Genomic DNA, 57,671 nt, shown 5'->3' with positions numbered 1-57,671 from the left:
GAACATGTAAAGCTACCTGCTAACCTGCAAACAATTGGAGATTACGCATTTCAATTTAATGTGATAAAGGATTTAGTGATTCCAAACAGTGTTACAACTATCGGAAAGAATGCCTTTCATATTAATAAAATTGAGCGTTTGATGATTCCAAGCAGTGTCACAACAATTGGAGAAGGTGCATTTTTAAATAATGATTTACAGGCTGTTCGTTTTTGTGGAGCACCTGCTTTGGGAGAGAAGGCATTTGCAGAGCAAAATCCTGACCCTGCCGATTTTGAATGGTATGAAGACACAAATTATACAAAGCTATGGAATGGTGTTGTAGCAAAACCGATGAAAATATATGCAGAGGGAGCACCAAATTTAACAACCTACAGCGTGACATATGAAGAAAATGGGGCAATAGGAACAGTACCAGAAGGTGTTGATGCATACGAAGAGGGAGAATGTGTCACTGTTGCACACCAAGGCGACCTTGTAAAGGGAGATTATTTATTTACACGTTGAAATACACAAGAAAATGGGGAAGGAACGAGTTATCTAGCGGGAGATATATTTCATATGGGTACAAATGATATCACGCTTTATGCACAGTGGGAACTCATTCCAACCTACAGTGTGACGTATCAAAGTAATGGGGCAACAGGAATAGTGCCAGTGGACACATCGGCCTACCGACAAGGAGATAACGTGACAATAAAGGATAAAGGGAATCTTGAAAGAGTGGGTTATACATTTGCAGGTTGGAATACACAGGCAGATGGAGAGGGAACGAATTTTGCAGTAGGTGCTAACTTTACCATGGGCGCAGAAAATATTACACTTTATGCGAGGTGGGAATTAATTCCAATATATAGTGTGACGTATCAAAGTAATGGGGCAATAGGAACAGTGCCAGTGGATACAACGGCCTATCAAGAGGGAGAAAGCGTGATTGTAAAGGATAAAGGCAACCTTGCAAGAACAGGTTATACATTTGTCAGTTGGAATACACAAGCAGATGGAAGGGGAACGAGTTATATAGCAGGTGGCATTTTTGATATGGGAACAGCAAATGTCACACTTTATGCACAATGGCGTCAAGATAGTGTCTCAGGTGGTGAAGGCGGCTTTATTCCGCCAATATCAGAACCACCAACGCCAAACGAACCAATGCCTGAACCAACGCCACAGCAACCTGTAGAGCCGACACCAGAACCACAACAACCTGTGATATCAGTACTAAGCACTAAATTTTCAGATATTTCGAATCATTGGGCAAAAGAAATGATTGAAGCAATTGCAGCCCAAGAGATTATCCAAGGCTATACAGATGGTACATTCCGACCGAACGAGCCGATAAAGCGTAAGCATATCGCAGTGATACTTGGGCGCGTATTTGAGCTAAGAGCAACACGTGAGGCAGTGCCGTTTCAGGATGTTCCTGCTACTCATCCATACTACGAGGTAATTATGCAGCTACAGCAGGCAGGAATCATAGATGGCGATGCAGGAAATTTTTTACCAGAACAAGCATTAACACGCGTACAGATGGCAAAAGTGTTAGTGCTAGCCTTTGATTTGCCACTAGAGGACACAAGCACATTCCGAGATGTCACACCAACACATTGGGGCTATGATTATATTGCCACACTTGAAGCATATGATATTGCTTTAGGAGATAATGGCTATTTCAAGCCGAATGAACCTGTGACACGCGCGCAATTTGTTGCCTTTATGTATCGAGCAATGAAGCTGACTGAAAAAATGTAAGTATCTTAATAGAAGCACATCCTATTTCTGTATAGTAAAAGAAATAGGATGTGCTTTTCTCAAGAAGGAAAATATTTATAGCCAGCCCTTTGAAAAAACGGCTATTCCATTGTACACTTAAGAGTAGAAACTACTAGGAAGGCAGATTATGAATGACAATTAGAAAAAAAGGAAGCCAGCATAAAGCAGGCACATTTTCAGAGAAAATAAAAAATCAATTCCAAGTTTTACAGCAAGAACTCAATATTTCATTCCAAAACACAGCATTATTGTACCAAGCATTTACCCATTCATCGTATGTGAATGAACATCGACGCAAGCTATACACAGACAACGAACGCTTAGAATTTTTAGGAGACGCTGTATTAGAGCTCTCCGTATCGAAATATTTATTTGAAAAGTATCCTCAAATGAGCGAGGGAGAGTTAACAAAACTACGTGCATCCATCGTATGTGAACCTTCACTTGTTGTTTTTGCCAACGAGCTACAGTTTGGTCAGTTTGTTTTATTAGGCAAAGGAGAAGAGTTAACGGGAGGTCGTGAGCGTCCAGCCCTGTTAGCAGATGTTTTTGAATCATTTGTAGGGGCGCTTTATTTGGATCAAGGCTTAGATAATGTTGTCGCATTTTTAGAGCGTGTCGTATTCCCGAAGATAGAAGTCGGTGCTTTTTCGCATGTGATGGATTTTAAAAGTCAGCTTCAAGAAATGGTTCAGCAAACAAATAACGGACCACTTCATTATGAAATTGTGGATGAGAAGGGACCAGCCCATAATCGTACTTTCATTTCACGCGTGTTATTAAATGATAAAGAACTTGGTATGGGACGTGGGAAATCAAAAAAAGAGGCGGAACAGCAAGCAGCACAAAGTGCAATGAACGCATTTAAGCAGCTAGAGCAGGAGGAGGCATAAAGTGTTTCTGAAGCGACTAGAAGTAATCGGTTTTAAATCTTTTGCCGAGCGTATAGGCGTTGATTTTGTACAAGGTGTAACAGCTGTTGTTGGTCCAAACGGAAGTGGAAAAAGCAATGTGATAGACGCAATTCGCTGGGTATTAGGCGAGCAATCTGCAAAATCATTGCGCGGTGCGAAAATGGAAGATGTCATTTTCTCAGGTAGTGACTCAAGAAAGCCGCTAAATTTTGCGGAAGTAACATTAATTTTAGACAATCAAGATGAGCAAATAGTTGTGCCATATACAGAGATTAGTGTAACGAGACGTGTGTATCGTTCAGGTGAGAGCGAATACTTGCTGAATAACCAGCAATGTCGCCTGAAGGATATTACGGACTTGTTTATGGATTCGGGTCTAGGGAAAGAAGCATTCTCTATTATTTCGCAAGGGCGAGTTGATGAAATTTTAAATAGTCGACCAGAAGACCGTCGCCTTATTTTCGAGGAGGCCGCAGGTGTATTAAAATACAAGCTACGCAAAAAAAAAGCGGAATACAAGCTTGTTGAAACGGATGAAAACTTGCACCGAGTATTAGACATTTTACATGAATTAAATAGCCGCCTAGAGCCGTTGCAAATGCAAGCTTCGGCTGCGAAAGACTATTTGCGTATGACAACGGAATTAAAGGATGCAGATATTGCATTAATCACGCATGACTTAAAGGAATGCTACACTTCACTGCAAGTAACAGGTACAGAATATACAAAGTTATCACAAACGGAGCAGCAGCACGCAGGTGAAATCGCTGAAAAAAATAAGCTACTACAAGATATTCGCACACAATTAAAACAAATTGATGAAACGCTGGATCAGTCACAGGAAAAATTAATTGAAGCGAGCACAGAAGTTGAACGCTGGGAAGGGCGCAAAGCACTTGTCAATGAAAAGCGTCAAAATACGGAAAAGCATTTACAGCAATTACAAGTGGCTTTGACGGAGGCAACTGTGGAAGAACGCCAGCTCATCCAGCAAGAGCAAACAAATAAAGAACAATTCACATTAAAGCAACAGCAAGTGCAGCAGCTGAAACAAATGATTAAACAGTTAGAGCAGTCGCTAACAAAATCCGTCGCGGAAATTGAAGCAGATATTGAACAAGCGAAAAATCATTATATTGATTTGTTAAATGAAGAAGCGACTGTTAAAAATGAATTAAAGCATCTTGATCAACAGTTAACGCAGCATCAAGAGGCTGCTTTACGGATGACAGGACGTTCAGAGGAAGCTGAACAAGAGCTTCAACAAGTACAAGCATTGAAACAGTGCGAAATGGAGCAATTAGCACAATTAGAAGCGACATACAACGAACAAGCTATACAGCTTGAAACGTTACAACTGCAATTGAATTCATCGACAACGCAGCTGGACGAAAAGCAGGCATTGCTTTATAAGGCATATCAGCATCATCAACAATTAAAATCACGTAAGGAAACCTTAGCTGAATTAGAAGCGGATTTTTCGGGCTTTTTCCAAGGGGTTAAGGAAGTTTTATTAGCACGTGAACGTGGACAATTGATGGGTATTGTTGGAGCTGTTGCCGAGCTAGTTCAAATAGATGGGCAGTATACTGCTGCGATTGAAACAGCATTAGGTGCAGCATCACAGCATATCGTGACAGAGAGTGAGCAAGATGCACAGCAAGCAATTGGCTGGTTGAAGCAGCGAAGAGTAGGGCGTGCAACATTTTTACCAAAAACAGTGATGAAATCGCGCAAAATATATGCAGAGCAATTGCCACAAGTAGCAGCGCATCCTGCCTTTATTTCGTTTGCAGATGAATTGGTGCAGTTTGATCATTCGAATCAAATAATTATCCAAAATTTATTGGGTAACGTTATAGTAGCAAAGCATTTGCAAGGTGCCGGTCAAATTGCACGACTATGCAATTATAAATATCGTGTCGTTACTCTAGAAGGCGATATTGTCAATGCAGGAGGTTCTTTAACAGGTGGTGCAATGAAACAGCAGTCATCTGTATTTTCTCGCAAGCTGGAGCTCGATACCCTTGTGGAAAAATTGGTGGAACTTGAGAAGAGTATCGCGGTGGCTGAACAAGCTGTTGCTAAATTAAAGGAGCAAGTAGCAACAGTAAATGAACAGGCAGCGAGTATTAAACTCGCCCAAAACAGTTTGCAAGATGCTTTACAAGAACATAAAACAAAAATTATTGAGCTTGAAATACAAGAGAGAAATTTACAGCAAACGGTTGCACTATCTACTTCAGAACATAGCTCAGCTGCAACGCGCAAAGAGCAGCTAACAGAGCAGCAGCAGCAAACAAAAGTACGTTTGCAACAAATTACAGCAGAGCTTGCAACAATTAATGAGCAAGTAGAGCAACTAACAGAGGCGAAAGTTTATAGTGATACACAGAAGGATGCTTTACGCGAGCAATCTGCCGAAAAGCGTTCTGAGTTGGCGGTAGCTGGTGAACAGTTGACACAATTACAAGCAACTGCTGCTGATATTACGTTGAAACGTTCGAAGCTACAACAACAATGTGAAAATATTTCCCAAGAAATAAAATGGCTGCAATCTGAAGAGGGAGCAGGTCCAACATTAGAGGAAATTGAGCAAGCAGTAGTTGAATGGTCATTGCAAAAGCAAAACTTAACAAATAGCATTCAAGTGGAACGTGAAGCAAGAGCAACATGCCAACAGCAATCCGCAAAGCTTGAACAAAGCATACAGGAGCTCTCACGCATTCATAAAAGTTTCGTTGACGCATTACGTACATTAGAATTAAAGCGCAACCGTACACAGTATCAATTAGAAACGCTTGAACAGCAATTAGAGGAACAATATGAACTGAGCTATGTAGAGGCGCAAGAAATGGCCATAGCGATTGATGATATTGAACAAATGCGTCGAACAGTTCGTTTATTAAAATTGTCTATTGAAGAGCTTGGTCCAGTAAATATGACCGCAATTGATGAGTATGAGCGTGTACAAGAGCGCCATTCATTTTTAACTGAGCAGCGCAATGATTTAGTGGAAGCGCAAGAAACATTGCAGGAAGCAATTAAAGAGATGGATGAGGAAATGAAAGCACGCTTTGCCAGCTCATTTGCAGCAATTCGTGCACAATTTAAAATTGTTTTCCGTGAATTATTCGGCGGTGGGCAAGCGGATTTAATATTATTTGACGAAAACAATTTACTTGAAACTGGTATTGATATTGTTGCACAGCCTCCAGGTAAAAAATTACAAACTTTAAGCCTTTTATCTGGTGGGGAACGAGCATTAACCGCGATTGCTTTACTATTTGCTATTTTAAAAACACGCCCTGTACCATTTTGTATTTTGGATGAAGTAGAAGCTGCTCTCGATGAATCAAATGTAATACGCTATAGTCAATATTTAAAAAAATTCAGTGAGCAAACACAATTCATCGTTATTACCCATCGTAAAGGTACAATGGAGGGGGCAGATGTATTGTATGGTATTACGATGCAAGAGTCGGGTGTTTCGAAGCTTGTATCGGTGAAATTAGAAGAGGTTGAATTAGTAGGTCAAAGGAGCGGAACGTCATTATGAGTTTTTTTAAACGATTAAAAGAGAAGTTAATGGGTAGTACAGAGGAAGAACAACAGCAATTGGAACAACAAACAGAGGCGCAAGCTGATGTTGATACGGTAGATGAAGAACAACAGACTGAAACAGTGGAAGAAACAGTTGTTCAGCAACAAGAAGAGCCTGAAATTGTCGAAGAAGAAGTAATGGAAGAGCAACAAGAAGCAATTGAAGAACCGCAAGAAGTCACAGTAGTTGAAGAAGAAAAACCAGAGGAAGAGAAAAAACCATCTGCATGGTCAATCACACAAAAATTTAAAGCAGGTCTTGAAAAAACACGTAATTCCTTTACATCTAAAGTAAATGACTTAGTGGCACGCTATCGCAAAGTTGATGAAGATTTCTTCGAGGAATTAGAGGAAGTGCTATTGCAGGCGGATGTTGGCTTTGAAACGGTTATGGAATTAATGGATAAGCTACGTTTTGAAGTGCAGCGCAAAAATATTAAAGATACAGCGGGCATTCAAACGCTAATTTCGGAAAAGCTTGTTGAAATTTATGAAGCTGGTGAAGAAAATTTAACAACGCTTAATTTGCAGCCAAAGGGTGAGTTAACAGTTATTTTATTCGTTGGTGTGAACGGTGTTGGAAAAACGACAACAATCGGTAAGCTAGCACATCGCCTAAAAACAGAAGGAAAAACAGTGATGCTTGCGGCAGGCGATACGTTCCGTGCGGGCGCGATTGACCAGCTGCAAGTATGGGGAGACCGCGTAGGCTGTGAAGTCATTAAACAAGCGGAAGGCTCAGACCCAGCAGCGGTTATGTATGATGCGATTCGTGCAGCAAAAAACCGCAATGCGGATGTGTTAATTTGTGATACGGCAGGGCGCTTACAAAACAAAGTAAACTTAATGAATGAGCTGGAAAAGGTACATCGTGTCATTTCTCGTGAAATTCCAGATGCGCCGCATGAAGTGTTGTTAGCACTTGATGCAACAACAGGTCAAAATGCGCTTGTCCAAGCACAGATGTTCAAGGAAGCAACAAATGTAACAGGTATCGTTTTAACAAAGTTAGACGGCACAGCGAAGGGTGGTATCGTATTAGCCATCCGCAATAAGTTGCATATTCCTGTGAAGCTTGTCGGCTTAGGAGAAAAAATGGATGATCTGCAACCATTTGATGCAGAGCGCTATGTTTATGGGCTATTTGCAGAAGGCTTGGAGAAAGAATTAGAACAAGTGGAAGACTAAAAGGTTGTCGGGCGAAGCTTTGCCCGACAATTTTTATGATTATAAGGAAAAAATTAGATTTAGTAGTTCAAAAGTAACGATCCGCTCAACGGACAGGTAAAAGCGCTCAACCAATTGCTAAATTCGCTCAACGAACAAAGAAATTCGCTCAACCAATCGCCGTTTTCGCTCGTTAAACATTCTTGACCAATTAGTTGAGGCAATCCTGCTGATATAAAGGGATTTCCCTTGACGGACTATTGGAAACATCATATGATACAAGAGAGAAATTATGAATGGAGAGAGTAAAATGCTATTGGAAAAAACGACACGCATGAATTTTCTCTTCGACTTTTATCAAGCATTACTGACGGATAAACAGCGCAGCTACATGGAGCTATATTATTTAGACGACCACTCATTAGGAGAAATTGCAGAATCTTATAAAGTGTCACGTCAAGCAGTTTACGATAATATACGTCGCACGGAAGCGATGCTTGAAGAATATGAGGATAAGTTACAGTTGTTGGTGAAATTTCAACAGCGTCAGCAAGTGCTTGAGCAGCTAACAAAGTCGCTACAGCAAGAGACGACAGTTGAAGAGCAATTGGCACTCATTGAGCAACTGAAAGAAGTAGAGTAGGGGGCAAACGGCGAATGGCATTTGAAGGATTAGCGGAACGGCTCCAAGGAACGATTCAAAAGATCACAGGTAAAGGGAAAGTAACGGAGCAAGACGTAAAAGAAATGATGCGTGAAGTCCGCATGGCATTAATTGAAGCGGACGTAAACTTAAAGGTTGTAAAAGCGTTTGTAAAAAAAGTAAGCGAGCGTGCAGTTGGCTCGGAAGTAATGAAAAGCTTAACACCTGGTCAGCAAGTTATTAAAATTGTACAAGATGAACTAACGGAGCTAATGGGTGGAGAGCAAAGCCCAATTAAATTTAATTCGAGACCACCAACTGTTATTATGATGGTCGGCTTGCAAGGTGCTGGTAAAACGACGACAACGGGTAAGCTCGCCAACGTGTTACGTAAAAAGTATAACCGTAAGCCGTTGTTAGTAGCGGCTGACGTGTATCGTCCAGCAGCGGTACAGCAGCTTGAAACATTAGGGAAGCAACTTGCACTACCTGTCTTTTCTTTAGGTACAGACATTTCGCCTGTGGAAATTGCGCGTCAAGCATTAGCACATGCGAAGGAAGAGCATTTAGATGTTGTGATTATTGATACAGCCGGCCGACTTCATATCGATGAAGAGCTAATGCAGGAACTGAAAGATATTCGTGCATTAAAAGAGCCTGACGAAGTATTTTTAGTTGTTGATGCCATGACAGGGCAAGATGCGGTTAATGTTGCGGAAAGCTTTAATGAAGCTGTCGGCATTACGGGCGTTGTGTTAACAAAGCTCGATGGGGATACGCGTGGTGGTGCGGCATTATCAATTCGTGCTGTAACGGAGAAACCAATTAAATTTGTTGGTATGGGCGAAAAGATGGATGCATTAGAGTCATTCCATCCAGAACGTATGGCAAGCCGTATTTTAGGTATGGGTGATGTGCTGTCATTAATTGAAAAAGCACAAGCAAATGTCGATATGGAAAAGGCGAAGGAACTTGAAGAGAAGTTTTTAACACAAAGCTTTACGTTTGACGACTTTATTGAACAAATACAGGCATTGAAACAAATGGGACCACTTGATGATTTGTTAAAAATGATTCCTGGCATGAATAAAATGAAAGGGATGGATAATGTTAAGGTCGATGAAAAGCAAATGGGGCGCATTGAAGCGATTATTTACTCGATGACACCAGCTGAAAAAACAAATCCTGAAATCATTAATTCAAGCCGTAAAAAGCGTATTGCACAAGGGTCAGGTACGTCCATTCAAGAAGTAAATCGCTTATTGAAGCAATTTGAAGATATGAAAAAAATGATGAAACAGATGACGGGAATGGGCTCTGGAAAAGGCAAGAAAAAGATGAAATTACCTGGTCTAGATTCATTATTTAAATAAAATTTTTAGGTGTTAAGAAAAAACACTTTACAAACAACACAATCATTGATAATATACTATCTTGTGTGAAACTTATTCGGAGGTGCTTTAAAAATGGCAGTTAAAATTCGCTTAAAACGTATGGGAGCTAAAAAATCTCCTTTCTATCGTATCGTAGTAGCTGACGCTCGTTCACCACGTGATGGTCGTCAAATCGAAACAGTTGGTACTTATAATCCACTAACAACACCAGCTACTGTAGCAATCGATGAAGAGAAAGCTCTTAAATGGTTAGCTGATGGTGCAAAACCATCTGACACTGTTCGTAACTTGTTCTCAGAGCAAGGCATTATGGAAAAATTCCATAACCAAAAATTCAATAAATAATCAGAGGTGACATCATATGCAGCAACTGATTGAAACAATCGTTAAACCGTTAGTCGATTACCCAGAGGAAGTCCGTATTGAGACGGATGAGAATGCCAATCGAATTGTTTATAAGCTTTTTGTTCATCCAGAGGATCGAGGAAAAGTCATAGGCAAGCAAGGTCGTGTCGCAAAGGCGATTCGAACAATTGTTTATTCAGCGGCGAGCAGTCACCGTCAGAAAAAGACTTACGTCGATATATTGGATGATTAAGAAATGACTGTCAGAAAAACAGGTTGCCCCTGCTTTTGCTGGCAGTCATTTTTTCGTATTTTAAAAAGAAAACAGTTGTTTGGAATGTCATGCATGTAGCATGCTTTGTAGATGGCTGTTTTTTGTTATAATAAAGTGAACCTTCAGTCAGTGGAGATTTTCTTCAACCCCTACTGATTGGTAATTACGGGATAAATAAAGATGATGATATAAGAGGTGTACAAGTATGGAATGGTTTAATGTAGGTCGTATCGTGAATACGCATGGTATACGTGGCGAGGTTCGTGTAATTTCAACGACGGATTTTGAGGATACGCGCTTTGCTATTGGCAATAAGCTAGCAGTATTTAAAAAGGATGAAAAGCGTCCGATTTGGGTGACAGTGGCAAGCGCTCGTCGCCATAAAAACTTTATTTTATTAACATTTGAAGGCATGGATAATATTAATTTAGTGGAGCCATTTAAAGAAGGTATACTAAAAGTAACGATGGACCAACTAGCAGACGATGAGCTTGAAGAAAACGAATATTATTACTTTGAAATTAAAGATTGTGAAGTTTTTTCAGAAGAAGGTGAACGCATCGGCGTCATTATAGATATTTTACAAACAGGGGCAAATGATGTATGGGAAGTAAAGGGTGCTAAAAAAATGCACTATATCCCTTATATTGAGGATGTTGTGAAAGAAATTGATATAGATAATAAAAAGATTATAATCCATGTGATGGAAGGCTTATTGTAATGAATATTCATGTGTTAAGCTTGTTTCCAGAAATGTTTGAAGGTGTGTTTAACTCCTCTATCTTAAAAAAAGCACAAGAAAAAGAAGCGGTAACCTTAGCTGTATCAGATATTCGTGATTTTAGTGAAAATCGCCATAAACAGGTGGATGACTATCCATATGGTGGAGGTGCAGGAATGGTATTAAAGCCTGAGCCGATGTTTCAAGCGGTAGAGAGTATTACTGCAGGGCGCAAGCCACGCGTTATTTTAATGTGCCCACAAGGTGAGCGTTTTACACAAAGAAAAGCGGAGGAGCTAGCGCAGGAAGAGGAGCTTGTGCTTTTATGTGGACATTATGAAGGCTATGATGAGCGCATACGGGAACATCTCGTAACAGATGAAATATCGATTGGTGATTTTGTTTTAACGGGTGGAGAGTTACCTGCCATGACGGTGATTGATGCGGTAGTGCGTCTATTGCCAGGCGTTCTTGGCAAAGCAGACTCCCATATCCAAGACTCTTTTTCTACAGGCTTATTAGAGCATCCGCATTATACCCGTCCTGCCGATTTTAAAGGGATGAAAGTGCCTGATGTATTGATCTCAGGCAATCATGCGAAAATCGATGAATGGCGTGAGGAGCAGTCTTTAAAACGCACATTGCTGCGTAGACCAGATTTATTAGAAGCGCTTGAATTAACGCCAAAGCAGCAAAAAGTACTCGAAAAATTAAAAAGTGAAATGTAAAGTAAAAAAGCTTGCAAGTCTATTTTATTTATGATAACATTCAATCTGTGCTTTTATGTAAAGCACTGAATTACGGTGTTCCGCTGTGGCCAAAAATGAGCGTGCATGAGCATCTGTCCAAGGAGAGAAAACAATGTCAAACATTATTACAGAAATCACAAAAGAACAACTTCGTTCAGATTTACCTTCATTCCGTCCTGGTGACACAGTTAAGGTACACGTAAAAGTTGTTGAGGGTACACGTGAGCGTATCCAATTATTCGAAGGTGTAGTTATTAAACGTCGTGGTGGCGGAATTAGCGAAACTTTCACAGTTCGTAAAATTTCTTACGGTGTAGGTGTTGAGCGTACTTTCCCAGTACACACACCAAAAATTGCTAAATTAGAAGTTGCTCGTCGTGGTAAAGTACGTCGTGCGAAACTTTATTACTTACGTGAATTACGTGGTAAAAAAGCTCGTATTAAAGAGCGTCGCTAATAGTTATGTAAAGAAAGGGGCTTGTAATGACAAGCTCTTTTTCTTTATTTTATAAGTGGATTGTTTTTTTGCGTGTCATCGCAATTTCGTATACAATAGTAATGGAAGAACGAGGGGGATATTCGCTTGGAACAAACAAAAAAAGAAAAAAATGAGCTCTTTGAATGGGCAAAGGCGTTACTCATCGCATTTGCTGTTGCAGCTATTATTCGTTATTTTTTATTCACACCCATCGTTGTAGATGGAGATTCGATGATGCCAACCCTTGAAAATGGCGATCGCATGATTGTGAATAAGATAGGTTATAAAATTGGTAGCCCTGATCGTTTTGATATCGTTGTATTTCACGCACCAGAGCAAAAAGATTATATAAAACGTGTAATTGGACTGCCGGGAGATCATGTTGAGTATAAAGATGATCAGCTTTATATTAACGGTGAACCAATTGATGAGCCTTATTTAGACAAATATAAAGCAGAAATTGTAGATGGTAACTTAACAGGTAACTTTAAATTACAAGACATTGTACAGTCGGATGTAATTCCAGAAGGTCATGTTTTTGTAATGGGAGATAACCGTCGTTTTAGTAAAGATAGCCGTCACATTGGTCTTGTAGATCAAAAAGAGATTATTGGAAATACGAATCTTATCTTTTGGCCAGTGAGCGATATAAAGATAGTGAAATAATAGGCTAAGGGGGCGTCTAAAAAATTTTAGAACGTTCCCTTTTTAAATAGGAGGATTTATTGTGACAATTCAATGGTTTCCAGGGCATATGGCAAAAGCACGCCGCCAAGTGTCGGAAAATTTAAAGCTTGTGGATATCGTGTTTGAGCTCGTCGATGCACGACTTCCGTTATCATCACGCAACCCGATGATTGACCAAGTCATTCATCAAAAACCGAGACTACTTATTTTAAATAAGCAAGATATGGCAGATGAAAGCGAAACGCGTAAATGGCTGCAATATTTTGACGAACAAGGTCATAAGGCGGTAGCAATTAATTCGCTTGAAGGTAAAGGCTTACAAGCTGTAACAAAAGCAGCGCAAGCCATTTTAGCAGATAAATGGGCGCGTATGAAGGCAAAAGGTATGAAGCCGCGTGCCATTCGTGCGATGATTGTCGGTATCCCAAACGTAGGTAAATCAACATTAATTAATCGTTTAGCGAAAAAAAATATTGCTAAAACAGGCAATACACCGGGAGTTACAAAGGCACAGCAATGGATTAAAGTTGCGAAGGAGCTAGAATTGCTCGATACACCAGGTATTTTATGGCCGAAATTCGAGGATCAAGAAATCGGCTATAAATTAGCGTTAACAGGTGCGATTAAAGATACGATTACCAATATGGAAGATTTAGCGGTATATGGTTTACGCTTTTTAGCGCTACATTACCCAGCACGAATGGAAGAGCGCTACAAATTAACGTTTGTGCATGAGGACCTAGTTGAAACATTCGATCATATCGGTCAGCTTCGCCGCGTGTTTGGACAAGGTGGCGAAATTGATTATGATCAAGTAGCAGAGCTTATTGTGCGTGACATTCGCAGTCAGCATTTAGGTAAGCTGACATTTGATTTTGTGGATGAAGAGTTGGAGAAGTAATATACTTGAGGCTATTCGGGAAGAGATTTTCTTTTCGAATAGCCTTTTTATGTAGGTTCGCTCAACGGACAAAAGAAATCGCTCAACCAAGTAGCAAATTCGCTCATCACATAGTGATTTTTCTACGGCTTAAGCATTGTCCATCATAAAAATAGAAAAAAACAAACCGATATACGTAATAGAGATGAGGTTATAAAACATGCAAACAATTAAAGAAATTACAGCTACTTTGAAAGCTGCTACACAATATGAGACATGGATGAAGACAATCCAGCAGGATGAACGTGCAGGTGTGCAAAAAGCATGGCAGCAGTTTTTAAAACGTATGGACAAGCAACAGAAGTTACAGCAGGAGCATGATGCTAAAATTGCTTTTGATGCGCAGTTTGGGCGGCTAGTTGCAGGTGTCGATGAGGCAGGGCGTGGACCGCTAGCAGGTCCTGTTGTGACGGCAGCAGTCATTTTACCTGAAAATTGTCAGGCGTTACTTGGTTTAAATGATTCAAAGCAATTATCAAAGGAAGTGAGAGAGCGTATGTGTGAGCTCGTAAAAGAGCATGCACTTAGCTACAATGTTCATTTTCAAAGTGCTAAAATAATTGATGAAATCAATATTTATGAAGCGACAAAACAATCAATGGCAATCAGTGTAGAAACATTAAACATCAGGCCAGATTTTGTCATAGCAGATGCGATGACGTTACCGATTGCTATACCACAACAGTCCATTATTAAAGGGGATGCGAAAAGCTTAGCGATTGCGGCAGCCTCTATTTTAGCGAAAACAGCGCGTGATCATTATATGGAAGAGCTTGCACAAAATTTTCCGCAATATGGCTTTGAGCAGCATGCAGGTTATGGAACGAAACAGCATTTAGAGGCCTTGGCTAAGTACGGGCCTACGATTCACCATCGAGCAAGTTTTGAGCCAATCAAATCTATGATTAAGGGGTGATTGTATGACATCTACATCATTTAATCCAGTTGCACAACAAACACAAGTGGCAATGACAAATCAACCGTTAACTTTAAAGCAAGGACAAATATTTCATGGCACGATTAAGCAGCTTTATCCTGATCAAATGGCAGAAATCCAAGTTGGTAACAATAAATTAGTGGCAAAATTAGAAGTGCCACTAAAAGTAGGCGATGCACATTTCTTTCAAGTGACGAATACGGCTGGCGCGCAAACCGAGTTAAAGGTTGTATCGAATCCGATGTCACCTACATTAACACCAGCACAGCAAATGACACAGCTGTTAGAAACGATGAATTTACCAAAAACAGCAGATATGCAACAAGTGCTAGGTCATTTTATGAAACAGCAGATGCCGATTTCAAGAGAGCAGCTTATACAGGCAGAGCAATGGATGAAAAACTTGCCTGAAGGTGTGTCGAAGCAAGACGCACTTTTAGCGATTCAACGCATGGTCGAATATAAAATGCCCTTTACGAATCAGGTGTTTCAAGCATTAGTACAAGGAGCAAAAACGGATGGCATGTCGACAGCGCTGCAAAATCTATTGCAGCAACTAGCAGGTGCGACAGGAGGAAATGAGCAACTAAAGGCATCTGTACTAGGGCAGTTGCAAACAATTGCGAAGCCTTTCGATGCGGAGCTTGGGGGGACAATGCTGGCGCGTGCTGTACAACTGTTAAGTGACCAAACTTCAAATATTAGTGAACGCTTGCAATCATTGCAGCTTCTCAAACAAGCAGGAGTGGTGCCACAAAATGCGACCTTGTCTAATTGGCAAGCACAACAAGCTCAGCGAGCACAAGCGCCATCCAATAGTGCGGGGCAATTAATTATGCAAATGTTACAAGCAAAACCTGAGCAAAGCAGTGCAATCGTTGAACAAGCGCGTGCTTTTATCACAAATGACAACCTGCTAACAACAGCACAAAAAGAACAACTACAGCAACTTGTTACACGCTTTTCACAGCTGCCACAAAGCAAGCAAGCACTTACGACTTTTGCTCAACAGTTGCAAACAGAGCTTGTAAAAGCATATGCGAACAATACAGCATCACAACTCTTTACGAAGAATGAGCAAGGGCTATCAACAAAAGAGCAAATCCTTTCCATGTTAAAGCCAGAGCTAACAGTAAATAATCAAGAGACGCTATTACGAAATCTGGTACAAGAAGCAAAAAATATGCAGCAACCTGCTATTCAATCACAGCTGACACAAGCGGATGCCCAGCTACAGTCAGCGGTCGATAGCAAGGCGATGGAGCAGGCGATGAAAACTGTATTAAAAGGGCTAGGTATAAGCTATGAGGCAACATTGCAAAATAAAGCGACAGATATGCAAGCTGTTGCCCAGCAATTAAAGCCGCAGCTATTAGCGCTTATTCAAGATACGACAACACCGCCAGCGCTACGTGATGCTGCGGAAATGGTAATGGCACGTATGAACGGTATGCAGCTTTTATCGGGTGAAAATGGGCACCAACACCAGCTTGTTATGCAAGTGCCGCTAGAGTTTTTCGGCAAGAAAATGGATGCTACTTTGCAATGGAATGGTCGCATGAAAGAGGATGGTAAAATTGATGCTAATTATGCGCGTGTTCTCTTTTATTTGCATATGGAATCTTTGCAGGAAACAGTCATTGATATGCAAGTGCAAAATCGCATCGTTACGGTGACCTTGTTTAATGATCATTTAGGTTTAGCACCATTAGCTGAACCATTAAAAAAATCTTTAAAAGAAGGGTTAGCAAGTAAGGATTATCAGTTATCGGCTGTCTTTATAAAGCAGTTTGAAAGTGCCGCACAAGAGCAGACTGAGCGCTCCACAAAAGAACATGTAGAGGAGCATAGTGGGGTGGATATTCGCGTATGAGTGAAAGAAAATATGTTAGAAAAGAAGCGATTGCTCTCTCTTATAATCCTGGTGAAAGTGCTGGTCCAAAAATAGTAGCAAAAGGAAAAGGGAAAATCGCAGAAAATATTTTAGAGCAGGCATCGTTGCACAATGTCCCTGTTCATGAAGACTCAAATCTTGTCGAATTATTGGGGCAGCTCGATTTAAACGAAACGATACCGGAGCAGCTATATCAAGCTGTGGCAGAGGTATTTGCCTTTATTTATCATTTGGATCGCCAGCACAATGAATTAAAACGACGCAATTAGCGTCGTTTTGCTGTGTTATAACAAATATCGCGATTATTTCGAGAATAATACAGTATAATTGATTGAAAATTCCGCATTAAAGACAATTATAGACATGAGCACAGTGTTTGTATAAAATAGATGATGGTAATTAAAATAATATCCAAATTGTCTGATAGGAGGATGGATTATGAATATCCATGAGTATCAAGGGAAGGAAATCTTGAGAAAGTATGGCGTTGCTGTACCGAAAGGAAAAGTAGCGTTTTCTCCAGATGAAGCTGTGAAAGTAGCGAAAGAATTAGGCGCTAACGTAACAGTTGTAAAAGCACAAATCCACGCAGGTGGCCGCGGTAAGGCGGGCGGTGTTAAAATCGCGAAAAATCTCGATGAAGTACGCACTTACGCAAAAGAGCTACTTGGTAAAATATTAGTAACACACCAAACAGGTCCAGAAGGTAAAGAAGTAAAGCGTCTTTACATTGAAGAAGGATCAGATATTCGCAAAGAATATTATTTAGGTTTAGTACTTGATCGTGCTACTTCTCGTGTAACTTTAATGGGTTCTGAAGAAGGCGGTATGGATATTGAAGAAGTGGCAGAAAATACGCCAGAAAAAATCTTCAAAGAAGTAATCGACCCTGTAACAGGCTTAACAGGCTTCCAAGCACGTCGCATGGCATTCAACATGAATATTCCAGCGAAATTAGTAAATAAAGCGGTTAAATTAATGCTAGGTTTATACCAAGCGTTTGTAGAAAAAGATGCGTCAATCGTTGAAATCAACCCATTAGTTGTAACTGGTGATGATGATGTAGTAGCACTTGATGCGAAATTCAACTTCGATGCAAACGCATTATACCGTCATAAAGACATCGTTGAATTACGTGACTTTGACGAGGAAGATGCAAAAGAAATCGAAGCATCTAAATATGATTTAAGCTACATCTCTTTAGATGGTAACATCGGCTGTATGGTTAACGGTGCTGGTTTAGCGATGGCAACAATGGATACAATCAGCTATTATGGCGGCCAACCGGCTAACTTCCTTGACGTTGGGGGCGGCGCTACAGCAGAAAAAGTAACAGAAGCATTTAAAATCATCCTATCTGATGAAAATGTAAAAGGTATTTTCGTTAACATTTTCGGCGGTATTATGAAGTGTGACGTAATTGCAGAAGGCGTTATCGAAGCGACGAAGCAAGTAGGGTTAACGATTCCATTAGTAGTACGTTTAGAAGGTACAAACGTAGACCTTGGTAAAAAATTATTAAACGAATCTGGTTTAAATATCGTCGCAGCGGACTCAATGGCTGATGGCGCACAAAAAATCGTAGGACTTGTAGGCTAAGGAAGGTAGGGAGAATCAATGAGTGTTTATATTAATAAAGACACGAAAGTAATCGTACAAGGGATTACGGGTGAAACAGCCCTTTTCCATACAAAGCAAATGCTTGAATACGGTACAAAAATCGTAGCTGGTGTTACACCAGGTAAAGGCGGTTTAGAAGTTGAAGGTGTACCAGTATTTAACACTGTAGAAGAAGCAGTAAAAGCAACAGGCGCAAACGTATCCGTTATTTACGTACCAGCACCATTCGCAGCAGATGCGATTATGGAAGGTGTAGATGCTGGATTAGATATGGCAATTTGTATTACAGAGCATATTCCTGTTCTTGATATGGTGAAAGTAAAGCGCTATATGGAAGGCAAGAAAACACGCTTAGTAGGACCAAACTGCCCAGGTGTTATTACTTCTGACGAATGTAAAATCGGTATTATGCCAGGCTATATCCATACAAAAGGTCATGTTGGGGTTGTATCTCGTTCAGGTACATTAACTTATGAAGCAGTACACCAATTATCACAAGAAGGTATTGGCCAATCAACAGCAGTTGGTATCGGTGGTGACCCTGTAAATGGTACAAACTTTATCGATGTATTATCAGCTTTCAATGATGATCCAGACACATATGCAGTTGTCATGATTGGTGAAATCGGTGGTACAGCGGAAGAAGAAGCGGCTGAATGGGTAAAAGCGAACATGACAAAACCTGTAGTAGGCTTTATCGGTGGTCAAACAGCACCTCCAGGCAAACGTATGGGACATGCTGGTGCGATTATTTCAGGTGGTAAAGGTACAGCTGCTGAAAAAATCAAAGCAATGAACGCAGCAGGTATTGAAGTAGCAGACACACCATCTGTTATCGGTGAAACTTTAATTCGTGTAATTAAAGAAAAAGGCTTATACGATAAATGTAAAACACATTAATTTGGAGCGAGTGCATAGTAGCACTCCATTCAAATTTGGACAAGACGTAATTGATTACTGTAGAAGGTGTAGCACATTTTGTGCTACACTTTTTTATATAGCTATCCCCATAAGCTATGCTCTGCTCCTGCGGTTACTCATCGCAGAAAATATTGCTATGTGGTCATACTACTTTCACTAAGGAGTGACGACATGCAAAGTCAAGAAGAAATACAGCAATTATTAGCGTTACACTATGTTTATCCTCTACCGTTAAATAAACTTCAGCGCCTATTATATGAAATAGAAACATTGCAACAATTACCACTTATTTCAGCAAAAGAGCTTGCAAAAATACTTCAAATTCAACTACAAACCGCTCAAACATTACAAATAAATTATAACAAGGCAGTAAAAACGTCGTTTAAGGCGTATTATGAGCAGTGTAGTATACATGCGATACCTTTTCTGAGTGAACACTACCCGAAAAGCTTATTGCAGCTTCACGACGCTCCTACAGTCATTTATGCGAGAGGGCGACTTGATTTATTGCAGCAAATACGAAAAATCGCTTGTATTGGCTCGCGCAATGCGACAAATTATTCTACAATTGCTTTACAATCCATATTGCCGCCTTTAATTGCTGAGCAATATGTCATTGTGAGTGGGCTGGCAAAAGGCGCAGACACGCTAGCACATCGTATGACGATTGAGTTAGGCGGTCAGACGATTGCGGTTGTTGGACATGGTTTTGCGCATATCTATCCAAAGGAAAATAAACAGCTCACTGCTAAAATTGCTGAGGAGCATTTATTACTGACAGAATATCCACCATATATGGGTCCGAAGAAATGGCATTTTCCGATGCGTAATCGAATTATTAGTGGCTTAAGCTGTGCTTTAGTCGTAACGGAAGCCGCTATGAAAAGTGGTACCCTTATTACAACAGATCACGCATTAGAGCATGGTAAAGATGTTTTTGTGGTACCAGGACCGATTCATTCAGAGCAATCGAAAGGAACGAATAATTTATTAAAAGAAGGCGCAATTCCTGTATGGAATGGGCAACAAATTGTTGAAGAGTTGCAAATGTTTCAAATGAAATATTGAAAAAAAGTTGCATTCTCTGTCAATCTGTTATACATTTTGCAACAGGTATGCTTTGTATTTCACAAAAATTGTGGAATCAATTAAGCTTTGGCTAACCCATATCCAGGGCTTTCCGTTAAGCCCAATTAAATCCGTGTTATCCATCAGGGCTTTATTCACAAAGCAATAATCAATTACGCCAATTAAAAGGGAATGGAAATACCATGGCGTATTAACTATAAAATAAGTAACCTCTCTAAGGGGGAAAGAAATGAATGGCAGATTATTTAGTAATAGTGGAATCGCCTGCAAAGGCAAAAACAATTGAACGATACTTAGGTAAAAAATATAAAGTAAAGGCTTCTATAGGACATGTGCGTGATTTACCGCGCAGCCAAATGGGCATTGATACCGAAAATAACTATGAGCCTAAGTATATTACCATACGTGGTAAAGGTCCTGTTTTGCAGGAATTAAAAACGGCAGCAAAAAAAGTGAAGAAAATTTATCTCGCAGCTGACCCCGATCGCGAAGGTGAAGCGATTGCGTGGCATTTAGCAACAGCTTTAAATATTGATATTGAGTCAGATTGTCGCGTTGTTTTTAATGAAATTACGAAAGATGCAATTTTAGAATCCTTCAAACATCCGCGCCCGATTAATTTAGATTTAGTAGATGCACAACAAGCAAGACGTATTTTAGATCGCCTTGTTGGTTACAATATTAGCCCAATTTTATGGAAAAAAGTGAAAAAAGGCTTATCTGCTGGACGTGTGCAATCTGTTGCACTGCGTTTAATTATTGATCGAGAAAATGAGATTACCCACTTTGTCCCAGAGGAATATTGGACGGTTGAAGGATTATTTGAAAAAAACAAAAAGCAATTTGATGCGCTTTATTACGGTGATGGAGCAGAGAAGATTAAGCTGACAAATGAAGAGCAAGTGAAGGCGATATTAAAAAACATCAAAGGTGATCATTTTAGCGTAACAGATGTCATTAAAAAGGAACGCAAGCGCAATGCAGCACCTGCCTTTACTACTTCCTCATTACAACAAGAGGCGGCACGTAAGTTGAATTTCCGTGCAAAGAAAACAATGATGCTTGCACAGCAGCTATATGAAGGTATTGACATTGGGAAAAAAGAAGGCACTGTTGGTTTAATCACATATATGCGTACAGATTCAACACGTATCTCAGAAACGGCAAAGGCCGAGGCGATGCAATATATAGATACGAAATACGGAAAAGACTATATTGCGACAGAGCCGAAGCAAACGAAAAAGCAATCGAATGCACAGGATGCGCACGAAGCAATTCGTCCGACAAGTACAATGCGCACACCGGAGGATTTAAAGGCGGTGTTAAGCCGAGATCAGTTACGTCTATATCGACTTATTTGGGAGCGATTTATCGCGAGCCAAATGGCACCGGCTATTTTAGATACGGTTTCTGTTGATTTATTAAATGAAAATGTGAAATTCCGAGCAAACGGTTCACATGTGAAATTCCCTGGCTTTATGAAACTGTATATAGAAGGTACAGATGATCAAACGGAAGAAACGACAAAGCTTTTACCAGAGATGGAAATTGGTGATAAAGTAAAAACGTTAGAAATTGAACCAAAGCAACATTTTACGCAACCACCCCCTCGTTACTCAGAGGCTCGTTTAGTAAAAACGTTAGAAGAGCTAGGTATCGGTCGACCTTCCACGTATGCACCTACGTTAGATACAATCCAAAAGCGCGGCTATGTACAGCTTGATGCGAAACGTTTTGTACCTACTGAGTTAGGAGGAATCGTACATCAGCTTGTATTTGAATTCTTCCCTGAAATATTGAACATCGAATTTACGGCGAAAATGGAGCAAGATCTTGACGGTGTAGAAGAGGGTATGACAAATTGGGTACAAGTCATCGATGCTTTTTATAAGGACTTTGAAAAGCGTGTTGAGTATGCAGATGAAGCGATGGAGAAAATCGAAATCAAAGATGAGCCTGCTGGAGAAGACTGTGAAAAATGTGGTGCGCCAATGGTATTTAAACTGGGGCGTTACGGCAAGTTTATGGCATGCTCCAATTTCCCAGATTGCCGCAATACGAAGGCAATTGTCAAGCCGATTGGGGTGCAATGTCCTACATGTAAAGAAGGGGAGATTGTTGAGCGTAAAAGTAAAACAAAAAGGTTGTTTTACGGCTGTAACCGTTACCCGGAATGCGAATTCGTTTCATGGGATAAGCCAATTAATCGACCATGTCCAAAATGTAGCTCATTGTTAATTGAAAAGAAACTGAAAAAGGGTGTACAAATTCAGTGTACGAATACGGATTGTGATTATGAGGAAACACCATCACAATAGAAAGTTGGTAAGTATATGTCAGAGAAAATAGTAAACGTTATTGGTGCAGGACTAGCTGGTAGTGAAGCGGCATGGCAAATTGCGCAGCGCGGTATCAAAGTTCGTCTTTATGAAATGCGTCCAGTAAAGCAAACACCTGCTCACCATACGGATAAATTTGCGGAGCTTGTATGTTCAAACTCGTTGCGTGCTAATACGTTAACAAATGCGGTAGGCGTGATTAAAGAGGAAATGCGCATGCTCGATTCGGTCATTATGAAAGCGGCAGATAATTGTTCTGTACCAGCAGGGGGAGCATTAGCTGTAGACCGTCATGAATTTGCAGGCTATGTAACGGAAGCAGTGAAAAATCATCCGTTAGTAGAAGTAATTCATGAGGAAGTTACTGAAATTCCAGAAGGCATTACGGTCATTGCGACAGGCCCTTTAACATCACAAGCATTGGCGGAAAAAATTCAAGCTTTAACAGGTGAAGATTATTTATACTTCTATGATGCGGCAGCGCCAATCATTGAAAAAGATTCAATTGATATGGACAAAGTATATTTAAAATCACGCTATGACAAAGGGGAAGCAGCTTATTTAAATTGTCCGATGACAAAGGAAGAGTTTGACCGCTTCCGTCAAGCGTTGATCGAGGCGGAAGTAGTACCGCTAAAGGAATTCGAAAAGGAAATTTATTTCGAAGGCTGTATGCCAATTGAAGTAATGGCGGCACGTGGTGAAAAAACAATGCTATTTGGACCGATGAAACCAGTTGGATTAGAAGACCCAAGAACTGATAAGCGCCCATATGCAGTTGTTCAATTACGTCAAGATGATGCGGCAGGTACTTTATACAATATTGTTGGTTTCCAAACACATTTGAAATGGGGGCCACAAAAGGAAGTATTGCAGCTAATCCCAGGCTTAGAAAATGTGGAAATTGTACGCTATGGTGTGATGCATCGTAACACATTTATCAATTCACCAAAAGTGCTAACAAAAACGTATCAATTAAAAGCACAGCCCAATATTTTCTTTGCGGGTCAAATGACAGGTGTAGAAGGCTATGTTGAATCAGCTGGAAGTGGTTTAATTGCAGGTATTAATGCGGCACGCTTAGCGAAAGGTGAGGAGCTATTATATTTCCCTGAGGAAACGGCACTTGGCTCAATGGCACGTTACATTACAGAAGCGGCTTCGAAAAACTTCCAACCGATGAATGTCAACTTCGGCCTGTTCCCAGAATTAGGTGAACGTATTAAATCAAAAGCAGAACGCGCAGAGCGCCATGCGAATCGAGCATTAGAAACAATTCGTAATTTTGTGAATTCAAGAACAATTTAATTGCGAAAAAGCCCTTTGAATTGTATAATTTGAAGGGCTTTATCTCATATGAAATGTAAACGTCATTCAAGTAGACAAAAACAATCAATCAAAAGGTTTGTCATGCAATTGACAAAATCGATTGATTTTTTAAAATTCATGCACATTTTACTTGCTAATTTATTTGTTACGGTATAGTGTCAGTATGTAATTAACTTACTCCGCTCAAGGAGGCTACGCTATGTTAAATCAACAAAATGAATTGCTGCATCAATTTATTCGTTATGTGCAAATTGAAAAAAACTTTTCTGTGCACACAGTGCGAGAATACGAAACGGATATTCAGCATTTTTTGGCGTTTTTACAGACGGAAGGCATTGAGGATTTACAAGTTGTTGAATATATTCATGCAAGATTGTATGTGACAAAGCTCTATGAGGAGAAAAAAGCTAGAGCATCTATTTCTAGAAAAATATCAGCAATCCGCTCATTTTTCCGCTTTTTACATAGAGAATTTAATTTGGACGACTCATCTTTTCGATCATTGTATCATCCGAAAAAAGAGGAACGGCTTCCAAACTTTTTTTATGAGGAGGAGCTAACGCAATTATTTGAAGCGAATCAAGGTCAAGACTTTCAGTCACTTCGCAATATTGCTTTACTTGAGCTGCTTTATGCAACAGGTATTCGAGTCAGTGAATGTACAGCATTAGAACTAACGCATATTGATTTTCATTATTCAATATTACGTGTAATGGGGAAAGGGCGTAAGGAGCGTATTGTACCGTTTGGTGAGTATGCACATGTAGCGCTACAAACCTATATTGAAGAGGCGCGACCACATATAATGAAAAATGCGAATCATGCGCATCTTTTTGTCAATATGAGAGGTGGAGAACTTACCCCTCGTGGTGTACGTCACATATTAAGTGAGATGGTGAAGAAAGCAAGCTTGCATACAAAACTTTATCCACATATGCTTAGACATTCATTTGCCACACATTTATTAAATAATGGCGCAGATATGCGTACGGTGCAGGAGTTATTAGGACACGCACATCTTTCCTCGACGCAAGTGTATACACATGTGACGAAGGAGCATTTGCGCAAAACGTATATGAATACACATCCAAGAGCTTAAGGAGGAATCTTTATGGGGCAAATACATGCAACAACGATTTTTGCCGTACATCACAATGGTGGTTGTGCAATGGCTGGAGATGGTCAAGTTACTCTAGGAAATGCTGTTGTGATGAAGCATACAGCAAGAAAGGTCAGACGTCTGTTTAATGGCAAGGTATTAGCTGGCTTTGCTGGCTCAGTGGCAGATGCCTTTACGTTGTTTGAGATGTTTGAAGGAAAGCTAAACGAGTATAATGGCAATTTGCAGCGTGCGGCGGTAGAAGTAGCAAAGCAGTGGCGCGGCGATAAAATGTTGCGTCAATTAGAGGCAATGCTACTAGTGATGGATCAATCAACTTTACTTCTTGTATCTGGGACAGGTGAAGTCATCGAGCCAGATGATGGTATTTTAGCAATTGGTTCAGGTGGCAACTATGCGTTATCTGCTGGGCGCGCTTTGAAAAAGCACGCAGGTGAGCATTTAACCGCACAGCAAATAGCGGAAGCAGCGTTAACGACAGCAGCTGATATTTGTGTATTTACAAATCATAATATTATCGTGGAGGCGCTATAATGACGACTAATTTAACGCCAAGACAAATTACAGAGCATTTAAATCGTCACATTGTTGGGCAAAATGATGCGAAACGTGCAGTAGCCATTGCACTCCGTAATCGCTATCGCCGTTCTTTATTGAATGATGAAATGAAAAACGAAATTATTCCCAAAAACATTTTAATGATTGGACCAACTGGTGTTGGTAAAACGGAAATCGCAAGACGTATTGCCAAATTGACGAAGGCGCCATTCATTAAAGTGGAAGCGACAAAGTTTACAGAAGTAGGCTATGTTGGGCGAGATGTAGAATCAATGGTGCGAGATTTAGTGGAGGCTTCATTGCGTCTTGTGAAAGAGGAAATGCTAGCGATGGTGCAAGATGAAGCGGAAAAGCTAGCAAATCAAGCGATCGTGAAATTACTTGCACCCTCAAAAAAGAAAGCGAAAATGCAGCAAAATCCACTCGAAATGTTTTTCGGGCAAAAACAGGAACAAGCTGAGCAGGACAATCCAGCAGAAGAAGCAGAAGTGCGCTCTCATCGTAGCCAAATTGCAGCTGATTTAGCAGCAGGTAAGCTTGAAAGTCAGTGGGTAACAATCGAAGTAACAGAGCAGGCAGCACCGTTAATGGATATGCCAGGAATGGAAATGCAAATGAGCGGTATGCAAGATATGCTGGCAAATTTAATGCCTAAAAAGACGAAAAAGCGCAAAGTGCAAGTGAAGGATGCGCGTCGTATTTTAGCATTAGAAGAGGCAAATAAATTAATCGATACAGATGAATTAACAGCAGAAGCAATCTATCGTGCTGAACAAACAGGCATAATTTTCATCGATGAAATTGATAAAATTGCCAGCAAAGATAGCGGCTCCTCTGCAAATGTTTCGCGTGAAGGCGTACAACGAGATATTTTACCAATTGTTGAAGGCTCTACTGTAACGACAAAATACGGACCTGTTAAAACGGATTATATGTTATTTGTTGCAGCAGGTGCTTTCCATATGTCGAAGCCGAGCGACTTAATTCCAGAATTGCAAGGGCGTTTTCCAATTCGTGTAGAGCTGGAAAAGCTAACAAAGGAAGATTTTGTACGTATTTTACAAGAGCCTGACCAATCGCTTATTTTGCAATATCAGGCACTTTTAGAAACGGAAAATGTAACGATTGAATTTTCAGATGAAGCAATTGATTACATTGCCGAAATTGCAACGGAAGTAAACCAAGAGACGGATAATATTGGCGCAAGGCGCTTGCATACGATTTTAGAGCGCTTGCTAGAGGAGCTATCTTTTGAAGCTTCTGAAATTGCACCAGCACATATTGAAATTACCCCTGTCTATGTGGAACAGAAATTAGGGAATATTGTGAAAAATAAAGATTTATCACAATTTATCTTATAGCTCATGTCATTTTTGTACAAAATGTATTTATCTTTACAATATTAAAAAACATAGATAATTGCTATAAATTATAAAAACCTTTAGAATATTACGTAAATATAGAAATAGCCTTAGGAGGACTATAGAAAATGAATTTATTATCAAAAACAAGAAAGATTAATGCAATGCTTCAAGCCACTGCTGGAAAGCCGGTAAATTTTAAAGAGATGGCGGATACATTAGGCGATATTATTGACTCTAACGTCTTCATCGTTAGTCGTAAAGGTAAGCTTTTAGGCTTATCAATTCACCAACAAATCGAAAATGAGCGCGTTAAGAAAATGTTTGCAGAGCGTCAATTTCCAGAAGAGTATACACAAAACTTATTTAACATTACAGAAACATCTCCAAACTTAGATATAAACAATGAACACACAGCATTCCCAGTTGAAAATAAAGATTTATTTGCATCTGGCTTAACGACAATTGTTCCGATTATTGGCGGTGGTGAGCGTTTAGGAACGTTGATCCTTGCACGTATAAACGATCAGTTTAGTGATGATGACTTGATTTTAGCTGAGTATGGCGCGACTGTAGTTGGTATGGAGATTTTACGCGAAAAAGCGGAGGCAATTGAAGAAGAGGCTCGTTCAAAAGCAGTTGTACAAATGGCAATTAATTCATTATCGTACTCTGAGCTTGAAGCAATTGAGCATATTTTTGAGGAATTAGATGGTCATGAAGGATTACTTGTGGCTTCAAAAATTGCAGATCGTGTAGGTATTACGCGTTCAGTTATTGTAAATGCATTACGTAAATTAGAGTCTGCGGGCGTAATCGAATCCCGTTCTTTAGGTATGAAAGGCACTTATATTAAAGTACTTAATGATAAATTCCTATTAGCATTAGCTGAAATTAAAATGAAGTAAAAAACAGTGGGGTATTTTACACCCCACTGTTTTTTTACGAAGGCAGATGGACAGTCTATATAAAGCTGATTTTTAACCAATGGGATGTTGGTCATACAAACATTTTCATAGGATGTGAGGTTATTAGCCTTAACAATTTAAAGGGATAAGAAAACCCCTCTTAACTTGAAGATTTACTTTATGCTATTATTAGGCAAAGGTTTTCGTTTGAAAATTCAGATTAATTGCCGCGATTTTAATGTTAAAAGCATCAAAAAACTTCTGTAATAGTCACAAGAGGTTTTTTTTCATATAGTCCTAACAGTCTGGTGTAAAAAATGGGTTTATTGGTTTACTTTTTGCAGAATGAATAATGGTGAAAACCTCATTATTGATAATATTCGTGTAAGTATGATAATAAAATGATATTTTCCAATAAAATACATTTAAAGCATTAAATAATATATAGAATGAAATGGAACAAAATAGTTCTTATTAACTATCTAAAAAAGCTAAAAGACAATAGACACTATGGAGTAACTTAATTACAATTAAACTATTAAAACTATTATCGAAATGTGACGAATACCCTACATATGATAAAGAGGTGAATGGTATGGATTTATTTGGTGGAACAATTCGTAATTTAGAAAATGGTCTTTCATATGCGACCTTAAAAAATAAAACAATTGCTAACAATATAGCCAATGTCGATACGCCAAATTATAAGGCGAAAGATGTAAGCTTTAAAAGTATGCTAGAAAATGCAAAGTTATCAACGATTACTGCAAATAAAAATGATATTCGACATTATGATTTTGATGCAGAGCAGTTCCAGTCAGGTGTATTTGATTATGCAAATTTACGAGCTCGTCATAATGGAAATGGTGTAAATATGGATGCAGAGCAAGCAAAATTAGCTGAAAATACAATCTACTATAATGCACTGATTGACCGTGTAAACGGGAAGTTGAATACATTAAATACAGTAATTAAAGGAGGGAAGTAAGGATGACAATTTTTCATAGTATGAATACAACTGCTTCCGCTTTAACGGCGCAACGTTTACGTATGGATGTTATTTCTTCAAATATGGCAAATGTCGACACAACACGCGCAAGGCAGGTAAATGGTGAATGGGAGCCATATCGTCGAAAAACAGTTACTTTAACAGCAAAAGAAGGGCAGTTTTCAAACTTCCTAAATGTAGCGATGGGAAAAACGGCCAAACATGGTGTTGGAAATGGCGTAAAAGTGTCGCGCATTAATGAAGATAACGAAACACCATTTAAACTTGTATATGATCCGACACATATTGATGCTGATGAAAATGGCTATGTAAGAATGGCTAATGTAGACCCGTTAAAAGAAATGGTTGATTTAATTTCGGCAACACGCTCTTATGAAGCGAACGTAACGGTATTTAATGCGAACAAATCGATGCTAACGAAAGCTTTAGAAATAGGTAAATAATATATTTGGAAGGAAGGGTGAGAATACATGGCGATTAGCTCTATATCGATGCTTACTCCAACGCAAGGGTTACAGGAGCCCAATAAGCTAACTACAACACCTTATGAAGCGCAGCAAAACTTTGCTGCAACGCTAAAAGAGGCAATTGCGCAGGTGAATACAGCACAAATTCAATCAGACGCAATGACAAATAAATTAATTAATGGCGGCAACGTGGATTTACATGAGGTAATGATTGCTGCACAAAAGGCGAGCATTACGCTAAATGCAACAATGGAAATTCGCAATAAAGCGGTTGAGGCTTACCAAGAAATTATGCGAATGAGTGTGTAATAAACTGATACAACGAAGCGAATTTACCTTGATTCAGCAGATTGTTTTGTGCCGCAATATAAGGCATTAGGTACATAAAGCTCTAACTTCTATGGGCACTTAATAGCATACTTTTTAATTTAACAGGTATTTAAAGTCTCCTGAATCAAGCTAAAGCCTTTGACAGGTTAATTTTGACAAAGGTTAGCGGAGGCGTAATGGCTTATAGCATTCACTATTACCGGAGGATCCATAATGAATGAACGACTGACAAAAATCAAAACCGACTCGACCAATTTTTGGTCAAGCCGTACAAAAAAACAAAAAGGCGCAATCTTTGGTGCACTTATAGCGATTATTGCATTTGCAAGTGTGCTTACATATTTTTCAACAAGAACAGAAATGGTACCGATGTATACGGGCTTATCACAAGCTGAAGTTGGAAAAATTCAAGAGGTTTTAGCAGCTGACGGCGTTACATACGAAATCACACCAGGCGGTACCAATATTTTAGTGCCAGCGAAACAAGCAGATGCGCTAAAAGTATCATTAGCAACTCAAGGTTTTCCGCAGTCCGGTGGGATAAGTACGTCATTTTTTGCTGAGAATGCAGGATTTGGAATGACAGATAATGAATTCGATGTTTTAAAGCTTGCTGCGCTAGAAACGGAAGTTGCAGATTTGCTAAAGCAAGTTGCTGGTGTCAACGGTGCTACTGTAAAAATCACTTTACCAAAGCAAGGTGTCTTTTTACCTGATGGTCAAGGAGAATCGACAGCGGCAGTTATATTAACCACAGCCCCTGGACAGCAATTTACAGATGAAAACATCAGAGCGTTATATGGTTTAGTTGAGAAAAGCGTGCCAAATTTAACGCCAGAAAATATTCGAATCGCAAATCAATATGCAGAACGTTATGATTTGGATGCAGCTGTATCTGGTAATGGCTCTGTAGCTACCCCTGATGGACAAATGCAATTCAAAAAAGCGTTTGAACGCGATTTACAGCGAGAAGTGCAAAGCCTGCTTGGTACATTAGTAGGACCAAATAATGTACTTGTATCTATTACTTCTGACATCGATTTTAAACAGGAAAACCGTCAGGAAAACCTTGTAGAGCCTGTTGATGAAGAAACGATGTCAGGTATTGCAATCAGTGCACAGCGTATTACAGAAACGTATACAGGTACTGGAGCCACAGCTACTGGTACGCCTGAAGCAGGACAAGTAACCGATAATTTCACAGATTATGTAGAGGGTGCTGTAGGTAACGGTGACTATGAGCGAACAGAAGAGAAAATTAATAATGATGTCAATCGTATTCATAGAGCCATTCAAGAGGCGCCTTATAAAATTCGTGATATTGGTGCGGTAGTAGCCGTAGATTTACCAGAAGACATGGTAGCATCATCAGAGGAAATTGTTGCAAATATTACAGAAATGTTAAATCGAGTTATTCGTACATCCATCGATAAAGAAGCTGGTGGTGATTTATCGGATGAAGAGCTTGCAAATAAAATCTTTGTAACGGTACAGCCATTCTTAGGGAATAATGCTGTAGCAGAGCCAGAAACATCTGTTATCCCATGGTGGGTTTGGGTAATTGGTGGCGTGTTATTAGTGGCAATTGCATTGCTAGTATTCTTCATTTTACGTTCACGTAAACGTCAAGAAGAAGAGGAATTATCAGCAATTGAAGAGCAACAGGAAAAAATTATTGTTGAAGATATTGCAGATGAAAAAGAAACAGAAGCGACAGTGCGTCGTAAGCAGCTTGAGAAAATGGCAAAAGAAAAACCAGACGATTTCGCGAAGTTGCTGCGTAGCTGGATTGCTGAGGATTAATTGGAGGGTTGGCTATGTCTAAGAAAGATAAAGAATTAACAGGAAAGCAAAAAGCTGCCCTACTATTAATTTCATTAGGACCAGAAGTGTCGGCTTCGGTATATAAACACTTAAGCGAAGAAGAGATAGAACGTTTAACATTGGAAATTTCAAGTGTTAAAAAAGTTGAATCACATATGAAAGAAGAAATTATCGAGGAATTTCACAATATCGCATTAGCGCAAGACTACATTACACAAGGTGGTATTGGTTACGCAAAAACAGTTTTAGAAAAGGCATTAGGAAGCGATCAAGCACAAGCGATTTTAAATCGTTTAACATCATCGCTACAAGTAAGACCCTTTGATTTTGCACGTAAAGCGGATCCAGCTCAAATTTTCAATTTTATTCAAAATGAGCATCCACAAACAATCGCTTTAATTTTATCTTATTTAGAACCAGGGCAGGCGGGGGTCATCTTATCCTCACTACCACAAGAGGTTCAGGCAGATATTGCAAAGCGTATTGCAATGATGGATTCGACATCACCAGAAGTCATTAGTGAAATTGAGTCTGTTTTAGAGCGCAAGCTATCTTCTACTGTGACGCAGGATTACACTGAAACAGGTGGCGTTGATGCAGTTGTGGAAGTGCTTAGTGGTGTGGATCGTCAAACAGAGAAAACGATTTTGGATGCACTCGAAATCCAAGATCCAGAATTGGCAGAGGAAATCAAGAAGCGTATGTTCGTATTCGAAGATATTGTTACGCTTGATAACCGTTCAATTCAACGCGTTATTCGCGATTGCGAAAATGAAGACTTATTATTATCTATGAAAGTTTCTTCTGATGAAGTAAAAGATATTATTTTCCGCAATATGTCACAGCGTATGGCAGAGACATTTAAAGAGGAAATGGAAATTATGGGGCCGGTACGTTTACGGGATGTAGAGGATGCACAATCTCGTATTGTAGCAGTTATTCGTCGCTTAGAAGACGCAGGAGAAATTATTATAGCTCGTGGTGGAGGAGATGACGTCATTGTCTAGAATTATTCGCTCTATACAAGCACAGTCAACTGAAGCAGAGCAAGGTGTTAAAATTGAAATTAAAGATTTTTTTCAACCAACATCTTTTCAAGGAGATCATCAAACAGAAGATTTTGAAAATCTGACGTTAGAAAATATTCATGCAGAACGTGAAATATATTTAGCCGAGGCTAGGCGACAAATTGAATTTGAGCGTCGACAGTTGGAACAATATCGCGATGAACAGTTGCAAGCAATTGAGCAACTAAAACAGATTTGGCAGGAAGAGAAACTCGTGCTTGAGCAGCAGGCCCATGAAGAAGGATTTGCTGCTGGCTATGAGGAAGGGATACAAAAAGCGAATGCAGCGATGGAGCAGTCACTTGCAATGACTAATGAAACGATGATGCAGGCACAGCAAAATGCGCAAAAGTACATCGATGATCAAGAATTTGTTGTATTGGAATTAGCCTTAACAGCAGCTGAACGCATTATAGGTGTCTCACTTGAACGAGATGATGAGCTGTTTACTGCCATCGTCAAGCGTGGCTTAAAAGAAGCACGTGAAATGAAAGAAATCAAAATATACGTGGCGCCGATATATTATGAACTAATTACGAAAAATCGTGATGAATTGGCGGAAATGTTCCCACCAGATGTTCCCTTATTGATTTTTGTAAATGAAGATTTAGAAAATACCGAAAGCTATATTGAAACGAATCATGGACGTATTGTCATATCAATTGATGAACAGCTACATGAACTGCGTTTAAAGCTTAATGAAATTTTAACAAGCAAGGACTGATATGGATGAAGACGGCTCAATTAATTGAACATATACCCAATCTCAACACATTCAAAAAATTTGGACGCGTCACGAGAGTAGTAGGCTTAATGATTGAGTCACGAGGTCCAGAAAGCTCGATTGGAGATGTATGTAAAATACATGTTCAAACGGTGCAGCATGGACAGCAAACGATATTAGCTGAAGTAGTAGGTTTCAGGGATGAGATTGTTGTCTTAATGCCGTTTTCCTCATTGCGTGAAATTTCAATTGGCTGTTTAGTTGAAGGGACAGGTAAGCCGTTAGAAGTAAAAGTTGGACCTGAGTTAATTGGTAAAATACTAGACTCGATGGGCAATCCATATGATGGTTACACATTACCGAAAGGGCTTGTTACTGTACAAACAGAGCGTCAGCCGCCTAATCCGATGACCCGTCCGCCGATTAGTGAGCGAATGGAAGTCGGAGTAAAAGCAATTGATGGCATGTTGACGATTGGTACAGGACAGCGTGTCGGAATTTTTGCTGGTTCAGGTGTCGGAAAAAGTACATTGCTCGGCATGATTGCACGTAATACAAAGGCTGATTTAAATGTTATTGCATTAGTCGGTGAGCGTGGACGTGAGGTTCGAGAGTTTATCGAGCGGGACCTAGGACCGGAAGGCTTAAGTCGTTCAATAGTTGTTGCAGCAACGAGTGATCAGCCTGCTTTAATGCGTATCAAAGCGGCATTTACTGCAACCGCAATTGCAGAATATTTCCGAGACCGTGGTATGAATGTTATGTTGATGATGGACTCCGTAACACGTGTTGCGATGGCGCAGCGTGAAGTTGGTTTAGCAGTTGGTGAGCCTCCTGCAACGAGAGGCTATACCCCTTCGGTCTTTGCGATTTTACCTTCTTTATTAGAGCGTACAGGTACTAATCTAAAAGGGTCTATTACAGCCTTTTATACAGTATTAGTAGATGGGGATGATATGAATGAACCAATTGCAGATACTGTGCGAGGTATTTTGGATGGACATATCGTTTTAGATCGAACTTTAGCGAATAAAGGGCAATATCCAGCCATCAATGTTTTAAAAAGTGTTAGTCGACTTATGAACCACATCACAGAACCTGAGCATGTAAAGGCGGCAGAGCGTTTACGAGAATTGTATTATACGTATGCAAAATCTGAGGATTTAATTAATATTGGTGCATATAAGCGAGGAACATCGCGCGAAATCGATGAAGCAATTCAGTATGAACCGTTGATTACAGCATTTTTAAAGCAGGGCTACAAGGACCATATATCAATGGAGCAAGCAGTTAATGAATTAATTACTTTAGCAAATGGTGGTGTATCATCATAATGCAATACACATATCGATTCGAAAAAATACTAGTTGTGCGTGAGCAGGAAAAAAATGAATCTGAAATTGCTTATAAAGAGTCTGTGCGTGCCTTTGAAGAAATTGCGACAAAGCTATATGACTTATTGAAGAAAAAAGAAGATTTGATTAATTTCCAGCAGCAGCGCTTAACAATTGGTGCTTCAATTGATGAAATTAGTCATTATGCTAATTTTATTGATAGCATGGAGAAGACAATAGCGGATGTACAACAAAAAGTTGTACAAGCTCGTTCAAAAATGAATTGGCATGAACAAAAGCTATTGGAGAAAAATTTAGAAGTACGTAAGTTTGAAAAAATGCGTGAAAAGGATTTTGATGCTTTTAGAGAAGAGCAGAATCGCATTGAAGCAAAGCAATTGGATGAACTATCATCGCTTGCGTATAACAAGAGAGAAATCAGGTGATGTCATGGCGAAAAAACAGATTGAAAACATAAATGAGGAAGAGCGTGATGACAAGAAACCAGGATTTTTTCAAAAATTCTTTATGCTGTTTCTTATCCCGCTATTATTTACAGTGACGATTGTATTAATCGTGACGTATTTTACGAATACGAATGTTTTCCAATTTGCAAATAGTATGAAGGAAAAAATTCCATTCCTTGACACGGAAAAAGAAGAAGTGTTAGAAAATACATCGGTAACAGAAGGAAGAATCGTTACGCTACAAGCAGAATTACAAGAAAAAGAAGCGCAAATTGAGAAATTACAAACAGAAATTGATGCTTCAAATGAAACGAATAATGAGCTACTTATAAAGCAAGAGCAATTACAATTTGAAATTGAAAAATTACAGCGTGATCAAGAAGCTGCAAAAAAGGAATTTCAAGCAATTGTAGCTGTTTATGCATCGATGTCTGCAAAAGAGGCAGCGCCTATTTTAATAGAGTTGAATGATGAACAGGCACTTCGTATTATGTCAAACTTAAAGTCAGACGCCCTTTCGGCTATTTTTGCAAAAATGCCACCAGCCGAGGCAGCAAGATATACGGAATTATTAGCGCAACAATAATTTGAAGGGAGGTGAACAAATGAATGTCGCAATGATTCAGCAACTAGCGCCAAAAGTAGCAGCACCAAAGCAAGCAGCAGCTGTGAATGAGCAGCTTAGCAATGAAAAATTTGGTTCAGTATTTGGCCAAATTTTAGCTACAACGAATCAGTCGCCTACACAACCAACTACTACAACTGAAGCAGATTTAAGTGCATTGGGTGAGTTAATTTCTGCTGATTCACTTAAAGATGTTTTAGAAATACTTGATATCCCTCACGATGAGGCACTATTGTTTGTTGAAGTGGATGGAGATGCTATCGCTATTGAAAACATGATGAATTTGGAAGATTTAGCAGCAGCTTTGAACATGGAGAAAGAAGAACTAGTAACACTTGTGGAGCAGTTACTTGGAGAGGAAACACAAGTTGAGGATGTTTGGACTTTACTAGAGCAAGCGCCAAACTTATTAGCACAAATTATGAGTGCGTTGCAAGGTGAGCACCAAGTAACACCGCAACAGGCTGAAAAAGTGCTAGCTGTCCTAAAGTTAGCGGAAGCGATTGGAGCTAAAACAGATACAGTTTACACGCAAGAGATACAGCTAACACAAGTAAAAGAAGCGTTCCAGCAAATTGCGGTGCAGCTACAGCAAACTGTACAAGTGCAACAAAATACGCAACCAACACCTAAACTGGTGGAGTTCCAGCAAGTGATGAAACAAGAGACGGACAACAGCTCACAGCAAGCGCCAGTAACGTCACAGCAAGCATCAACAGCAGTTAAAACAGTAACAGTAACGTTACCAGCTGAGCGCCCAGCGCAATCTGAAGCATTAATAAAAGAAATACAAAATTTAATTAATCGTAGTCAAATGTCTAATACACAAGGTACTATGAAATTAATGTTAAAACTTTATCCTGAAAATTTAGGGTCTATTCGTATTGAGCTTATGCAAAAGGATGGCATGTTAACAGCACGACTACTTGCAACAACAGTGGCTGGAAAAGAATTACTTGATTCGAACTTGCAGCAATTAAAAGCAGGACTTGCTGCACAGAACATCCAAGTAGAGCGTATTGATGTCACACAGGCTTTACAAGATACAGAGCGCAATATGCGTGATCAAAGCTTCTTTAATAACTTCTTTAAACAGCAGCAAAGCAAAGAACAAGAAACTCACAACGAGGAAGATGATGAAGATAAAAAAACATTTAGTGAGTTCTTGAATGAGGAGGTGTAATGGATGACAACGACAAATAAACTGTCAAGTGATTTGAATTTATCAAGTTATCAAAAGCCTGTGAGAGAAACAGGAAATAGTGCATTGGGGAAAGATGCCTTTTTAAAGCTGCTAATTACCCAATTGCAAAACCAAGATCCAACAAATCCGATGAGTGATCGTGAGTTTATAGCTCAAATGGCTCAGTTCTCATCTTTAGAACAGATGCAGAATATGACAAAAGCAATAGAGGTGCTAGTAGAATCACAGCAACAAACACAATTAATGTCCTATACTACTTTTATTGGTAAAGAGGTAAAATGGCATGAGTTAACAGAAGAGTTAGATGAAAAAGGGAAGCCGATTTCAGCTGAAGGTGTTGGAACGATTGTTGAATTAAAGTTTGTTGATGGTCAGCCACAGTTTGTACTAGATGATGGTAAAACAATTTCGGCTGGGAATATTTCTTCTATTACAGGAAGTGGCTCGTCAGCTGAAGCTAGTGGTAATCCATTTGCAGAAGCGAGCAAATTAATTGGTCAAACAGTTCGTTATGAAGTAGACGGGCAAAGTATTGAAGCTTTAATTGAAGCCATTACAATGAAAAATGGCTCTATTATTTATTTGTTGAGTGATGGTACAAGATTAACGAAAGATCAGTTTGAAATTGTAGATGAATCAAAAGATAAGCCTGTTAATCCAGAAGAACCTACAGACGAAACGAATACGTCTCCTGACGGCGAATAAGGTGGTGTGTAGATGAAACAGATGAATTCAATCCAACGCATCCCGTATCATCCACCGTTCCAACCAACAAAGCAAGTAAAGCAAGCAACAACAGAGTCCTTTATGGAGCAATTGCAAGTTGCGGTTAGCAAACAGCAATTAAAAGTTAGTAAGCATGCAATAGAGCGTTTGCAAGAAAGAAATATTACGATTTCTGATGAAGAGTGGCAACAAATAACGGATATTGTGTCTGAGGCGCATGAAAAAGGTGTTCGTCAACCGCTAATCTTAATAGAACAAGCCGCATTAATCGTTAATGCTAAAAATGCAACGGTTATTACAGCTATGGATCGACTAGAAGCGAAAGCACAAATTTTTACAAATATTGATGGTACAATTATATTATAGGCTGGACCTTAAAAGGAGGCCTATTGATATCACTGACTGACTGACGTGGTATCGAAATAATAAAGAAATTGATAAGGCGAAGGGAGAACAAAACAATATGTTACGTTCGATGTATTCGGGTATTTCAGGGTTAAAAAACTTCCAAACAAAATTAGACGTTATTGGTAACAACATTGCCAACGTAAATACACATGGCTTTAAAAAAGGTCGCGTAATTTTCAAAGACTTAATGTCACAAACGCAAGCGGGTGCATCAGGTCCTTCATTAGGCGCTGGTGGTGTTAATGCCAAGCAAGTTGGCCTAGGTGCTACAATTGCTGCAATTGATACGATTCATGGCACAGGTTCACGCCAATTTACAGGGCGTGTGCTTGATATCGCAATACAAGGTGAAGGCTTCTTCGTAGTTGGTAAATTGGCAGGTGATGATGTTGATGAAACTTTAGTCGACGGCTTTACAGGTACGGCTTATACACGTGCTGGTAACTTTTATCGAGATCGAGAAGGCTTCATAGTTAATAGCAATGGTGATTACGTAATTGGTTGGATGCAAGATGGTGAGTTGCCAGATACTGACGGCATGGTGAATGAAGAGTCGATTATCGGACACTCTCCACTACAGGGTGATGATGCTGTAGCTATTGGTGATTTAGTGTGGAACAATGCTGACGGCTTACAAACAGAAGATGTTGAAGGTGGACGTATTTATATCCCAGCAGATGCACAGGAAATGTCAATTGAGGAAGATGGGAAAGTAACATATGTAAGCGCTGAAGGTATTTTAACATTTGCAGGACAAATTATGATGGCGACATTCCCAAATGCAGAAGGCTTAACGAAAGTTGGAAATAACTACTTCCAAGTATCTGCGAACTCAGGTCCAACAATGTTTGGTGCTGGTAGTAGTTTTGGTATAGGTCAAACAGTATCAAGTGCGCTTGAAATGTCCAACGTTGACTTATCTGAAGAATTTACAGAGATGATTGTTGCACAGCGTGGTTTCCAGGCAAATACGCGTATTATTACAACATCGGATGAAATTTTACAAGAGCTTGTTAACTTAAAACGTTAATTTAGTATTATTTATTTAATTGAATTCATTGTAAGGGAGGGTCGGGCCGGCACTTCGTTCGTCCGGCCCTAATTCAATGATTGAACTTACTCGCCTAAATGGCAAAGCATTTACGTTAAATGCATTATACATAGAGACCGTCGAATCCTTTCCTGATACGACGATTACATTAACAACTGGCAGCAAGTTAATCGTTTTGGAAAGTGAAGAGCAGGTGCGACAAAAGGTGAGAGCCTTTTATCAACATATACAAATATTATCTAATCCGCATCTACGAGGTGAAGAAGATGAAGAGTAATAAGCTGTTAACAATTATGATTATTATTTTAATTGCCATTATTTTAGTTGGCGCAATATTTTTTGTGATTTATTTACAAGCAAATAAAGGCGTGCAAAATACGGAGCCTACAATTGATGAGATTGTAGAAGCATCGGTGGATGTGCCAGAAATTAAGACAAATTTATTGGATAAGCGTTATATTATTATACAGCTAAAAGTACAAACAGATAGTAAAGAAGCAGCTGCGGAATTAGAAAAACGCCTATTCCAAGTAAATAATATTGCGATTCAAGAGTTAGCTGATATGGAATTAAAGCAGCTAGAAGGTAAAGAAGGAAAAATAACCTTGAGAAATACATTGAAATCTAAAATCAATGAATTAATGCAAAATGGTGAAGTTCGAGAAGTATATATAACGAACTACATCACTGGACAATAAAGTTAGAGAAACATCTTTTGAAATGGAGGTGGGCAAATGGCAGGAGATGTATTATCCCAATCTGAGATTGATGCGCTGTTATCGGCGATTTCAACAGGAGAAATGTCAGCGGATGATATGAAAAAAGAAGACGAAACGAAAAAAGTGAAGGTTTATGATTTTAAACGTGCACTTCGTTTCTCCAAAGATCAAATCCGAAGTTTGACCCGAATACATGAAAACTTTGCTAGATTATTAACGACATCATTTTCTGCACAATTAAGAACCTATGTTCAAATAACTGTTGTATCTGTTGACCAAATACCTTTTGAAGAATTTATTCGTTCAATACCGAATATGACATTAATAAATGTATTTGAAGTACCGCCGTTAGATGGTAATATTTTAATGGAGATTAATCCAAACATCGCTTATTCGATGTTAGACCGTTTGATGGGGGGAGCAGGTTCAAGTCATAGTAATGTAGATAACTTAACGGAAATTGAAACGAAAATTATGACGAATTTATTTGAGCGTTCGTTTGATAATTTGCGTGAAGCATGGGAAAGCATTGTAGAAATTGATCCAATGCTCGTTGAATTAGAAGTAAATCCGCAATTTTTACAAATGATTTCACCAAATGAGACAGTTGTCGTCATTTCATTAAATACAGTAATTGGTGAAACAACAGGGATGATTAATATTTGTTTACCTCACGTTGTGCTTGAACCAATCGTACCTAATTTATCTGTGCGCTATTGGATGCAGGCTAATACGAAGCAAAATTCACCCGCACAAACAGACTTTATACAAACTCGTATAAAGCAATCAGCACTACCGGTTATAGCAGAGCTTGGCAATACGGCAATTTCAGTCGAAGATTTCTTAACAATGCAGCTCGGGGACGTTATACCATTAGAGCAAAAAATTGATGAGCCACTCTTATTGAAAGTCGGAGACATACCGAAATTCACAATACAACCTGGTAAGCTAGGGAAAAAGATGGCTGCTCAAATTATAGACCCTGTGGAAGGAGGAGACGAAGATGAGTGATGAAATGCTCTCCCAAGAAGAGATTGAAGCCTTGTTAAGAGGTGAAACTTTAGAAAATAAAAATGATACATCAGAGGATGCTGCAACAGCATTAACTGACGAAGTTAGAATAGAAGATCATCTTAGTCCAATGGAACAGGATGCATTAGGTGAAGTAGGTAATATTTCTTTTGGTAGTTCAGCAACTGCGCTATCTGCATTACTTGGACAAAAAGTAGATATTACTACACCAAGCATTTCGATGATTAATCGCAATAATTTAGATGAGGAATTCCCTCATCCATATGTTGCAATACAAGTAGAATATACGATAGGTTTAAAAGGTATAAACTTGCTTGTTATTAAACAATCAGATGCTGCTATTATTGCAGATTTAATGCTTGGTGGAGATGGTTTAAATCCGAAACCAGAACTCGGAGAAATTCAATTGAGCGCTGTACAAGAAGCAATGAACCAAATGATGGGCTCGGCAGCAACATCGATGTCAACAATCTTTAATCAGAAAGTAGATATTTCACCGCCTTCCATTGATTTAATGAACATTGCACAAAATGAAGGCAAAGACAATATACCAGATGATGATTTACTTGTACGTGTTTCCTTTAGATTACGTATCGGTGAATTAATCGATTCAAATATTATGCAATTATTGCCTTTAAATTTCAGCAAAAAAATAGTAAAGTCATTAATGGGGGAAACTGATGAAGAAGCATCGACAGCAGTAGAAGCTGTAGCACAGCCTACACAGATGGCTTCTGAACCGGCAGCGCAGCAAATGCAGCAGCAAGCACCTGTACAGCAACAGCAGGTACAGCAGCCACCAATGCAGCAACAGCCGATGTATCAGCAACCTATGTACGAGCAGCCTGTATACCAACAACCAATGTATCAGCAACCTGCATATCAAATGCCACCGGTTAATGTACAACCAGCGCAATTTGCAAACTTTGAGCAAGCAAATTTATCGCAGCAAGAAGCGCGTAATTTAAATATGCTACTAGATATTCCACTACAAGTAACTGTAGAGCTTGGAAGAACAAAACGTTCAGTAAAAGAAATTTTAGAGCTTTCAAGTGGTTCAATTATCGAGTTGGATAAATTAGCGGGTGAGCCTGTTGATATTTTAGTAAATAGTCGCTTAATTGCGAAAGGTGAAGTCGTTGTTATTGATGAGAACTTCGGTGTTCGTATTACAGATATTTTAAGTCAAGCTGATCGCTTGAATAACTTACGATAGTTTAAATTGGAGGAATTGATTATGTCTAAAAAGATTTTAATTGTTGACGATGCTGCTTTCATGCGTATGATGATTAAAGATATTTTAACGAAAAATGGTTACGAGGTAGTAGGCGAAGCAGCAGACGGTGCACAAGCGGTAGAGAAGTACAATGAATTGCGTCCAGACTTAGTAACGATGGATATTACAATGCCTGAAATGGACGGTATTGCTGCACTAAAAGCAATTAAAGGAACAGATGCAAATGCTATTGTTATTATGTGTTCTGCAATGGGGCAACAAGCAATGGTAATTGATGCAATTCAGGCTGGTGCAAAAGATTTTATCGTAAAGCCGTTCCAAGCTGATCGTGTAATTGAAGCAATCCAAAAAGCTTTAGGTTAATAGAATGCTAAAAAACAAATCATTACATGCGTATTTTTGGGTTATGCTGCTTGTATTGATTACCCTTTTCTCACCAATTGAAGCAAACGCAACGATGGATGGCTCTGTTTTGGATCATCTAAAACCAACGACTCCATCTGCTGATGATGAGGGTGAAACGAATACTGAACCAGATGCCGATACGGATGAAAGTGCTCCGGCATCTGCATCTTTCAGTTTATGGAGCTATATTAAAGTATTGTTTGCATTTATTTTCGTAATAGCTTTATTAATCGGTGTGCTCAAATTTTTAAATAAACGCAATGTGAATTATCAGCAAAACAGTGTTGTTCGTAATGTTGGTGGTATCTCAGTCGGTGCACAAAAATCTGTTCAAATACTTCAAGTTGGCAACCGCCTTTATATGATAGGGGTTGGTGAGGATGTTCAGTTATTAAAAGAGCTGTCTGATGAAGAGGAGATTGAGCAAATTTTATCGCACTACGATGAAAAGCAAACCGCCATGTCAACAGTGCCATATATTGTAGAAATCTTTAAGGGAAAATCAGAGCAAAAGCAAAAAGTGGAGCAACAAGCACAAAGCTTTGGCAATATATTTGATAAAAAATTATCAGAAATAAAAAAAGAACGTAGTAATGGATTAGAGCAATGGAAAGAAAAGGAGCATGATAAGCAATGATGTCATTAATTACTGCATTCTCTGATTTTGATCCAGCAAATGTCTCGACGTCAGTCAAACTACTTCTTTTATTAACAGTGCTGTCATTAGCACCTAGTATTTTAATTTTGATGACTTCCTTTACACGTATTGTCATCGTTTTATCTTTTACTAGAACAGCATTGGCAACACAACAGATGCCCCCGAACCAAGTAATTATCGGGTTAGCACTATTTTTAACGTTTTTCGTTATGGCACCTACCTTCCAGGAAGTGAATGACCAAGCGTTACAACCGTTGTTCAACGAAGAAATCGGGCTTGAGGAAGCGTATGATCGTGCAGCAGTGCCTTTCAAAGAATTTATGGCGAAGCATACGAGGCAGAAGGATTTAGAATTATTTATTTCATATAATCAAGCGGAGCGACCAACAACAATTGAGGAAATACCACTAACAATGTTAGTACCCGCTTTTGCGCTAAGTGAAATAAAAACAGCATTTCAAATGGGCTTTATGATTTTCATACCCTTTTTAGTAATCGATATGATTGTAGCGAGTACCTTGATGTCGATGGGGATGATGATGTTACCGCCCGTTATGGTTTCATTGCCATTTAAAATTTTATTATTTGTATTAGTAGATGGCTGGTATTTAGTGATGAAATCATTACTTCAAAGTTTTTAGGGGATGATACATAATGACACAAGAAATGGTCATTTCGGTTGCAGAGCGAGCAATTTTTGTTGTCTTGATAACTTCAGGACCGCTATTATTAATAGCGTTAACAACAGGGTTAATGGTAAGTATTTTCCAAGCAACAACATCTATTCAGGAGCAAACATTAGCTTTCGTGCCAAAAATTGTTGCTGTATTTATTGCGATTATCTTTTTTGGCCCATTTATGATTTCACAAGTGACGAATTATTTCCATGATATTTTTAATAATTTAGTTCGTTTCATAGGATAAATGATGGTAGAATTAGTTCCTAAAATAACTGTGCTACTACTGATTTTTGTTCGTGTATCTGCTTTCTTTGTGTCAGTCCCATTATTTTCATATCGCACAATACCGCCTCAAATGAGAATTGCCTTGGCGTTCGCATTATCATTGATTATGTATTATACATATTCATACGAGGTAATTGCATTTGATGGTACTTACATATTACTCGTATTAAAAGAAGCTATTATTGGTTTAATGCTAGGGTTAATCGCCTATATAATTATGTCGGCAGTGCAAATTGCTGGTGGCTTTATCGATTTCCAAATGGGCTTTGCAATGGCTAATATTATTGATCCACAAACAGGTACTCAAAGTCCACTAATGGGGCAATTTTTTAACTTCCTAGCCTTGTTAACGATGTTAGCAATAAACGGACATCATTTATTGCTAGATGGTATTTTTTATAGTTATCAATTTATGCCGATGAATCAATTGTTCCCTAATTTCGGCAATGAAGCGACAGCGGATTTTATATTAAGAACATTTACAGCTGTATTTGCGATTGCCTTTCAAATGTCAGCTCCAATAATTGCAACGCTATTTTTAGTAACAGTGGCACTCGGTATTACGGGGAAAACTGTACCGCAACTAAGTATTTTTGTCATTGGCTTCCCAATTAAAATTGCAGTAGGTTTTATCGTTTTAATTATTATGATGGGTGTTATGGTAGGCGTTATGCAAAAATTGATTGAAATGATGATTGTACACTTACGAGATTTAATGTTTCTTTTAGGTGGTGGCTAACGTGAAACTGTATATTACACTAGATCTCCAATTTTTTGCTGGTGAGAAAACAGAAAAAGCGACGCCTAAAAAACGTCAAGATGCGCGAAAAAAAGGACAAGTATTAAAAAGCCAAGATGTAACAGCAGCTGTTTTATTACTACTTATGTTCATCTTTTTATTTGTTATTGCCCCATTTATGTTTAAAGGGATAATGGGCTTTTTAAATCAAGCATTTGAGCGTAATCTCTTGGTCGAATCAATAACAATAGAAATAGTAATGGAGCTGTATTTTGAAACTTTGAAAGAAATGGCAAAGCTTGTTTTGCCGATTATGCTAGTTGCGATTGTTGCAGGTATTGGAGCTAACTATTTTCAATTTGGACTTTTATTTACAACGGAAACATTGAAATTAGACTTAAAAAAAATGGACCCGATTAAAGGGATAAAGAAGATCATTTCGCTCAGAGCGATTATTAATTTAATTAAATCGCTGTTAAAAGTGTCTTTTATCGGAGCGGTAACAACGACTGTTATATGGGTGAATTTGGAAAATGTATTATCTCTTGCTTTTAAAAGTCCGTGGGAGACTTTAGGGACGGTAGCTTATTTGACTGGAATTATGGGGCTTGCAGCCGCCTTAATGCTTGTATTCATCGCATTGTTAGATTATCTATATGAAAAATATGAATATGAAAAGCAATTAAAAATGTCTAAGCAGGACATTAAAGATGAGCATAAAAATAGCGAAGGTGACCCTTTAATTAAATCAAAAATTAAGCAACGCCAACGTGAAATGGCGATGCGCCGTATGATGCAGGAAATACCTTCAGCCGACGTTGTTATTACAAACCCAACCCACTTTGCTATTGCATTAAAATATGATGAAGATAGCATGGAGGCACCTCGGGTCGTCGCAAAAGGCACAGACTTTGTTGCACAAAAGATTAAAATGATTGCAAAAGAAAATGATGTCATCATGGTAGAAAATCGAGCGTTAGCACGTGCGATGTATGATCAAGTGGAAATTGGTGATGCCGTACCAGAAGAATTTTTTAAAGCAGTAGCAGAAATTTTAGCGTATGTGTACCGTATTAAACGCAAAATTTGAGTACCGATGCAGGAGGGAAAGTAATGAAAATTCGCGATATAGGGGTTTTAGCTGCGGTTATTTTAGTAGTAGCTATGCTCATTATCCCTCTACCTACGTGGTTGTTAAGCTTTCTTATTATTATTAATATAACGCTGGCCTTACTTGTGTTATTAACAGCCATGAATATGAAAGAAGCCTTAGACTTTTCTATTTTTCCATCCGTTATTTTACTATTAACATTATTCCGTTTAGGATTGAGTGTTTCTACAACACGAGCGATTTTAGCCAATGGTGATGCTGGTGACGTTGTAGATACGTTTGGTAATTTCGTAACTGGTGGTAATATTTTAGTCGGTTTAGTTATTTTCATGCTGTTAGTTATTATTCAATTTATCGTTATTACTAAGGGAGCTGAGCGTGTAGCTGAGGTAGCAGCACGCTTCACATTAGATGCAATGCCTGGTAAGCAGATGAGTATCGATGCAGATTTAAATGCCGGTATTATTTCTGAAAAGGAAGCGCGTGAACGCCGTGATAAAGTTGCGGGAGAATCGGACTTTTACGGAGCGATGGACGGTGCTACAAAATTCGTAAAAGGGGATGCAATCGCCTCGATTATCATGGTATTTATTAATCTATTATTTGGTATGATTATCGGGATGTTGAACTTAGGTTTAAGCTTTGGCGAAGCAGCAAATAAATTCTCTATCTTAACCGTCGGTGATGGTCTTGTATCACAAATTCCAGCACTGTTGATTTCAACTGCAACAGGTATCGTTGTAACGCGAGCAGCATCGGATGGTAACTTAGGCGAAGATATTACAAAGCAATTATTTGCACAATCTAAATTGCTTTATGTAGCAGGTGCTACGATTTTCTTACTTGGTTTATTCACACCAATTCCATTTTGGATTACGATTCCAATTGCTGCAACTTTAGCAATTAGTGCATGGTTAATGGATCACAAGAAAGAAGATAGCCCTGAGGACCTGCTTGAACTAGAGGAGGAAGTGGCGACAGATACAATGAAAAGTCCTGAAAATGTCGTCAATTTATTAAGTGTTGATCCAATCGAGTTTGAGTTTGGCTATGGCTTAATTCCACTCGTTGATGCCACGCAAGGTGGAGATTTATTAGACCGCGTTGTAATGATTCGCCGTCAGTTAGCATTAGAACTAGGTATTGTTATCCCTGTTGTGCGAATTCGTGATAATATACAATTACAACCAAATGAATATCGCATTAAAATTAAAGGTAATGAAATGGCACGTGGTGAGCTTCTATTAGATCATTATTTAGCAATGAGTCCTGGTGATGATGATAGTATTGAAGGTATCGATACAATTGAACCATCTTTCGGGTTACCTGCAAAATGGATTACAGAGCAAGTGAAAGAAGAGGCCGAAATGCTTGGCTATACAGTTGTTGACCCTCCAAGTGTTGTGTCGACGCATTTAACAGAGATGATTCGAGCAAATGCTTATGAATTGCTTGGACGACAAGAAACGAAGCAGTTAATCGATCATTTACGTGAAACACATGCTATTTTAGTAGAAGAATTAACACCTACGCCACTATCAATTGGCGAAATTCAAAAGGTACTTAGCAAATTGTTAAAAGAAAATGTATCGATTCGTAATTTACCAATTATTTTTGAAACGTTAGCAGACTATTCAAAGCTAACAAGTGATACGGATATTTTAACTGAATATGTAAGACAAGCACTTGCAAGACAAATTACGACGCAATACGTCAACGGTCAACCAGCGCTTAAAGTAATTACCGTTTCAGCGAAAGTGGAAAAATTAGTTGCGGACAGTATTCAGCAAACAGACCACGGTAATTATTTAGCGATGGATCCACATGATTCTCAGTTGGTGCTTGAAACAATTGCGAAGGAAGTAGAGCGCGTATCCTATATGGAACAATCTCCGTTAATTTTATGTTCACCAGGCGTGCGTATGTATTTGCGTCAGTTAACGGAACGCTACTTCCCACAAATTCCTATTTTAAGCTATAACGAGCTTGATGCAGCTGTGGAAATTCAAAGTGTTGGAGTGGTGAATGTGGAATGAAGATGAAAAAATATAATGCACCATCAATAGCTGAAGCAATGAAACTAATTCGTGCTGACCTCGGTGATGATGCGGTAATTTTAAATTCAAAGGTCGTAGTAGATAAAAAGTTTTTTGGTTTAGTTAAAAAGAAGAGCTTTGAAGTTGTGGCAGGTATTGATAAGGTGGAAGCGAAGCCCGTTTTTCCACCTTTGCAAGATTTGCAATCTTTGAAGCCGATAATGCAAGCCACTGCACCCACTATAGCGAAAGAAACAGAGCAAGTCACTGTTAAAAAAACACTGATCGAAGATGATTCTATCGCAACCAATGAATTAAAAAAAGAAATAGCAGATTTAAAATCAATTATGCAATCTTTACATCGACAATCCATTCAGTCAAAATACCCAGATGAACTCTTGCGCTTTATCGATTATTTGAAACAGCAAGAGCTGAATGAAGAGCTCATCACACAAATTAGTGATGAGCTTTTTGTTCATATTGAACATATTGATGCGGTTTATTTTGATGATTTACAAGCAGCGGCAAAGCGCATATTAGAACGACAACTAAGAGATGTTGAAATAGGTGGCGTGTCGTATGAGCGGAAATATATTAATGTACTTGGCCCTACAGGTGTAGGGAAAACAACAACAATCGCTAAAATGGCTGCAAGAGCTGTGTTAGAAAAGAAGAAGCGGGTCGGCTTTATTACGACAGATACGTATCGTATTGCAGCAATTGAGCAGTTGAAAACATATGCTGGTTTATTACAAGTCCCGATTGAAATTGTTTATAGCGCTGAAGATTATAAAGCAGCAATTGAAAAATTTGCCCATTTAGATTTAGTGTTTATTGATACAGCAGGACGAAATTATAAAGAAGCAAAGTACATTACCGATTTACAGCGCCTTATTAATTTTGGAGAGGATGTACAAACATTTTTAGTGCTATCATTAACGTCGAAAGAACAGGATTTAGATCTAATTATTAAGCAATTTAATCAAATTCATGTCGAAAAGTTTATTTTTACGAAGCTAGATGAGACAAATTCTATTGGCACAATGTTCAATTTAATGATTAAATATAAGAAAGGACTTGCTTACTATACAAATGGGCAAGAAGTACCAGAGGATATAGAGGAGCCAAGTTTAGAAAAATTATTTGAATTGTTCTTTCAAGGAGAACTTACATGAGAGATCAAGCGGAAATTTTACGAATGAAAATGTTAGAAAGTCAAGGTGCTCTTGGAAAATCATTAGCGATAGTAAGCGGTAAAGGCGGTGTAGGAAAAAGTAATTTTACAACGAATTTTGCGGCATTATTAGCAAAAGAAGGAAAAAAAGTTGTTATTTTAGACATGGATATCGGTATGGGCAACATTCATATTCTTTTTGGAAGAACGACAGAATATAGTTTGAAAGATTATTTGCAAGGTAATGTGACGCTTGAGCAAGCGATTTTTGAAGGACCAAATGGCGTACGTTACATTTCAGGTGGCTCAGGTATGTCAGCATTAGTTGAATGGTCTGATGCCATGTTTGAAGCACTTATTACCGCATTTAGACAGCTCCAACAATCATTCGATTATATTTTATTCGATATGGGGGCTGGTGCAACAAACTGGTCGCTTGATTTATTAGCATCAATTGATGAAATTATTGTTATTTCTACAGCAGAACCAACCGCTATTATGGATGCCTATTCGATGATGAAATTTATTCATTTAAAGGACAATGAAAAAACATTTTATGTATTATGCAATCGCGTTATGTCAAAAGAAGAGGGGCAAGATACGCTAAGTCGTCTAAATGGAGCTATGCAAAAGTTTATGTCGAAGGAAGTCGTATCGCTTGGTTCACTGCCAGAAGATCCTGTAGTGAGGAAGGCTGTTAGGGAGCAAGTACCATTTACTATTTTATATCCAAATGCCCCTATTTCTAAAACGATGCAACAAATTGTGCACCGCTTTTTACAAGAAACAACAGACGAAATACATGCACCGAAACATTCAAATAATTTTTTAACGAAACTGAGAAGTATTTTTTCGAAAGGGCGTGATTAGTTGAGATTTTCAAGTAAGAAAAAGCTACTTATCGTAGATGACTCAGCTTTTATGAGAAAGTTAGTTGGTGACTTCTTCAATGATAATTTAACTATTGAAGTGGTTGGAACAGCGCGCAATGGAAAAGATGCAATTGAAAAAATACAGCAACTACAGCCAAATGTTGTCACGATGGATGTGGAGATGCCTGAAATGAATGGGTTAGAAGCATTAAGAGAGATAATGAATAAATGTCCTGTTCCTGTGGTGATGCTCTCAAGTACGACAAAACAAGGAACGGAAAATACATTAACAGCGATGGAATATGGTGCTGTAGATTTTGTGGCTAAAACGAGTGGTACGATTTCTCTTGATTTACATAAAATCAAAGAGGAGCTAGTTCAAAAGGTTGAAGCGGCTGCAAACATTTCTGTTACGAAGCTAAAAAGGCCGTTGGAAACAACTTATAAAAGAGACACATTTAAGGTGGAAAAATCGTTTAATACACCACCAATTAAAAAGCAGCAACCAGTAACGGTGACGCCTATTCCAAATAAAAAAGAGTGGAATAAAGTATCTAAAAAAATTATTTTAATTGGTACATCTACAGGAGGACCCCGTGCTTTACAAGAAGTGATTACGAAAATTCCTGAAAACGTCCATGCACCAATTTTAATTGTACAGCATATGCCAGCAGGCTTTACTAAATCTTTAGCAAATCGTTTAAATCAATTAAGCAATATTCATGTAAAAGAAGCGGAGCAAGGCGATATTTTAAAAGAAGGCGTTGCCTACATTGCACCTGGGGGCTACCACTTAAAGCTTCGCAAAATTGGAACATCCTACGGCATTGTTCTCGATCAAACGGAGCCACCAAGATCAGGACATCGCCCATCAGTAGATGTAATGTTTGAAGATGTTAGTAACTGTCATGATATGGACAAAATTGCGGTGATTATGACAGGTATGGGGCAAGATGGTGCAAGTGGTTTAAAAGCATTGAAGAAATCAGGTAATGTAAGAGCGATTGCTGAATCTGCAGATACTTGTATCGTTTACGGTATGCCAAAAGCAGCAGTAGAAACGCAGCTTGTGGATGAAGTGGTAGATGTAGATGAGATTGCACAAACAATTATGAAATATATGTACTAAAGGGGTGCCTTCATATGGAAGTGAATCAATATTTAGAAATGTTCATCGAAGAAAGTAAAGAACATTTACAAGCATGTAGTGAGCATTTATTAGAACTGGAAAAAAATCCAGCAGATTTATCGATTGTTAATGAAATTTTCCGTTCAGCACATACATTAAAAGGTATGTCTGCAACAATGGGCTTCGAGGACTTAGCAGATTTGACGCACAAGATGGAAAATGTTTTAGATGCTATTCGCAATGCAAAAATCCAAGTAACGCCAGAAATTTTAGATGTTGTTTTCGAATCTGTTGATCATTTAGAAGAAATGGTAATGGATATAGCGGGCGGTGGAGATGGCAAGCGCGATGTACAAGCTACAGTTGAGCAGCTTAAGCGTATTGAAGCAGGCGAAGATGTAGCAAAAGTAGCTTTAGCATCGGAAGAAACAGCCGCTACAATTGTGCAACATGAATCAAAGCTAGAATATGATGATTTTGAAAAAACAGTGTTAGCGCAGTCGATTGAACAGGATCATTGTGCGTATGAAATTTCTGTTACATTGCGTGAAGATTGCTTATTAAAAGCAGCACGTGTTTTCATGGTATTTGAGATTTTAGAAAAAAACGGAGATGTTATTAAATCTGTTCCCGCAGTTGATAGCTTAGAAGAGGAACAATTTGACCAAACATTCCACATTGCTTATATTTCAAAAGAGTCAGCCGATGACTTACAAAAGAAATTAATGAAGGTTTCTGAAGTAGAAGAAGTGATTGTTGTACCTTTAACACAAGAGGATGTAAAGAACGAAAAAATTGCGGAAGTAGTTGAAGTTGTGCCGCAAGCGCAGCAAGAAATAGTGAAGGCAGCACCAGAGCCAGTAGCTAAAGCACAATCATCCAACAGCAAATCAGGTGGGCAAGTTTCAAATAAAATGATTCGTGTAAATATCGAGCGTCTTGATATTTTAATGAATCTGTTTGAGGAGCTTGTGATCGACCGTGGACGTTTACAATCTATTTCTGCAGAAGTAAATCACCAAGAATTAAATGAAACGGTAGAGCGTATGAGCCGTGTAATGGGTGATTTACAAAATATCGTATTAACAATGCGCATGGTACAAGTGGAAACGGTATTTAACCGCTTCCCGAAAATGGTGCGTCAATTATCCCGTGATTTAAATAAGAAAATTACTTTAGAAATTATTGGAGCAGAAACAGAGTTAGACCGTACAGTTATTGATGAAATTGGCGATCCACTTGTACACTTAATTCGCAACTCGCTTGACCATGGTATCGAAAGTCCAGAGGTTCGTATGGCGAAAGGGAAGCCAGAGGAAGGAACAGTACAGCTACGTGCGTTCCATAGTGGAAACTATGTATTTATTGAAATTGAAGATGATGGTGCAGGGATTAACCGTGAAAAGGTATTGGAAAAAGCAATTTCTAAAGGTGTTATTACAGCCGAAACAGCGAAAACACTATCAGATAAGCAAACGAATGAGTTAATCTTAGCTTCTGGCTTCTCAACAGCAGATGTAATTTCTGATATCTCAGGTCGTGGTGTGGGACTGGATGTTGTAAAAACAACAATTGAGTCATTAGGTGGAAATATTTCGATTGATTCTACTGAAGGTGTTGGTTCAACATTCTCGATTCAATTACCTTTAACATTATCGATTATTTCTGTAATGCTTGTAGAGATTGAAAAAGAAATTTATGCAATTCCACTATCATCCATTATTGAAACATCAATTATTCGCCATTCGGAAATTTTAAATGCACATAATCAAAAAGTAATTGATTTCCGTGGCAAAGTAGTGCCACTTGTATTCTTAGATGAAATTTTCGAAGTACCTCGTACAGAAACGCAAGATGATGAATTCTATTCTGTAGTGATAGTACGTAAAGGTGAAAAGCTTGCTGGTTTAGTTGTTGATTCTTTCATTGGGCAGCAAGAAATCGTGTTAAAATCTTTAGGGAATTACTTAACGAATATCTTCGCAATTTCAGGTGCGACAATTTTAGGAAACGGAAAAGTAGCATTAATTGTTGATTGTAATGCGCTAATGAAGTGATAAGGATAAGAAGAGGTGTAAACTATGACAAATGCTGTTGAACAAGAATATATTAAAGTAATTGTTTTTCAATTAGCAGATAAAGAATATGCGATTCCTGTTTCACATGTGCAAGGAATTGAAAAATTAATGCATATTACGCGTGTGCCTAAAACGCAGCCTTATGTAAAAGGTGTTATTAATTTACGCGGTGTTGTAACACCAATTATCGATTTGCGTGAGCGTTTTAATTTACCAATTTTAGGCGAAGAAGATGCAGCACGTATTATTATTATTACATTAGAGGATATGGAAGTAGGCTTTGTTGTCGATTCAGCTAATGACGTGTTAGATATTGCAGCAGGCTCGATTGAGCAACAACCAGAAGTTGTTGGTTCTTTAGAAGAAGAGTTTATTTCAGGTGTTGCGAAGCTAGACAATCGTTTATTAATTTTATTGCATTTAGACAGAGTATTAAATCCATTAAGCTAAAATGATGTCTTTAAAAAGTGTAATCTATTTAGAGGCTACTTAAAGTAGGGATATGAAATGAATTTTAATCAAAAAATTACTTCACTACATTTAGATGTACTAAAAGAAATCGGTAATATTGGTGCTGCACATGCGGCAACGGCCTTATCCGATTTATTAAGTAAAAAAATTGATATGCAAGTACCTAAAGTCGAGATGGTAACCTTTGATCATATGATGGAGCTAGCAGGAGGCTCTGAAACGGTAGTAGTTGGTGTTTTCTTACGAATTGAGGGAGACATTGAAGGGAGCATGTTTTTCATTTTACCGATTGAACAAGCAAACCGTTTTATTCGTCGCTTAATTCATGAGGATGCGTTTGATTTTTATAAGGCACCTGTTTCAGAGCTAGCCTTGTCAGCGATGCAGGAAATGGGCAATATTTTATCAGGCTCTTATTTATCAGCCTTATCCGATTTTACGAAATTGAAAATCTATCCGACTGTACCGGGCTTAAGTGTTGACATGTTTGGCGCTATTATTAGTACAGGCTTAATCGAGTTATCCCAAGTGAGCGACCATGTTATCGTTATTAACACATCCATTTTCGAAGAAGATATTGCTGTAGAGGAAGCCACACACGGGCATTTCTTCTTGTTACCAGATCCAGATTCATTTGCAACAATTTTTAAAGCGTTAGGTGTATCTTAGATGTTTACAACTAACACAATCATTAAAGTAGGCATTGCACAAATGGATGTAGTAAAGGCACCTAACACGATTCGTACATCTGGTTTAGGATCGTGTGTCGGTGTTGTCATTTATGATGAAACGAAACAAATCGCTGGTTTAATTCACGTTATGCTTCCTGATTCGAGTTTAGGTAAAGTAGATGCAACAAATGTAGCAAAATTTGCTGATACAGGTATTAAAGCATTACTAGATTTATTAAAAGCTGAAGGTGTCCAAACATTTAAACTAAAAGCGAAAATTGCTGGCGGTGCACAAATGTTCCAATTTACGTCTGATAAAAGTTCAATGCGCATTGGTCCACGCAATGTAGAAGCTGTGAAAAATGAACTGAGCAAATATAAAATTCCTCTTATTGCAGAGGACACAGGTGGAAATAGTGGTAGAACAATTGAATTCAATCCTGTTACGAATATGTTAAATATTCGTACAGTGAACCGAGGGGTGAGTGAAATATAATGCTTGGTTCAATTTTAATTAATTGTTGGATTGCATTAATTAGCTTTACGGCTTACTTTATATATGCTATTCAAAATCCATTGGCGTTGCCGATTCCAACGATATTAACTGCATTAGGTGTTGCGTTAATCGCCTTTGTCGTTGCATTTCCATTACGTCATTTTTTAGGATATATTTTTTATACGCCGGAAGAAATTGTCTTTAGTGAACAAGCCGTGGAAGATGTCCATACAACTTCACAAGAAAAGCAACCATTTATTCAACAAAATGCTACGTCAACAGTCGAATTTGCTGATGAAAGTACAGAGGACATTGCACAGGTTGTACGCACGATGATGCATAAAGAAGATAAAACGGTCAATAGCTAATTTTCTTGATGGATATAGTGAAGGTAGCGGCAAGGTCAATAAAACTAAGAACTGTTTAGGAAAAGCGAAAATTTTCTGAACAGTTCTTTTTTTGTAAGAAAGTGTTTAATGTACATATGAAAAATATGCTTGAATTTGATATAATAACAATAATAATGCTTTATCTTGAGTCAATGAGTGGTAGGTCATTGACTCAAGATAAAGCCGCAAAGTTCATGCAGTGTATTTCCCCTAAGTCGTCTGGGAATCTGGACTTGAGAGGCATAATTGATTTCAAAGAGAGGTGGATACGTGTGACACAATCGATGTTAAATGATGAGCAAAATCTTTGGCATAGCTGGACGATAGAGCGAGATGTAGATGCAGGTAATCAATTGATAAAAAAATATAAGCCGCTTGTATCTTATCATGTGCAGCGTATCGGGGCTGGATTACCGAAAAACGTTTCTAGGGATGATTTGTATAGCCTAGGGATGATGGGTTTATTTGATGCTTTAAATAAATTTGATATAAAGAGAGATTTAAAATTCGACACATATGCATCGTTTCGTGTAAGGGGAGCGATTATAGATGGTTTACGTAAGGAAGACTGGCTACCACGCTCAGCGCGAGAAAAGGCTAAGAAGCTTGAAGCGCAAATTGAAGAGCTTGAGCAAAAGCTAATGCGCCATGCTACCCCTGAAGAATTAGCGGAGCATATGGAATTACCTATTGAAGAAGTATATCAAACAGTTCAAGAGCATTTTTTTTCAAATGTGCTATCCATTAACGAGCAACAAGATCAAGAAGAGCTAGAAGGAAAAACATTTGTTATACGTGATGACGATACTCGAACACCAGAACAGGAAATTGTGCATAATGAGTTATTAGCTGATTTAGGCCGCAACATTGAAAAGTTGAATGAAAAAGAGCAGCTTGTAGTGAGTTTGTTCTATTCAGAAGAAATGACGCTTACAGAAATTGGTGAAATGTTAGATTTGTCTACTTCGCGAATATCGCAAATTCATTCGAAGGCACTGTTGAAATTACGTAAGTTTTTATCACCAGAAGTAATTAATTCATAGGGAGTGGGGAGTATGAGTTTAAAAGGCGTAGAATTACAAATTGCGATTCCTAAAACATTTGATGCGGGAAAAATGGCTGACCAGCAGCATCAAAATAATATACTTCAACAAATGCATGCAAATGAGGCCCTAAAAAAAGAATTAGAGCGAAAGCAAAAGGCTGTCAATGATACGGAAAATTTAGATGCCATTTCGGATGAAGAAGAAAGCGAAAATGGGGCAAATGCCAAAAAGCAAAACAAAAAAAAGCAAAAGGAAGAAGAAAAAGTGAAGGCACATCACCCGTTTAAAGGAAATTTTATTGACTACAGCGGATAGGAGAATCTATGAATTCAGTTATTAGTATGTTAATAATAGGGCTTATTATTTCGCAACTTATTATATTTTATTTAATTGTATTACTAAATAATAAAGTAGCGAAATTTAAAGACTTAGAAGTTAGACAGGATCAGCTCATGCAGGAAATGGACGATGCGATAGGCGTATATTTAATCGAAATGCGGGAGGAGAACGATCGCCTACTGCATGAATTAACGGCAGCCAAAAATACCATTCCAAAAATAAAGCAGGTGGAGCAAGAAGCTGCTGCAGCTGTTTTGGAAATAAAGCACGAGCAGCTTTCTGAAACCGTTTTAAAAGAGCAAATAGCAATCGACAAGAAAGCGTTTGTTCCGAAAAATATTGCAGCAAACATTTATAAACAGCAAAAGAGACAGGAACCTGAAAGGCAACAACCTTCAACATTAAAGCCCGAGCTAGAAAAAACAGAGCCACTAGCACCAAAGCCAGAACCATTAACGCCTGAGCAGCAAATGATTGCTATGTATAAAAATGGGCAATCCATCGAAGAAATCGCTAAGCAAACACAAAAAGGTAAGACGGAAGTGGAGCTTTTAATTAAGTTTCATTCCTAGTGGAGCTAACAGGAAATGTGGGAGAATACTTACACTTCCTGTTAGCTATTTGTGTTTTTACTGATAACTTACTTTCTTTAGTTTGAAAAATCTTATTGATAGAAAATTTTACCTCCACTCTCGCATCTTTTTTCACCATTTCCATCGCTACAAAGAGCTACAAGATGATAGTAGCGCTATTACATAATGTCCATCGAGATCTCCATGAGGGATTGCGTGATATCTATAAATCTTTGTTGTCCCGCTCAGAATGGCAATATTAGTGTGGAGAGACGTTGTTCCATAAGAACCAAATAGTTTCGCCTTTATTAAACCGAACAGTGTTAGTAGTTTTAGATTTATCTAATCGATAAAACAAAAATGTATGAGTACCTACTGCCTTTGAATGAACATTGAATAAAGAGAACGATAAAAAACATTGTTAAAAACTTAAGAATATTTATCTATTATTTCCTTTTTTCTAATTTTATTTATATTTGTTAAACATCTATTTAAGATAAATAATCCCTTCTTTTTAGGGGAAATTAATTAG

At 38.6% G+C, this 57,671-nt stretch carries 61 protein-coding genes (1 of these 61 running past the window's edge); all 61 read left to right on the top strand.

Features of this window, described 5'->3' with window-relative positions; translation table 11 throughout:
* Nucleotides 1-507, top strand: partial view of a leucine-rich repeat protein gene (locus tag C9J34_RS00605; RefSeq protein WP_107837913.1) — the 3' portion only. Its footprint begins 2,094 nt before the window's first position; 507 of the gene's 2,601 nt are visible here — the last part of the coding sequence; its start codon lies off the left edge, out of view; the stop codon is at nt 505-507.
* A gap of 54 nt (nt 508-561) precedes the next feature.
* A complete protein-coding gene (locus C9J34_RS00600) occupies nt 562-1,752 on the top strand; it encodes an S-layer homology domain-containing protein (RefSeq protein ID WP_107837912.1) in 1,191 nt (396 codons plus the stop codon).
* Between the two features lie 152 nt (nt 1,753-1,904).
* Nucleotides 1,905-2,666: a ribonuclease III gene (gene rnc / locus C9J34_RS00595; protein ID WP_107837911.1), complete on the top strand. Its 762-nt coding sequence runs from the start codon at nt 1,905-1,907 to the stop codon at nt 2,664-2,666.
* 1 nt (nt 2,667) lies between these two features.
* Nucleotides 2,668-6,246 carry a chromosome segregation protein SMC gene (gene smc / locus C9J34_RS00590; RefSeq protein ID WP_107837910.1) on the top strand — a complete coding sequence of 1,193 codons (3,579 nt, stop codon included), beginning with the start codon at nt 2,668-2,670 and terminating at the stop codon, nt 6,244-6,246.
* Nucleotides 6,243-7,478, top strand: a complete 1,236-nt coding sequence (gene ftsY, locus C9J34_RS00585) for a signal recognition particle-docking protein FtsY (protein WP_107837909.1) — start codon at nt 6,243-6,245, stop codon at nt 7,476-7,478. Before smc ends, ftsY begins: the two co-directional genes overlap by 4 nt.
* 289 nt (nt 7,479-7,767) lie before the next feature.
* On the top strand, nt 7,768-8,100 hold the full coding sequence (locus tag C9J34_RS00580; protein ID WP_107837908.1) for a putative DNA-binding protein: 333 nt from the start codon (nt 7,768-7,770) through the stop codon (nt 8,098-8,100).
* 14 nt (nt 8,101-8,114) lie between these two features.
* Nucleotides 8,115-9,473: a signal recognition particle protein gene (gene ffh, locus C9J34_RS00575; protein ID WP_107837907.1), complete on the top strand. Its 1,359-nt coding sequence runs from the start codon at nt 8,115-8,117 to the stop codon at nt 9,471-9,473.
* 93 nt (nt 9,474-9,566) lie between these two features.
* Nucleotides 9,567-9,839 carry a 30S ribosomal protein S16 gene (gene rpsP / locus C9J34_RS00570; RefSeq protein ID WP_107837906.1) on the top strand — a complete coding sequence of 91 codons (273 nt, stop codon included), beginning with the start codon at nt 9,567-9,569 and terminating at the stop codon, nt 9,837-9,839.
* A gap of 16 nt (nt 9,840-9,855) precedes the next feature.
* Nucleotides 9,856-10,092, top strand: coding sequence for a KH domain-containing protein (locus tag C9J34_RS00565; RefSeq protein WP_107837905.1), 237 nt, complete (start codon nt 9,856-9,858; stop codon nt 10,090-10,092).
* A gap of 226 nt (nt 10,093-10,318) precedes the next feature.
* Complete coding sequence (gene rimM / locus C9J34_RS00560) at nt 10,319-10,834, top strand: ribosome maturation factor RimM (protein ID WP_107837904.1); 516 nt, start codon at nt 10,319-10,321, stop codon at nt 10,832-10,834.
* Nucleotides 10,834-11,562, top strand: coding sequence for a tRNA (guanosine(37)-N1)-methyltransferase TrmD (gene trmD / locus C9J34_RS00555; RefSeq protein ID WP_107837903.1), 729 nt, complete (start codon nt 10,834-10,836; stop codon nt 11,560-11,562). Before rimM ends, trmD begins: the two co-directional genes overlap by 1 nt.
* 133 nt (nt 11,563-11,695) lie before the next feature.
* Complete coding sequence (rplS, locus tag C9J34_RS00550; RefSeq protein WP_107837902.1) at nt 11,696-12,040, top strand: 50S ribosomal protein L19; 345 nt, start codon at nt 11,696-11,698, stop codon at nt 12,038-12,040.
* 126 nt (nt 12,041-12,166) lie between these two features.
* Nucleotides 12,167-12,727 carry a signal peptidase I gene (lepB, locus tag C9J34_RS00545; protein ID WP_107837901.1) on the top strand — a complete coding sequence of 187 codons (561 nt, stop codon included), beginning with the start codon at nt 12,167-12,169 and terminating at the stop codon, nt 12,725-12,727.
* A 61-nt stretch (nt 12,728-12,788) separates the two neighbouring features.
* On the top strand, nt 12,789-13,649 hold the full coding sequence (gene ylqF / locus C9J34_RS00540) for a ribosome biogenesis GTPase YlqF (protein ID WP_107837900.1): 861 nt from the start codon (nt 12,789-12,791) through the stop codon (nt 13,647-13,649).
* Between the two features lie 199 nt (nt 13,650-13,848).
* A complete protein-coding gene (locus tag C9J34_RS00535) occupies nt 13,849-14,604 on the top strand; it encodes a ribonuclease HII (protein WP_107837899.1) in 756 nt (251 codons plus the stop codon).
* A gap of 4 nt (nt 14,605-14,608) precedes the next feature.
* On the top strand, nt 14,609-16,498 hold the full coding sequence (locus C9J34_RS00530) for a hypothetical protein (RefSeq protein ID WP_107837898.1): 1,890 nt from the start codon (nt 14,609-14,611) through the stop codon (nt 16,496-16,498).
* Nucleotides 16,495-16,788, top strand: coding sequence for an EscU/YscU/HrcU family type III secretion system export apparatus switch protein (locus C9J34_RS00525; RefSeq protein WP_107837897.1), 294 nt, complete (start codon nt 16,495-16,497; stop codon nt 16,786-16,788). The genes C9J34_RS00530 and C9J34_RS00525 overlap by 4 nt, the downstream gene beginning before the upstream one ends.
* Nucleotides 16,789-16,957: 169 nt before the next feature.
* A complete protein-coding gene (gene sucC, locus C9J34_RS00520) occupies nt 16,958-18,118 on the top strand; it encodes an ADP-forming succinate--CoA ligase subunit beta (protein ID WP_107837896.1) in 1,161 nt (386 codons plus the stop codon).
* An 18-nt stretch (nt 18,119-18,136) separates the two neighbouring features.
* Entirely contained in the window at nt 18,137-19,039 is a 903-nt protein-coding gene (gene sucD, locus C9J34_RS00515; protein ID WP_107837895.1) for a succinate--CoA ligase subunit alpha, read from the top strand.
* Between the two features lie 192 nt (nt 19,040-19,231).
* Nucleotides 19,232-20,128, top strand: coding sequence for a DNA-processing protein DprA (gene dprA, locus C9J34_RS00510; RefSeq protein WP_107837894.1), 897 nt, complete (start codon nt 19,232-19,234; stop codon nt 20,126-20,128).
* 254 nt (nt 20,129-20,382) lie between these two features.
* Complete coding sequence (gene topA, locus C9J34_RS00505) at nt 20,383-22,467, top strand: type I DNA topoisomerase (protein ID WP_107837893.1); 2,085 nt, start codon at nt 20,383-20,385, stop codon at nt 22,465-22,467.
* A gap of 15 nt (nt 22,468-22,482) precedes the next feature.
* Nucleotides 22,483-23,796 (top strand): FADH(2)-oxidizing methylenetetrahydrofolate--tRNA-(uracil(54)-C(5))-methyltransferase TrmFO, encoded by a 1,314-nt coding sequence (gene trmFO / locus C9J34_RS00500; RefSeq protein WP_107837892.1) that lies wholly within the window; start codon nt 22,483-22,485, stop codon nt 23,794-23,796.
* Between the two features lie 220 nt (nt 23,797-24,016).
* Nucleotides 24,017-24,916: a tyrosine recombinase XerC gene (xerC, locus tag C9J34_RS00495; RefSeq protein WP_107837891.1), complete on the top strand. Its 900-nt coding sequence runs from the start codon at nt 24,017-24,019 to the stop codon at nt 24,914-24,916.
* A gap of 12 nt (nt 24,917-24,928) precedes the next feature.
* A complete protein-coding gene (gene hslV, locus C9J34_RS00490) occupies nt 24,929-25,471 on the top strand; it encodes an ATP-dependent protease subunit HslV (RefSeq protein WP_107837890.1) in 543 nt (180 codons plus the stop codon).
* Nucleotides 25,468-26,856, top strand: coding sequence for an ATP-dependent protease ATPase subunit HslU (hslU, locus tag C9J34_RS00485; protein WP_107837889.1), 1,389 nt, complete (start codon nt 25,468-25,470; stop codon nt 26,854-26,856). The genes hslV and hslU overlap by 4 nt, the downstream gene beginning before the upstream one ends.
* Before the next feature lie 128 nt (nt 26,857-26,984).
* Nucleotides 26,985-27,764, top strand: coding sequence for a GTP-sensing pleiotropic transcriptional regulator CodY (gene codY, locus C9J34_RS00480; RefSeq protein ID WP_107837888.1), 780 nt, complete (start codon nt 26,985-26,987; stop codon nt 27,762-27,764).
* A gap of 595 nt (nt 27,765-28,359) precedes the next feature.
* A complete protein-coding gene (flgB, locus tag C9J34_RS00475) occupies nt 28,360-28,752 on the top strand; it encodes a flagellar basal body rod protein FlgB (protein ID WP_107837887.1) in 393 nt (130 codons plus the stop codon).
* 2 nt (nt 28,753-28,754) lie between these two features.
* Nucleotides 28,755-29,216, top strand: a complete 462-nt coding sequence (gene flgC, locus C9J34_RS00470; protein WP_107837886.1) for a flagellar basal body rod protein FlgC — start codon at nt 28,755-28,757, stop codon at nt 29,214-29,216.
* A 48-nt stretch (nt 29,217-29,264) separates the two neighbouring features.
* Nucleotides 29,265-29,549, top strand: coding sequence for a flagellar hook-basal body complex protein FliE (fliE, locus tag C9J34_RS00465; RefSeq protein ID WP_411830053.1), 285 nt, complete (start codon nt 29,265-29,267; stop codon nt 29,547-29,549).
* 234 nt (nt 29,550-29,783) lie between these two features.
* Complete coding sequence (gene fliF / locus C9J34_RS00460; RefSeq protein WP_107837884.1) at nt 29,784-31,373, top strand: flagellar basal-body MS-ring/collar protein FliF; 1,590 nt, start codon at nt 29,784-29,786, stop codon at nt 31,371-31,373.
* A 14-nt stretch (nt 31,374-31,387) separates the two neighbouring features.
* Complete coding sequence (gene fliG, locus C9J34_RS00455; RefSeq protein WP_107837883.1) at nt 31,388-32,401, top strand: flagellar motor switch protein FliG; 1,014 nt, start codon at nt 31,388-31,390, stop codon at nt 32,399-32,401.
* Entirely contained in the window at nt 32,385-33,185 is an 801-nt protein-coding gene (gene fliH / locus C9J34_RS00450; RefSeq protein ID WP_338016174.1) for a flagellar assembly protein FliH, read from the top strand. The genes fliG and fliH overlap by 17 nt, the downstream gene beginning before the upstream one ends.
* A gap of 5 nt (nt 33,186-33,190) precedes the next feature.
* A complete protein-coding gene (gene fliI, locus C9J34_RS00445) occupies nt 33,191-34,519 on the top strand; it encodes a flagellar protein export ATPase FliI (RefSeq protein ID WP_107837881.1) in 1,329 nt (442 codons plus the stop codon).
* On the top strand, nt 34,516-34,965 hold the full coding sequence (fliJ, locus tag C9J34_RS00440; protein WP_193768839.1) for a flagellar export protein FliJ: 450 nt from the start codon (nt 34,516-34,518) through the stop codon (nt 34,963-34,965). The genes fliI and fliJ overlap by 4 nt, the downstream gene beginning before the upstream one ends.
* Nucleotides 34,904-35,572 carry a MotE family protein gene (locus C9J34_RS00435; protein ID WP_238600528.1) on the top strand — a complete coding sequence of 223 codons (669 nt, stop codon included), beginning with the start codon at nt 34,904-34,906 and terminating at the stop codon, nt 35,570-35,572. Before fliJ ends, C9J34_RS00435 begins: the two co-directional genes overlap by 62 nt.
* Before the next feature lie 19 nt (nt 35,573-35,591).
* Nucleotides 35,592-36,794, top strand: coding sequence for a flagellar hook-length control protein FliK (locus C9J34_RS00430; protein ID WP_107837878.1), 1,203 nt, complete (start codon nt 35,592-35,594; stop codon nt 36,792-36,794).
* A gap of 3 nt (nt 36,795-36,797) precedes the next feature.
* Nucleotides 36,798-37,520, top strand: coding sequence for a flagellar hook assembly protein FlgD (gene flgD / locus C9J34_RS00425; protein WP_107837877.1), 723 nt, complete (start codon nt 36,798-36,800; stop codon nt 37,518-37,520).
* A gap of 21 nt (nt 37,521-37,541) precedes the next feature.
* Nucleotides 37,542-37,907 (top strand): TIGR02530 family flagellar biosynthesis protein, encoded by a 366-nt coding sequence (locus tag C9J34_RS00420; RefSeq protein ID WP_193768838.1) that lies wholly within the window; start codon nt 37,542-37,544, stop codon nt 37,905-37,907.
* 97 nt (nt 37,908-38,004) lie between these two features.
* Nucleotides 38,005-38,979 carry a flagellar hook-basal body complex protein gene (locus tag C9J34_RS00415; RefSeq protein ID WP_107837875.1) on the top strand — a complete coding sequence of 325 codons (975 nt, stop codon included), beginning with the start codon at nt 38,005-38,007 and terminating at the stop codon, nt 38,977-38,979.
* 76 nt (nt 38,980-39,055) lie between these two features.
* Entirely contained in the window at nt 39,056-39,277 is a 222-nt protein-coding gene (locus tag C9J34_RS00410) for a flagellar FlbD family protein (protein WP_107837874.1), read from the top strand.
* Complete coding sequence (gene fliL, locus C9J34_RS00405) at nt 39,267-39,698, top strand: flagellar basal body-associated protein FliL (RefSeq protein WP_107837873.1); 432 nt, start codon at nt 39,267-39,269, stop codon at nt 39,696-39,698. The genes C9J34_RS00410 and fliL overlap by 11 nt, the downstream gene beginning before the upstream one ends.
* Before the next feature lie 36 nt (nt 39,699-39,734).
* A complete protein-coding gene (gene fliM, locus C9J34_RS00400) occupies nt 39,735-40,730 on the top strand; it encodes a flagellar motor switch protein FliM (RefSeq protein ID WP_107837872.1) in 996 nt (331 codons plus the stop codon).
* Complete coding sequence (fliY, locus tag C9J34_RS00395; protein ID WP_107837871.1) at nt 40,723-41,967, top strand: flagellar motor switch phosphatase FliY; 1,245 nt, start codon at nt 40,723-40,725, stop codon at nt 41,965-41,967. Before fliM ends, fliY begins: the two co-directional genes overlap by 8 nt.
* Nucleotides 41,968-41,988: 21 nt before the next feature.
* Entirely contained in the window at nt 41,989-42,351 is a 363-nt protein-coding gene (locus C9J34_RS00390) for a response regulator (protein WP_107837870.1), read from the top strand.
* A gap of 4 nt (nt 42,352-42,355) precedes the next feature.
* Nucleotides 42,356-43,030, top strand: coding sequence for a flagellar biosynthetic protein FliO (locus C9J34_RS00385; RefSeq protein ID WP_107837869.1), 675 nt, complete (start codon nt 42,356-42,358; stop codon nt 43,028-43,030).
* Nucleotides 43,027-43,692 (top strand): flagellar type III secretion system pore protein FliP, encoded by a 666-nt coding sequence (fliP, locus tag C9J34_RS00380; protein WP_107837868.1) that lies wholly within the window; start codon nt 43,027-43,029, stop codon nt 43,690-43,692. Before C9J34_RS00385 ends, fliP begins: the two co-directional genes overlap by 4 nt.
* A gap of 13 nt (nt 43,693-43,705) precedes the next feature.
* Entirely contained in the window at nt 43,706-43,975 is a 270-nt protein-coding gene (fliQ, locus tag C9J34_RS00375) for a flagellar biosynthesis protein FliQ (RefSeq protein WP_107837867.1), read from the top strand.
* Nucleotides 43,976-43,978: 3 nt separating this feature from the next.
* On the top strand, nt 43,979-44,755 hold the full coding sequence (fliR, locus tag C9J34_RS00370) for a flagellar biosynthetic protein FliR (RefSeq protein WP_107837866.1): 777 nt from the start codon (nt 43,979-43,981) through the stop codon (nt 44,753-44,755).
* Nucleotide 44,756: 1 nt separating this feature from the next.
* Complete coding sequence (flhB, locus tag C9J34_RS00365; RefSeq protein WP_107837865.1) at nt 44,757-45,845, top strand: flagellar biosynthesis protein FlhB; 1,089 nt, start codon at nt 44,757-44,759, stop codon at nt 45,843-45,845.
* Nucleotides 45,846-45,868: 23 nt separating this feature from the next.
* Nucleotides 45,869-47,902 carry a flagellar biosynthesis protein FlhA gene (gene flhA / locus C9J34_RS00360; protein WP_107837864.1) on the top strand — a complete coding sequence of 678 codons (2,034 nt, stop codon included), beginning with the start codon at nt 45,869-45,871 and terminating at the stop codon, nt 47,900-47,902.
* Nucleotides 47,899-49,077: a flagellar biosynthesis GTPase FlhF gene (gene flhF / locus C9J34_RS00355; RefSeq protein ID WP_107837863.1), complete on the top strand. Its 1,179-nt coding sequence runs from the start codon at nt 47,899-47,901 to the stop codon at nt 49,075-49,077. The genes flhA and flhF overlap by 4 nt, the downstream gene beginning before the upstream one ends.
* Nucleotides 49,074-49,946: a MinD/ParA family protein gene (locus C9J34_RS00350; protein WP_107837862.1), complete on the top strand. Its 873-nt coding sequence runs from the start codon at nt 49,074-49,076 to the stop codon at nt 49,944-49,946. The genes flhF and C9J34_RS00350 overlap by 4 nt, the downstream gene beginning before the upstream one ends.
* Nucleotides 49,947-49,997: 51 nt before the next feature.
* On the top strand, nt 49,998-51,077 hold the full coding sequence (locus C9J34_RS00345; RefSeq protein ID WP_238600530.1) for a protein-glutamate methylesterase/protein-glutamine glutaminase: 1,080 nt from the start codon (nt 49,998-50,000) through the stop codon (nt 51,075-51,077).
* 14 nt (nt 51,078-51,091) lie between these two features.
* Nucleotides 51,092-53,134, top strand: a complete 2,043-nt coding sequence (locus C9J34_RS00340) for a chemotaxis protein CheA (RefSeq protein ID WP_107837860.1) — start codon at nt 51,092-51,094, stop codon at nt 53,132-53,134.
* 24 nt (nt 53,135-53,158) lie between these two features.
* Nucleotides 53,159-53,605, top strand: coding sequence for a chemotaxis protein CheW (locus tag C9J34_RS00335; protein ID WP_107837859.1), 447 nt, complete (start codon nt 53,159-53,161; stop codon nt 53,603-53,605).
* Between the two features lie 57 nt (nt 53,606-53,662).
* Nucleotides 53,663-54,295: a chemotaxis protein CheC gene (locus tag C9J34_RS00330; RefSeq protein ID WP_107837858.1), complete on the top strand. Its 633-nt coding sequence runs from the start codon at nt 53,663-53,665 to the stop codon at nt 54,293-54,295.
* Nucleotides 54,296-54,793 (top strand): chemotaxis protein CheD, encoded by a 498-nt coding sequence (locus C9J34_RS00325; protein ID WP_107837857.1) that lies wholly within the window; start codon nt 54,296-54,298, stop codon nt 54,791-54,793. It abuts the gene before it with no gap.
* Entirely contained in the window at nt 54,793-55,161 is a 369-nt protein-coding gene (locus tag C9J34_RS00320) for a multidrug transporter (protein ID WP_238600527.1), read from the top strand. The genes C9J34_RS00325 and C9J34_RS00320 overlap by 1 nt, the downstream gene beginning before the upstream one ends.
* 293 nt (nt 55,162-55,454) lie before the next feature.
* Nucleotides 55,455-56,225, top strand: a complete 771-nt coding sequence (locus C9J34_RS00315) for a FliA/WhiG family RNA polymerase sigma factor (protein ID WP_411830042.1) — start codon at nt 55,455-55,457, stop codon at nt 56,223-56,225.
* Nucleotides 56,226-56,237: 12 nt separating this feature from the next.
* Nucleotides 56,238-56,543, top strand: a complete 306-nt coding sequence (locus tag C9J34_RS00310; RefSeq protein ID WP_107837856.1) for an RNA polymerase subunit sigma — start codon at nt 56,238-56,240, stop codon at nt 56,541-56,543.
* 8 nt (nt 56,544-56,551) lie between these two features.
* Nucleotides 56,552-57,139 carry a DUF6115 domain-containing protein gene (locus C9J34_RS00305; RefSeq protein ID WP_107837855.1) on the top strand — a complete coding sequence of 196 codons (588 nt, stop codon included), beginning with the start codon at nt 56,552-56,554 and terminating at the stop codon, nt 57,137-57,139.
* Nucleotides 57,140-57,671: the final 532 nt, after the last annotated feature.

Source organism: Metasolibacillus meyeri (genome assembly GCF_003049505.1).
GTDB classification, from domain to species: domain Bacteria; phylum Bacillota; class Bacilli; order Bacillales_A; family Planococcaceae; genus Metasolibacillus; species Metasolibacillus meyeri.
The sequence above is the reverse complement of the archived record's forward strand: the minus strand, read 5'-3'. Positions and strand labels throughout refer to the sequence as shown.

Bases quoted from the DNA above. Each gene is read 5' to 3' on its own strand.
- C9J34_RS00600 (WP_107837912.1), top strand. From the start codon at position 562: ATGGGTACAAATGATATCACGCTTTATGCACAGTGGGAACTCATTCCA.
- rnc (WP_107837911.1), top strand. From the start codon at position 1,905: ATGACAATTAGAAAAAAAGGAAGCCAGCATAAAGCAGGCACATTTTCA.
- ftsY (WP_107837909.1), top strand. From the start codon at position 6,243: ATGAGTTTTTTTAAACGATTAAAAGAGAAGTTAATGGGTAGTACAGAG.
- C9J34_RS00580 (WP_107837908.1), top strand. From the start codon at position 7,768: ATGCTATTGGAAAAAACGACACGCATGAATTTTCTCTTCGACTTTTAT.
- ffh (WP_107837907.1), top strand. From the start codon at position 8,115: ATGGCATTTGAAGGATTAGCGGAACGGCTCCAAGGAACGATTCAAAAG.
- rpsP (WP_107837906.1), top strand. From the start codon at position 9,567: ATGGCAGTTAAAATTCGCTTAAAACGTATGGGAGCTAAAAAATCTCCT.
- C9J34_RS00565 (WP_107837905.1), top strand. From the start codon at position 9,856: ATGCAGCAACTGATTGAAACAATCGTTAAACCGTTAGTCGATTACCCA.
- rimM (WP_107837904.1), top strand. From the start codon at position 10,319: ATGGAATGGTTTAATGTAGGTCGTATCGTGAATACGCATGGTATACGT.
- trmD (WP_107837903.1), top strand. From the start codon at position 10,834: ATGAATATTCATGTGTTAAGCTTGTTTCCAGAAATGTTTGAAGGTGTG.
- rplS (WP_107837902.1), top strand. From the start codon at position 11,696: ATGTCAAACATTATTACAGAAATCACAAAAGAACAACTTCGTTCAGAT.
- C9J34_RS00535 (WP_107837899.1), top strand. From the start codon at position 13,849: ATGCAAACAATTAAAGAAATTACAGCTACTTTGAAAGCTGCTACACAA.
- C9J34_RS00530 (WP_107837898.1), top strand. From the start codon at position 14,609: ATGACATCTACATCATTTAATCCAGTTGCACAACAAACACAAGTGGCA.
- C9J34_RS00525 (WP_107837897.1), top strand. From the start codon at position 16,495: ATGAGTGAAAGAAAATATGTTAGAAAAGAAGCGATTGCTCTCTCTTAT.
- sucC (WP_107837896.1), top strand. From the start codon at position 16,958: ATGAATATCCATGAGTATCAAGGGAAGGAAATCTTGAGAAAGTATGGC.
- sucD (WP_107837895.1), top strand. From the start codon at position 18,137: ATGAGTGTTTATATTAATAAAGACACGAAAGTAATCGTACAAGGGATT.
- dprA (WP_107837894.1), top strand. From the start codon at position 19,232: ATGCAAAGTCAAGAAGAAATACAGCAATTATTAGCGTTACACTATGTT.
- topA (WP_107837893.1), top strand. From the start codon at position 20,383: ATGGCAGATTATTTAGTAATAGTGGAATCGCCTGCAAAGGCAAAAACA.
- trmFO (WP_107837892.1), top strand. From the start codon at position 22,483: ATGTCAGAGAAAATAGTAAACGTTATTGGTGCAGGACTAGCTGGTAGT.
- xerC (WP_107837891.1), top strand. From the start codon at position 24,017: ATGTTAAATCAACAAAATGAATTGCTGCATCAATTTATTCGTTATGTG.
- hslV (WP_107837890.1), top strand. From the start codon at position 24,929: ATGGGGCAAATACATGCAACAACGATTTTTGCCGTACATCACAATGGT.
- codY (WP_107837888.1), top strand. From the start codon at position 26,985: ATGAATTTATTATCAAAAACAAGAAAGATTAATGCAATGCTTCAAGCC.
- flgB (WP_107837887.1), top strand. From the start codon at position 28,360: ATGGATTTATTTGGTGGAACAATTCGTAATTTAGAAAATGGTCTTTCA.
- flgC (WP_107837886.1), top strand. From the start codon at position 28,755: ATGACAATTTTTCATAGTATGAATACAACTGCTTCCGCTTTAACGGCG.
- fliE (WP_411830053.1), top strand. From the start codon at position 29,265: ATGCTTACTCCAACGCAAGGGTTACAGGAGCCCAATAAGCTAACTACA.
- fliF (WP_107837884.1), top strand. From the start codon at position 29,784: ATGAATGAACGACTGACAAAAATCAAAACCGACTCGACCAATTTTTGG.
- fliG (WP_107837883.1), top strand. From the start codon at position 31,388: ATGTCTAAGAAAGATAAAGAATTAACAGGAAAGCAAAAAGCTGCCCTA.
- fliH (WP_338016174.1), top strand. From the start codon at position 32,385: ATGACGTCATTGTCTAGAATTATTCGCTCTATACAAGCACAGTCAACT.
- fliI (WP_107837881.1), top strand. From the start codon at position 33,191: ATGAAGACGGCTCAATTAATTGAACATATACCCAATCTCAACACATTC.
- C9J34_RS00430 (WP_107837878.1), top strand. From the start codon at position 35,592: ATGAATGTCGCAATGATTCAGCAACTAGCGCCAAAAGTAGCAGCACCA.
- flgD (WP_107837877.1), top strand. From the start codon at position 36,798: ATGACAACGACAAATAAACTGTCAAGTGATTTGAATTTATCAAGTTAT.
- C9J34_RS00420 (WP_193768838.1), top strand. From the start codon at position 37,542: ATGAATTCAATCCAACGCATCCCGTATCATCCACCGTTCCAACCAACA.
- C9J34_RS00415 (WP_107837875.1), top strand. From the start codon at position 38,005: ATGTTACGTTCGATGTATTCGGGTATTTCAGGGTTAAAAAACTTCCAA.
- C9J34_RS00410 (WP_107837874.1), top strand. From the start codon at position 39,056: ATGATTGAACTTACTCGCCTAAATGGCAAAGCATTTACGTTAAATGCA.
- fliL (WP_107837873.1), top strand. From the start codon at position 39,267: ATGAAGAGTAATAAGCTGTTAACAATTATGATTATTATTTTAATTGCC.
- fliM (WP_107837872.1), top strand. From the start codon at position 39,735: ATGGCAGGAGATGTATTATCCCAATCTGAGATTGATGCGCTGTTATCG.
- fliY (WP_107837871.1), top strand. From the start codon at position 40,723: ATGAGTGATGAAATGCTCTCCCAAGAAGAGATTGAAGCCTTGTTAAGA.
- C9J34_RS00390 (WP_107837870.1), top strand. From the start codon at position 41,989: ATGTCTAAAAAGATTTTAATTGTTGACGATGCTGCTTTCATGCGTATG.
- C9J34_RS00385 (WP_107837869.1), top strand. From the start codon at position 42,356: ATGCTAAAAAACAAATCATTACATGCGTATTTTTGGGTTATGCTGCTT.
- fliP (WP_107837868.1), top strand. From the start codon at position 43,027: ATGATGTCATTAATTACTGCATTCTCTGATTTTGATCCAGCAAATGTC.
- fliQ (WP_107837867.1), top strand. From the start codon at position 43,706: ATGACACAAGAAATGGTCATTTCGGTTGCAGAGCGAGCAATTTTTGTT.
- fliR (WP_107837866.1), top strand. From the start codon at position 43,979: ATGGTAGAATTAGTTCCTAAAATAACTGTGCTACTACTGATTTTTGTT.
- flhA (WP_107837864.1), top strand. From the start codon at position 45,869: ATGAAAATTCGCGATATAGGGGTTTTAGCTGCGGTTATTTTAGTAGTA.
- flhF (WP_107837863.1), top strand. From the start codon at position 47,899: ATGAAGATGAAAAAATATAATGCACCATCAATAGCTGAAGCAATGAAA.
- C9J34_RS00350 (WP_107837862.1), top strand. From the start codon at position 49,074: ATGAGAGATCAAGCGGAAATTTTACGAATGAAAATGTTAGAAAGTCAA.
- C9J34_RS00345 (WP_238600530.1), top strand. From the start codon at position 49,998: ATGAGAAAGTTAGTTGGTGACTTCTTCAATGATAATTTAACTATTGAA.
- C9J34_RS00340 (WP_107837860.1), top strand. From the start codon at position 51,092: ATGGAAGTGAATCAATATTTAGAAATGTTCATCGAAGAAAGTAAAGAA.
- C9J34_RS00335 (WP_107837859.1), top strand. From the start codon at position 53,159: ATGACAAATGCTGTTGAACAAGAATATATTAAAGTAATTGTTTTTCAA.
- C9J34_RS00330 (WP_107837858.1), top strand. From the start codon at position 53,663: ATGAATTTTAATCAAAAAATTACTTCACTACATTTAGATGTACTAAAA.
- C9J34_RS00325 (WP_107837857.1), top strand. From the start codon at position 54,296: ATGTTTACAACTAACACAATCATTAAAGTAGGCATTGCACAAATGGAT.
- C9J34_RS00320 (WP_238600527.1), top strand. From the start codon at position 54,793: ATGCTTGGTTCAATTTTAATTAATTGTTGGATTGCATTAATTAGCTTT.
- C9J34_RS00310 (WP_107837856.1), top strand. From the start codon at position 56,238: ATGAGTTTAAAAGGCGTAGAATTACAAATTGCGATTCCTAAAACATTT.
- C9J34_RS00305 (WP_107837855.1), top strand. From the start codon at position 56,552: ATGAATTCAGTTATTAGTATGTTAATAATAGGGCTTATTATTTCGCAA.